General features: G+C 43.8%; 32 protein-coding genes. 19 read left to right on the forward strand and 13 right to left on the reverse strand.

The annotated features are described in order from the left end of the window. Positions 1 to 41 precede the first annotated feature (41 nt). Positions 42 to 170, forward strand: a complete 129-nt coding sequence (locus tag HMPREF0666_RS18585) for a hypothetical protein (RefSeq protein WP_369750522.1) — start codon at positions 42 to 44, stop codon at positions 168 to 170. A 7-nt stretch (positions 171 to 177) separates the two neighbouring features. Then, complete coding sequence (locus HMPREF0666_RS18590; protein ID WP_232214153.1) at positions 178 to 489, forward strand: hypothetical protein; 312 nt, start codon at positions 178 to 180, stop codon at positions 487 to 489. Positions 490 to 492: 3 nt separating this feature from the next. Here HMPREF0666_RS18590 and HMPREF0666_RS00010 read toward each other — a convergent pair whose 3' ends face one another. The 11 genes from HMPREF0666_RS00010 to HMPREF0666_RS00065 all read right to left on the reverse strand — a co-directional run bounded on the left by HMPREF0666_RS00010 (position 493) and on the right by HMPREF0666_RS00065 (position 19,332). Continuing rightward, positions 493 to 1,656 (reverse strand): erythromycin esterase family protein, encoded by a 1,164-nt coding sequence (locus HMPREF0666_RS00010; RefSeq protein WP_009010198.1) that lies wholly within the window; start codon positions 1,654 to 1,656, stop codon positions 493 to 495. 39 nt (positions 1,657 to 1,695) lie between these two features. After that, positions 1,696 to 1,839 carry a hypothetical protein gene (locus tag HMPREF0666_RS17130; protein WP_157600208.1) on the reverse strand — a complete coding sequence of 48 codons (144 nt, stop codon included), beginning with the start codon at positions 1,837 to 1,839 and terminating at the stop codon, positions 1,696 to 1,698. Between the two features lie 70 nt (positions 1,840 to 1,909). Further along, positions 1,910 to 2,662, reverse strand: a complete 753-nt coding sequence (locus HMPREF0666_RS16020; protein ID WP_157600209.1) for a hypothetical protein — start codon at positions 2,660 to 2,662, stop codon at positions 1,910 to 1,912. A gap of 58 nt (positions 2,663 to 2,720) precedes the next feature. Beyond that, a complete protein-coding gene (locus HMPREF0666_RS00020; protein WP_009010200.1) occupies positions 2,721 to 3,203 on the reverse strand; it encodes a hypothetical protein in 483 nt (160 codons plus the stop codon). A 459-nt stretch (positions 3,204 to 3,662) separates the two neighbouring features. Beyond that, on the reverse strand, positions 3,663 to 5,024 hold the full coding sequence (locus HMPREF0666_RS00030; protein WP_009010202.1) for a phosphatase PAP2 family protein: 1,362 nt from the start codon (positions 5,022 to 5,024) through the stop codon (positions 3,663 to 3,665). Between the two features lie 1,294 nt (positions 5,025 to 6,318). Further along, a complete protein-coding gene (locus tag HMPREF0666_RS00040) occupies positions 6,319 to 9,510 on the reverse strand; it encodes a M60 family metallopeptidase (protein ID WP_009010203.1) in 3,192 nt (1,063 codons plus the stop codon). Between the two features lie 214 nt (positions 9,511 to 9,724). Beyond that, on the reverse strand, positions 9,725 to 11,530 hold the full coding sequence (locus HMPREF0666_RS00045; protein WP_009010204.1) for a BACON domain-containing protein: 1,806 nt from the start codon (positions 11,528 to 11,530) through the stop codon (positions 9,725 to 9,727). 21 nt (positions 11,531 to 11,551) lie between these two features. After that, complete coding sequence (locus tag HMPREF0666_RS00050; RefSeq protein WP_009010205.1) at positions 11,552 to 12,610, reverse strand: DUF1735 domain-containing protein; 1,059 nt, start codon at positions 12,608 to 12,610, stop codon at positions 11,552 to 11,554. A gap of 23 nt (positions 12,611 to 12,633) precedes the next feature. Further along, positions 12,634 to 14,664: a RagB/SusD family nutrient uptake outer membrane protein gene (locus HMPREF0666_RS00055; RefSeq protein WP_009010206.1), complete on the reverse strand. Its 2,031-nt coding sequence runs from the start codon at positions 14,662 to 14,664 to the stop codon at positions 12,634 to 12,636. A gap of 30 nt (positions 14,665 to 14,694) precedes the next feature. Next, complete coding sequence (locus HMPREF0666_RS00060) at positions 14,695 to 17,805, reverse strand: TonB-dependent receptor (protein ID WP_009010207.1); 3,111 nt, start codon at positions 17,803 to 17,805, stop codon at positions 14,695 to 14,697. Positions 17,806 to 17,841: 36 nt separating this feature from the next. Beyond that, entirely contained in the window at positions 17,842 to 19,332 is a 1,491-nt protein-coding gene (locus HMPREF0666_RS00065; protein WP_009010208.1) for an IPT/TIG domain-containing protein, read from the reverse strand. A 653-nt stretch (positions 19,333 to 19,985) separates the two neighbouring features. Between HMPREF0666_RS00065 and HMPREF0666_RS00070 the strand changes: the two genes are divergently transcribed. The 8 genes from HMPREF0666_RS00070 (at position 19,986) to HMPREF0666_RS00105 (ending at position 28,841) form a co-directional block, all read left to right on the forward strand. Further along, complete coding sequence (locus HMPREF0666_RS00070; RefSeq protein WP_009010209.1) at positions 19,986 to 21,461, forward strand: TolC family protein; 1,476 nt, start codon at positions 19,986 to 19,988, stop codon at positions 21,459 to 21,461. 24 nt (positions 21,462 to 21,485) lie between these two features. Then, a complete protein-coding gene (locus HMPREF0666_RS00075; RefSeq protein ID WP_009010210.1) occupies positions 21,486 to 21,959 on the forward strand; it encodes a hypothetical protein in 474 nt (157 codons plus the stop codon). A gap of 62 nt (positions 21,960 to 22,021) precedes the next feature. Beyond that, positions 22,022 to 22,369, forward strand: a complete 348-nt coding sequence (locus HMPREF0666_RS00080; RefSeq protein WP_009010211.1) for a hypothetical protein — start codon at positions 22,022 to 22,024, stop codon at positions 22,367 to 22,369. Then, positions 22,366 to 22,899 (forward strand): hypothetical protein, encoded by a 534-nt coding sequence (locus HMPREF0666_RS00085; protein ID WP_009010212.1) that lies wholly within the window; start codon positions 22,366 to 22,368, stop codon positions 22,897 to 22,899. The genes HMPREF0666_RS00080 and HMPREF0666_RS00085 overlap by 4 nt, the downstream gene beginning before the upstream one ends. After that, positions 22,808 to 23,374 (forward strand): hypothetical protein, encoded by a 567-nt coding sequence (locus HMPREF0666_RS00090; RefSeq protein ID WP_083822490.1) that lies wholly within the window; start codon positions 22,808 to 22,810, stop codon positions 23,372 to 23,374. The genes HMPREF0666_RS00085 and HMPREF0666_RS00090 overlap by 92 nt, the downstream gene beginning before the upstream one ends. A gap of 191 nt (positions 23,375 to 23,565) precedes the next feature. Then, a complete protein-coding gene (locus HMPREF0666_RS00095) occupies positions 23,566 to 25,326 on the forward strand; it encodes a glycosyltransferase (protein WP_009010214.1) in 1,761 nt (586 codons plus the stop codon). A gap of 8 nt (positions 25,327 to 25,334) precedes the next feature. Beyond that, a complete protein-coding gene (locus HMPREF0666_RS00100) occupies positions 25,335 to 26,645 on the forward strand; it encodes an HlyD family secretion protein (protein WP_009010215.1) in 1,311 nt (436 codons plus the stop codon). 3 nt (positions 26,646 to 26,648) lie between these two features. Next, complete coding sequence (locus HMPREF0666_RS00105; RefSeq protein ID WP_009010216.1) at positions 26,649 to 28,841, forward strand: peptidase domain-containing ABC transporter; 2,193 nt, start codon at positions 26,649 to 26,651, stop codon at positions 28,839 to 28,841. Between the two features lie 882 nt (positions 28,842 to 29,723). Here HMPREF0666_RS00105 and HMPREF0666_RS00110 read toward each other — a convergent pair. Then, positions 29,724 to 33,518 carry a TIM-barrel domain-containing protein gene (locus tag HMPREF0666_RS00110; RefSeq protein ID WP_009010217.1) on the reverse strand — a complete coding sequence of 1,265 codons (3,795 nt, stop codon included), beginning with the start codon at positions 33,516 to 33,518 and terminating at the stop codon, positions 29,724 to 29,726. 133 nt (positions 33,519 to 33,651) lie between these two features. Further along, positions 33,652 to 33,801, reverse strand: coding sequence for a hypothetical protein (locus HMPREF0666_RS17135; protein ID WP_157600210.1), 150 nt, complete (start codon positions 33,799 to 33,801; stop codon positions 33,652 to 33,654). A gap of 1,277 nt (positions 33,802 to 35,078) precedes the next feature. Between HMPREF0666_RS17135 and HMPREF0666_RS00115 the strand changes: the two genes are divergently transcribed. The 9 genes from HMPREF0666_RS00115 (at position 35,079) to HMPREF0666_RS00165 (ending at position 50,574) form a co-directional block, all read left to right on the forward strand. Continuing rightward, positions 35,079 to 35,273: a hypothetical protein gene (locus HMPREF0666_RS00115; RefSeq protein ID WP_009010218.1), complete on the forward strand. Its 195-nt coding sequence runs from the start codon at positions 35,079 to 35,081 to the stop codon at positions 35,271 to 35,273. A gap of 60 nt (positions 35,274 to 35,333) precedes the next feature. After that, on the forward strand, positions 35,334 to 37,088 hold the full coding sequence (locus tag HMPREF0666_RS00120; RefSeq protein WP_009010219.1) for a hypothetical protein: 1,755 nt from the start codon (positions 35,334 to 35,336) through the stop codon (positions 37,086 to 37,088). A 1,997-nt stretch (positions 37,089 to 39,085) separates the two neighbouring features. After that, positions 39,086 to 40,477 (forward strand): hypothetical protein, encoded by a 1,392-nt coding sequence (locus tag HMPREF0666_RS00130; RefSeq protein WP_232214032.1) that lies wholly within the window; start codon positions 39,086 to 39,088, stop codon positions 40,475 to 40,477. A gap of 18 nt (positions 40,478 to 40,495) precedes the next feature. Continuing rightward, complete coding sequence (locus HMPREF0666_RS00140) at positions 40,496 to 42,505, forward strand: hypothetical protein (protein ID WP_009010221.1); 2,010 nt, start codon at positions 40,496 to 40,498, stop codon at positions 42,503 to 42,505. Between the two features lie 10 nt (positions 42,506 to 42,515). After that, positions 42,516 to 45,902, forward strand: coding sequence for a hypothetical protein (locus tag HMPREF0666_RS00145; protein WP_009010222.1), 3,387 nt, complete (start codon positions 42,516 to 42,518; stop codon positions 45,900 to 45,902). Positions 45,903 to 45,908: 6 nt separating this feature from the next. Further along, positions 45,909 to 48,563: a hypothetical protein gene (locus HMPREF0666_RS00150; RefSeq protein ID WP_009010223.1), complete on the forward strand. Its 2,655-nt coding sequence runs from the start codon at positions 45,909 to 45,911 to the stop codon at positions 48,561 to 48,563. Positions 48,564 to 48,600: 37 nt separating this feature from the next. Further along, positions 48,601 to 49,182 (forward strand): hypothetical protein, encoded by a 582-nt coding sequence (locus HMPREF0666_RS00155; protein ID WP_009010224.1) that lies wholly within the window; start codon positions 48,601 to 48,603, stop codon positions 49,180 to 49,182. A gap of 1 nt (position 49,183) precedes the next feature. Next, the gene (locus HMPREF0666_RS00160; protein WP_009010225.1) at positions 49,184 to 49,888 is read left to right on the forward strand and encodes a hypothetical protein; all 705 of its coding nucleotides are present in this window, start codon (positions 49,184 to 49,186) and stop codon (positions 49,886 to 49,888) included. 317 nt (positions 49,889 to 50,205) lie between these two features. Next, positions 50,206 to 50,574: a TerB family tellurite resistance protein gene (locus HMPREF0666_RS00165; protein WP_009010227.1), complete on the forward strand. Its 369-nt coding sequence runs from the start codon at positions 50,206 to 50,208 to the stop codon at positions 50,572 to 50,574. The last annotated feature ends 1,535 nt before the right edge of the window (positions 50,575 to 52,109 follow it).

Below are 52,109 nucleotides of genomic sequence, written 5' to 3' on the forward strand. Positions count from 1 at the left end.
CCGGGTTCTTCTGCGACAACTTCAAGTACTACTGGTATCGTGTGCTCCAAGACATCTATCCACATGCAACTGCCATCATGTTGCTCTGTGACGGTGGAGGTTCCAACAGCAGTTCCAGCAGGCTTTTCAAGCAAAGAGCTGATCAAACTTTCCGAAGACCTCCATATTGACATAATAGTGGCGCACTATCCCCCGTACACGTCGAAGTGGAACCCCATTGAACACAGGCTTTTCTCTCAAATCACCAGAGTATGGAGTGGTATTTCCTTCGAGAGCGTTGAGCAGGCATGCGAACTTGCCGCAGAGGCCAGAACGAAATCCGGCCTTTGTGTCTTCACCAACATCAACAGAAAGAAGTACGACACTTCTCGTTGTGTGGATAGCAATTATGATGATGTCTGTCAACGGCATATTACCTTTGATGAAGAGCTACCGAAATGGAACTACAAGGTTTCATGGAGAGACAAAAAATACCAAGTTATTTTTTAAACGTTACTTAGCTATTTCCGCACGGTGCTTATCAAGATAATTGACAGCGTCAGCCAGTTTGTCTTTCATTATCATTACAGCGAGTCTGTCAGCCTCTGGGATGTGTTGTTCCTTATTAAGTGCAGCGATGAAATCAAACAGATGGAGGGTAGACGACATACTTATCGTCTTTTGATGTGTATAGTCAATACCAAACAACCGCACCTTGTCACTATCTGCCCTACCCCGATTATAAGTCCTAAGTACGTTTAAGAGTGCACTTACTGTTGGGTGTGGTATCATGGAGGAGTCCATTGTGAAGCTGTCATCTTGTATATAACGATTAAAGAAAAGTGATTTCCCTAAGGGGAACTCCATCAAGACCAATCTACAATCATGCCGTTTGACAGACGCTTCAATCAGTCTGGTAACAAAGCTTTTAACGTCAGAGTTACCATGTAAAGACTCTCCTAAACCAATTATTCGCTTGTCTCTGAGTCCGTCTATCTGTGCCAGGTCGAAACAATGATTACTGTCCTCACGAATAAGGTTGAGACCACCCTCCACCCTCAAAGGAGCAAGTGTCCTAACGGGATAATCGTCGATAGGCTTATTATCAAGTGTCACCTTCAGTTTTGAGAAGGCGATACGCGCATCTTTCCTCTCCTCGCCTAAGACGTTGATACCTATATTCAATGAAGACGCATTAGTCAGGTTAATATGTGTCGAATATGTTTTGAGGACAGAGTCAGGCTTACAGATGAATGATCCTGTTGCCACCACCTTCTCTTCTTCATCAATCGCTTGCAGCGTTAGGACCACACGCTTTAGTCCACTCCCCTTACATTCAAGGCCTACCACACCCTCTTTAAGATTGTCGTGGGGCAAGAGGATTCTATGAGAGAACTCCGTTCTTAATCTGTCTACAATTGGAAATTCCTTCATGTACCGCCTTGCGTACAACGTTCGCATTGGTCCTTTAACACCACAAGGTATTGTGTAGAGCGCAAAGGCAGCGTTCTCTATCCAGCGATAGGGGCGCAAAGAGTCTGGTAACATCTTAAAGTCTAAGTCATACGCCCTTGTGTAGTTTTGCTTTCCCGACTGTGCTATACATGGTATTGCAGTGCTAATAAGGATTAATATCACTAAGAGCTTGTCTTTCAATGTAATATTTCTAATATTCATGTTATGCTATTTATGTATAAACGAGTAGCTTAGCAGACCTTACCCCCAGCCCCTCTCCGAATGTAGAGGAGAGTGATTACCGAGTCCTCCATGCGCTTGTCTACATCCTTCCTTGTGTATCAGTTTATTCGCCGACAGGCCTCCCTGTGCGTTCAGGTCAGCATCGTCAGCTGCAGTTATCATTCTTTTGTCCCACCAACAAGAGCACAGTGAGCGTGATTCAGCCCCATCTGTATTACCCGAGGAGCGTCCACTAATTGAACCATATCATCCCCTTCAGCTGAGCAAGATACTTGTTAAGGTCTTTTGCATTATCGTCCGTTAAGAAGAAATACATAAAGACAAATCTATAATCCTTACCTATCACAACACAACGAGCACGGGTGAACTTATCCCTACACTCCTGTTGTTTTGTGTCAATAGGATACATCAGCATATAGTCAGCATTAAAGTACTGCTTAGCAAGAGAGGCTGGATAGTCAGTGAGAAGCATCTTTATTTCGTCAACCTCACACGGTTCGACAGCTTTATACATCTTATCCATCTGCCATTTCAGGTCGGACTTAATATAGCCGTAGATGTTCATATTTATCTTTCCACCCGTAGGGAGTGGTGTGAGGTCATCCCTACTATTCCCACTCCTAATCGATGTCTTCAAATAGAGCTCACAGTCTTTATCTTGATGAACGATACTGGCATCCGATTGAGCAATAATATGTCTAAATATACACTCCTTAGTGTCACAGGGCAGTTGGCAGGGTACGTAGCCCCTACTCCTTATCAGTTTGTAAGGTTGTTTGATGTTAAGTCTGATGTTCTGCTGTTCGCACTTGCCCTCTATCGTGGGTGGAAACGTTTTGAAAAGTTCTACGGTATCAAGGTCTTCTACTGTCACCTGTGCCCAAACAGTTGGTACACAAAGGAGTTGTAAAAGGATAATACAGACAACTTTCATCCCTCTTGAGCAGAAGAATGACACAAGTCTTGTTCTGAGATCTTTCTTCATAACCATAATATATTAAGTTAATAAGGCAACTGTCTTAATTATTCTCAATTACAGAAGACTACTTTCTCAAGTCAGGCTTCTTCGTAGTAGCATCTTCGATGACGAACGAGTTGCCCTGTTCCTTCAACTTAATATATATTACCGTGCGCTTTGTTCCGACATCCTTATAAGGTGTTATCCACAGATAAGAGACGCAGAGCCAATCATTATTCAGCGGTACAACCTTCAGTGTTCGTATATTCTCTTCATCACAGGCCTGCGCATCGATAAGGACATCACCGTCCATATCAACACTCTTCTTCATGACCGATGGACTAACAAACTTCTCTGCAATGACACTACTAAGGTCGGCGAGTTGAGTATAGAGAAGGCTGTTCATATAGGTTTTGTAGAAACCATAAGCAAACAGCTGTTTCTCCTTTTGGGTCTCATTCAGCTTACATACTGCAGTCTTTGCCTTGCCCTTCTGTGCATAAAGGGGCTGGGGTGCAACAGCCAAGCATAGCGCTAAGCTTATTGCAAGATACAGTTTTCTGATCATTGTGTATAGCATTAATATTGGTAAAAATTGTCTGTATTCTTTCTCAAGTAGTATTACGACAGGCACGTAAAGGCTTAGCGACACGAATAGAACTATCCGTCTTCTATCTCACTGACCACCGTCGAAATTATTCATTAGCTTAGGTTTTTATGTTTCTGATTGTTTACTCGGGACAAAGATATAAAATTAAAATACGTAAAACAAATTTAAGGACAATTATTTTCGGGTGGGAGAGGGAATTAGAAGGGCAGGGGGAGGAGAGGAGGGAAAACTGGGAAGGAAGACAGGGCCAGCTGAGGTCGAAGCCTACGAGGCACTGCCTCGTAGAACAGGGACCGCTGGGAACGGACAGGGGACCGTTGGGGACGGAGGGAAGACAGGCTGGGAACGGAGACAGGGGCAGGTGGGAACAAGGGCAGGAACCGCTGGCGACGGCCTGCGCCCACTATCAGCTATCCCCTAAAAGCTCACGACAAACGAGGAGCCTAACTCTAAGGAATGGAAGCAAGTATGCTTTCCTAAGGCACGATAAGGCAGGAGGTTATAATCTACCAAGAAGCGAACACTGTAATGCTGGCGTGCTCTGAACATCACTGACAGACCTGTTCCGAGACCCATGCCATGGCGCGAATCGATCAACTCGTCCGTCAACTGTATATTAGGATAGAACACTGACGAGGCTAAGAGTTTACTTCCAAGGAGCCAGCGGGACGTTAGGGGGTAAGAGAAATAGGCTCCACCGCCTACTTTCCACGTGTCGAAGACATTATCCTCGGCCTTGACACCGTCGACGATAACCGATGTGCGGGTCACAGAGAACCGTCCGCCAACACCGACATAGGGGTTGAAGAAATACGCACCCTCCACTGCTGACGTACAACCACGTGACACTTTGACATGCGATCCCTTCCCGTCAGGATACTTCCCCAGCGGTTCGTTGATAAGAAAATTCAGTCCGATGAACGAGGGATGATATTTCTCTTCAAACGTCTCCTCCGTTGTTGCCTTGTTCAACCCACGTTGTTTAAAGATAAGATCAGTAAGATAATAACCCATCTCAGTGGCTACGATGCCCACGCCAGCCCCTGTCATCACATCACTCAACCAGTGTTTGTTATTCGCCATACGCATAAGACCGGTCGCAGCGGCTACGCTGTAGGCTCCAATACCTATCCATGGACTCCGATAGCCATACTCCTTATTAAGCATGGTGGCGGTCATGAAGGCGGTGGCGGTATGACCAGAGGGGAACGAACGGAGGTCGGTGCCGTCGGGTCGCTCTACCTGTGCCGAGTATTTCAAGGCGTTGACAATTCCTGCCATCAACGCTACCGACATGGCATGAGAGGCGAGCATGCGCCCCCAACTGCTCCTTCCCTTCACCCCTCCTAACTTGAGTCCTAACATGACGGCAGCTGGGAGATACTGCGTGTAATTGTCTAATCGCCTGTCGAAGTGTGGTATATAGTCGTTCCGCAGACCACGAAAACGCTTGCTCTCACTACGCATGAGAAGTCCGTTGAGGATAAGGGGTGCACAGGTGTAGACGACCCTGTCTATGCGTGTGTCATTCTTGTATCTTGCCTTCGCACACGCCTGTCTGACCGTGGTCACCGTGTCTGCCACAACAGATGTGTCTGCCGTCACACCCACGCTGTCGCCCACTGCGATGGAGGGCATGTGCCGTAGGCTATCAGCCAAGGCAACAGAAGCCTCAGCGGTATGGCTAAGACTTACGAACGAGAGGATTACAAGGGTTGTTCTCAGGACTTTTAACTTTGAGCATGGAGCACAGAACGCAAGTGACAAAACGTCGAACATGGGAGTTAGAGGTTTGAAAATTGAGGTTTTAACATTTCTATCTGTGGAGGACATGATACCCCCAGAGATACTAACGGATGGAGTAGTGGGATTATTGTGAGAGGATAGTAGGAAATGTGAAGGGGACATGGTATGTCTAAGACAGGGTAACAGAGGAACAAGTTTGATGAGTAACAGAGGGGTGGGACATGGTAGGGTATGGTTAAGACAGGGTAACAGAGGAACAAGTTCGATGAGTAACAGAGGGCAGGGACATGGTAGGGGGCGGTTGAGACAGGGTAACAGAGGAACGGAGGAAAGTAACAGAGGGCGTTCTTTCTCTCACAGAACTACACAGATGAACAGATTTTACAAAGGTGCACAGAGACATTAAGTCAACCGATAACACAGAACGTTTCAGCTCACGATGGATGTAACATTCTGTAATATATAGCAGTAAATTCTGTGATATCTGTCGCCTGCCAGCAGGCGTTTGTGGGTTCCCCCTGTTAGCAGAAAGGCCTCTGTTCATCTGTGAAAATCTGTAAGAGAGAAAATTCCCTACGAGCTTCATGCGTTCTAAACAACGTGAGAGAGAAAAGAACCAACGAGCCGCTTAGGCTTATGAAAAAACTTAACAAGAACACACACGAAAGTCACTACGCTGGGAGGAGGGCATGAAGCGAAACGGAGTTTGCAACTAACACGAAACCAAGCACATACGGAGACGGGAGAAGAAGGGCGTGTTCTTGAACGTTGAAGAGCGTGTTCTTGGAGCAAGAAGGGCGTTGTCTCAAACGTTGAGGGGCGTCTTCTCGAACGTTGAAGGGCATGTGTCGGATTTGAGAGGGGCGAAAATACCTGACAAAAGGGGAGAGAGGACAAGGAGGGAAAAGAGCTGACTACGAAGTAGTGCTTCGTAGAGCCAGACCAAAGGAAACAAGAAACGGAACAAAGGGGACAAAGGAGCAGGCCAAAGGAAACAGGAAAACAGACCGAAGGAAACGGGGAAGCGGGCCGAAGAGAACAAGAGCGGGGTACAAAAGAAAGGGAGTATCGGACCGAAAGGAAAGAAGATGCGGAACAAAGGGAACGAGGAAGCAGACCGAAGGGAACGGGAGAGAAGATTGCTGGAAACAAAAAAGCGGACCGCTGTGGATTGGGAAGCGGACCACTGAAAACGGGAGGGGGGACAGGTGAGGGGCGAGGGGCAGCTGGTGGGGGATGATGATTGTCACCAGCTGTGAGCAGGTTTTGTGGTTCTACCCAGTTCTCCTCAATGTTACTCTACCCTATTCTCCCCTCTCATCTCGGCTTATTTACCAACAACAACCTTCTTACCACCAACGATATAGATACCGTTAGGTAGGCCTTCGAGGGCTGTCTCTGGGTTCACCTTACTACGAAGGAGGGCACCGTAGATGCTATAAACATCTACTTTACCGCCATTTGATGGTGCGGTGAAAGTCTTGATACCAGTTGGTTCTTTGCCTGGGTCGACCTCAGAACCGTCTGAACCACATACCTTAACTTGGATGTTATTCCCTGCAGCCTCCATCACCTTCTTAGGAATAGTGAATGTCTTGGTATTCGCAAAGTACATGAGATTACCCTTACTATCGTAGATCTTGAAACCTACCACGTGGCTGTTCTTAGCCTCCATAGTATAGGTGCGACGACCATTAACGGTCTTCTCTTCCTTAACAACAGCCCAGCCCTGACCGAGACTATCCTTCTTAAACTGGTCCCATGAACCGAAGTCGCCCATAGAACCAATGCGTACGGCACCATTGAAGTCCTGACGCATTGTGCCAGGGGCCGCATTAGGATAGATAGCTGGGGTAGGACGGATATGATCATCAATGAAGATCATATTGTTCGCAGGCCCCTTAGGGAACTTCTGCATGAACTTCTTCGCCTCATTCCACTGTGCTCTTGTGGTGTACATGGTTGTGTTACTGTAGTCACCGATGACAGATCCGTTCACATCATAGAAATGTCCCCATGCTTCAAAGAAGCTTGAAAGGTCTTGCTTGGCTGCTACACAACACGCTTTAGCAAAGAGTAAGTAGTCGTTCTGGCCCTGACAGTTGGCTGTACCCTGTCCTTCAAGACGGTTCTTACGGAGATAATCGAGGCAATTATGCCAGAACTGATCATCAAGACCAGTCGCATGGAACATCATATAGAGCTTGTAGTACATCTGCGTTGTGCCCCATGTGCCATATTCAAACCACTTCTTCTTGTTAGCAAAGCGGTCAGCATAGGTTGAGACAGCACTCTCGCAAACCCCATCATACTTCTTACCGTCAACATCTATATAAGAACAGTTTTCAGAGCGGCTGGTTACGCGACCCGAAGTAAACATCACCATGTTAGAGTACATATTGACCGAAATCTCCGTCATACCTGCCGTGTTAAACAGCTGCTGATGGTTATGACCGAACTCGTGAGCAGGACCCCAGAGTGTACCATTGCCCCACTTCATCTTATCATAGTTGAGTACATCCCCCAAAGTGTTGTAGTTATAGTAGGTACCACCGGTCGTAGCATACATATAACCATGGTCGACAGCAGTCGCATTGAGTACGTTGTTGCACTTATCACGCTTAGCGGCACGGAAGCCCATGAGGTCGTCCTCACGCTGTACGATGCTGTTCCAGATCTCAACAAGTTCCTTCATGTGAACAGGAGTATAGCGTTTGCAATCATCACCAGGCATGTTCATAACAACCAGTTCGCCCTTCATATTGAACGCCTTAGCCCATACAAGGCCGTCAGACTGCATTGTCTGCCAGTCTTCATTGGTGTTACCCTTAGTGAGGTCGAAGTATCCATTCACCTTACCACCCTCGATATGGATGTTCATAGGCTTATAGTCTGCGAGCACCTTGCCGTTGTTGAAGGTACGACCGATATAGTTAACAAACACGTTGTTCTCGCCCTGATTGAGGATAATGTTCAATCCCTTCTTCAAGTTATAGTACTTACCAGCACTGCGTGTACCCAATGGTACGAGCTCAATCTGCACTGTTGCATTCTGTGGAATATCATCGCCAAGGAAGACAAAGAGGTCCTCGCCATCACGAGCAGTAACACCTGTTGGGTTCGTCATGCTACCATAATCGTAGCCGATACCCATTGAACGTGCCCAAGCACCATAGTTATTCTCGCTGTAAACCTTATAATCAGCGATGCGGAAGAGCTTCTCCCAGTTGCGACCACTTGGGTAAACAGTCCAGCTCTGGTTCTTTATCTTCAACACAACCTCCTGCAAACCCTGTGGCACACCCTCGGTAGTCATCTGCGCCTTCAACGCCTCATCAGTCATCGCCTTAGTAGCGACAGTAACCTCCGTAGCGGCACTGTTAGTGAAATACTTAGCCACCTTCTCAGCATAGACATCCACATTCTTAGTCAAGTCGACACGAGTCTTGTAAGCCTCCTGCTGTTCCTTGAGCTTAGCAGGGTCGAGTGTAACCTCCTTGAAGACCCACTTATTCGCCTCGTTATGCGTGTACCAGCCTACAGGATGGTATCCCTGACTCTCAGCACAATGGATACCAACATTATTGGCATCGACCATCTCGAAAGCCAACACGTATGGATCGTCCGTATTACGTTGGAGGTCAAAGCCAGTGCCCTTCCCCTCAGCTGTCGTATAAGAGCGACTTGTCTGCCCATTCTGAGGAACGATATACTTTCCTGTCACGGCATTCTGGAACACGTAGCGGCCGTTAGCCAACTTTTCTAACTTCCAATAATAAGAGTAATCACTGCTGTTAAAACCCGAGGTAGACAATTCGCCAACTATAAAGTCCTCACGCATCGCCTTGCCATAGGTGTCAGAAACAATCTGATAGTACTTTGTGAGATCCTTTGTTGGGTCTACCACCTTGGTCAGTTGAGCCAGTCTGGCAAGCACCTGCTCGTTTGTAAGCGTCGTCACAGGGTCGAAGCGGAACTCACTTGGGCCAACTGCTCTAATACCATTATCCATCAATGGTTTCCAACGAACGATATGCTTCTGAGCATCGAGGTGCCAGCACCAATCTTCAGCATTACTATTATAGATATTGAAGTAAGACTTACCTGTCCCACTTGACTCTGTCTGATACTCAATCCGGAACTTGTAAGCATCATCGGCCGTCTTATAGACCTCATTATTTTGACCCACACTCTGAACGTACTTAGCATTCTTCAGACTCTGAATGGTGTATCTGTCGCCCTTAGCATGTAGTAAGAAGAGGTCAGAGAAGTCGGTAGATGGGCTGCCATAATGCTGCCCATGTAAGGTGCCTTTATCATCGACAAAGACATGAAGATCTGTACCTTTTTGACGCTTGTCATTAACAATGTAATAAACTCCCGGCTTGAGTTTTTGATTCTCTCCAACAGCAGTTGGTGCCGCAGAGAGCATCGAAGCTTTCGCAACACTTGGCACAGCAGCGGTCAGAGCCAGTGCTGCCATGAGTGTCTTCTTGCGTAAAAATCTTTCGAATAACATAGATGTATTTAATAAGTAGTTGTTTTTTAGGTTTCTCTTCGGTAAGTATCAAGTTTGCTTTCACCCCTTTTTAGGACAGTGCGGAGGCTCCGCACCCGTGGTGTTCACGCCCCGCACCTTTCGTGCGAAGGTATAGCACATCACCTGAATAGTATATTAACGAAGACAACCCACTGGCATAGGGGGACTATGCCAGTAGGTTGGTAAATAGAGATTACAGACCTAACTGCTCCTTCTTCCAAGCCTCATCGTGATAAACATAGAGGTGGAGTTCAGCGAGATACCAGTAAGATGATCCACCACCATTATTGATATTCGAACCATTCTTACGCTGTGTAGGTTCGAAGCGGATATGGGTGATAGTAGCACCATTGGTCTTTGTGTAAGCGAGTGGTTCGCTCACAGCATTCGCAGAACGGTAGTTTGTCTGTGTTGAAACAGGCGTAGCAGCAGTGATGACATCTGATGAAGCGTAGATATTAGCACGCTTAGGGTTGCGGTCGTTACTGCTAACTTTATACTCATCGAAGCCAAGGTAGAACGTACCATTGATACCTTCGTTCAGCGTAATATCAATGTGAGGACGTGGATCGCTCGTGTTTCCGTTGCTCTTCGTCTGGAAGTAAGTAGTCTTATTACCATCGACAGCAGCGCCAATCTCGTGCCCTGGCTGCATAGAGTTAGCTGATACCATAGCCGCAGTGAGCGGTATCTCAACAGACTCAGACCACTCGTTAGCCTGAGCAGTAGCTGTTGCAGGGTCGTGGGTGTTCTTACCTCTGAGGCCCTGGGTCGTCACGGTGATGGTATAGTCGCCTGCAAAGTTGAAGACATCATTGAGAACACAAGACGTCTCGTTCGCTGCTACCTCCTTTACTGACTCTGGTACACCCGGCATATTGCTCTTTGCTCTAACGATAACCTTCTCATAGTTGACCTCGTCAGGAGCCTTCCAAGTCACTGTGAACTGGCCCTTACCAGGCGTAACGTTCACATCGTTGACACCAGTAGGTACGATGTCTTGGAATGGCTGTTGGGTCACATGGATAGTGAAAGGCTGTGCGCTGCTATTAGAAGGCTTACAAACTACATCACAAGAACGTGCGTTATCAGTAGTGTTGAGCGTTGCAGTGAAGTCAACCTCCGCACCAGAGATATATTTCTTAGGTGATGAAAGCCAGCTCTTAGCCTCCTCAGGGATGATAATCTCATAGTTACCATCAGCCGTAGAACGCTGGAATGGCACACGATAAGTACGACCGAGGTCGACCATCTCAACGGCTGCCTCCTTCGTCTCCATAGGATAGATAGGACGCACCTTATAGCCCTTAGCCGACTGCTCGATGACATACTCGATAGAAGCATCCCAGTTGTCAGAACTCTTCAGACGAACTGTACAGTAGCGAGTCTCGGCTGTTGTGTTAGCATCCATGTCGAAGTGAAGCTTCACGATACCATTCTCTTTGACGGTCTTCGTTGTGTCCAAGCGAACAAACGATACTGTGTCAGGAACAATGATATGGTCGAGATGGAGGTTGGTCTCAACTGGTACGTCGATACTTGTCACCTTACTCTCAAGGAGAGAATAGAACGTACCCTCACGATTGAAGAATGGGTTCTGCTCTGGAATACGGAGAACACTCTCGTAACCCATCTGAGACACCTTAATCTCATAGGATGCACGCTCGCCATGAGAGATAGTTACTTTCGCCTCACGAGCCTTGAAGCCATCGTAAGCCGGAGCCTTAACCGTAACGCCCTTACCGTCAGGATTCTTCGTGACAGTGAGCCACTCGGCATTACTCTCCGCCTTCCAGTCTTCCAAAGCTACGTTTGTCTCTACAACAATCTGCTGTTCACCGCCCTCTTTATTGAATGCTATCATTCGTTGGGAGGAATGAGGAACCTCAAGCTCCTTGCTTGTAAAGTCGGTGTCATAGTCAGCTGCGCAGGATGCGAGGCCTAATGTCCCCACAAACATCACTGACAGTATGAATAGGAAATTAATCTTCAGTTTCATTATTCGTCGTTATTTATACGGTTAAAGTTTGTCTGCTCTTGGGTTATACTGGTAGCGCATCTTTGCTAACACTTCCTTCCATGGGCCAACCTTCCATGTTCCATCGCTCTGCTTAGCGTTCTTCATCACGCGATAACGATAGTGGAGGCGGAACTCCTTAAAGTAGGTTGGATTGGTTGATGCACTACCACCTAACTCATTAAGCAAGAATGTGTTGTTATACTCACCAACTGGAGTAAGCATCTCTACCTCGAGTGAATCCTGCTTGAAAGGCTTCAGCGTTACGTTGTAAGCTGAAGGGTTCGTAACAGTCTTCGAACCGATAGTAGCAACGATACTCTTCACATTAATGTCATGGAGCGCCTTTTCGTAGTTATCCCACTTCTCGTCACCAGCAAGGAAACGAACAGCATTAGCCGCTACAGGGAAGGCACGGACAGTATTGGTAGGTCGAGTGGTTGACTTGGTCTCAACGTTTGTCACCTGAGAAGATACTAACTGATAGTTCCAATTCTCTGCTGTTGAACCGTAATTGTTCTTCCATAGAATCTTAACCAGTACGTGATTCAACTGAACACCTAACTTATTATTGTCGGTTGCGATTGCACTTGCATCATGGCTGACAATCTTGTAGTCGAGGAAATAGACACTGTCAGGAGACAGAGTACCAAGGTTCTTCAACTTGATATCAAAGTAGCACTTGTTTGACCCAGCTGGGATAGTACCCGACATCTGTGGGTCTTCATAGCAGTCGGCTGGGAGAAGATGCGCAAACTTAGTACTGTCGATATCGAAGTTTGACTTATTATACGCATTGAAGAGTGAGTCGTCATGAGCGATAGACACGTGATAGTCACGGTCGGCAAGCTGTGAACCACTCAAGTTAGCCACTAACTTGACAGAAGCCGTCCCCTGCTCCACAGCAGAGAGTTCTACTGTGGTGCGGTCATAGATACGGTTGGAACCTGCCATCAAGCCTACCTTGTGAGGATAGAAATTCTGCTCAAAGTCATAATTGTTACATGATGACAATGCTACAGCAGCTAAGGCACATCCTAATATATACTTGTATTTTTTCATAAATAGTTACAATATTAACGTTATTAACGATCCCAACCAGGGTTCTGATCCATCTTTGGACTCTTAACCAACTCACGATGTATGAGTGGAAGGAATACCATACGTGGGAGAGCCTTACGGTCGCGGATATTCTGTTCGTTGATAGTTACGAGGTTGAAGAACGGACCATCGTTGTTACCTTTCTTCTCGCTGTAAACATCAAGACCACGCCAATTAGAGCTGTTAGCGTCTTCTGTGAAGTAAGTACCCCAACGACGTGTGTCGAAGTAACGATGACCTTCATTGAAGAGCTCAACCTGACGTTCGTTCTTGATAACCTCATCGAAAGCATTCTCAGAGCTGAGTGTTGCAGCCTCAACGCCTGGCAAGCCCACACGATAGCGTATCATATTGAAGTAACGAGCCATAGCTGCCTCGTCACGGGTCACTGCTACGTCTACGAGACGACCGTTTGCATCCCATGTCTTCACGTTCTCTGAACCTTGAACATGGTTGTCGGCCTCACAGAAACTCAACAGTATTTCTGCATAACGGATGATTGGGAATGGCTTAGGAATAACCGAAGCACCATCCTTACCATGCCAAGAGTCATCTGGGTGGATGTACTTGAATGGTACGTAACCACTGATACAGTAGTCGTTAGGGTTGTTACCTGCTGCGTTCTTACCAGCCTTAGAATCATCAATAGAGTACCAGAAGGTCTGGTTGTTATAGCTACCATCGGTGGTAGAGTTCATCTTCCAGATACGACCAGGGAAGCCGATGCTTGCATAGAAGCGTGCTGAGCGGTTTACATAGGCTAATGGTGTACCGTTGGCCATGTCACAATCGCCGATAGACTTCTTCTGATTGATATGCTTGGTTAGGTCGGCTTCATAGAGTGGAGACTCTGCAGGCTTCTTACCATCCTTCATCAAGAAGCAATCAATCACACGCTGAGGTACTGACATACCACCCCATCCACCATAGTTAACAGGGAATGAGTGACGAGAATAGGTCATTACAGGACCAGAATACTCATCAGCCCAGATAAGCTCACGGTTTACCTTTGCTGTACCCTCGCCATTGAACATATCAGCAAAGGAATGATATGGGTCGATACCACCAGCACCATCAGGGAACTTAGCCGTTGGAACTGATGCGTCGAATGGATATGGATTATCCTTATCAGCGTCGACAGTGTAGAGCGTATAGTAGTTTAGGTCGATGACCTGCTTTGCTGCGGCTGCAGCCACAGCCCAACGCTTTGCATCGTAAGTCTGATTTACATAATACTTGCCGTCGCTCTTACGCTTCCACTCACCAAAGCAACGCTTTGCGTAAGTGCCACCATTGAAGGTCGGTGAAGCCTGCAAGAGGCGAAGACGTGCGATAAGTGCTAAGGCAGTACCCTTTGTTGGACGACCGAAGTAGGCTGTTGACTGCTCACTTGGACGCTTCAAGCCAGGGAGCGACTGTGCGAACTCATTACAGATATAGTCGATTGACTCATCCATCGTAGCACGCTCACGGTCGTAGTACTCGGCCTTCTCACTGGTTGAGATTACCTCATCATTAACAATAAGACAAGGTCCCCAGTTCTGCAACAATACGTAGTAAGCATAACCACGGATAAAGTGAACCATTGCCTTATAGTCTTCTTTATCATTGGTAGACATGTCAGCAATCTTGTCGACATTAGCCAACATACGGTTACAACGGTTGATAACCTTATACATCTGGTACCAATAACCCCAGTTAGGTACGTTCTCTGCATTGACGTTACCTACTGTGAACTTTGCTCCCCAGAACTCGTTGGTCTGCCAACGTACACAGATCTCATCAGAGGCCGTCTCACCTGGATTCCAAGAGTTACCCCAGATGTTACCAGCTGATGGGAACATCGTTGGTGTAGCAAAGAGATAACCATTTGCATTCTGGGCTGAGTGGAAGACTGAGTCTTCCTTGAAGATAGCATTAAAGTTGTCGTCTTGGTCCAAGAAATTACATGACGTGAAGGTCATTCCTGCGAACAAGGCTGCAACAGTGCCCAAAGCTAATATATGTTTTTTCATTATTACAATCTAATTAAAGAGGTGGAACCTTTAGAATCTAAAGTACATTTGCAATGAGTAGGTGGTTGGGATTGGATAAGCCGCACCATTGTACCAAGCCTGCTCTGGGTCGAAGTACTTTGCACTGTCGATAGTGAAGAGGTTGTTAATTACAAAGTCACACTCTAATGAACTAAGTCCTGCTGCGCGCAACCACTTACGATGGCGGAATATATAGCGGAAGTTCAACTCTTGGAAACGAAGGAATGAACCGTTCTTCTTCCAGAATGTGGAGAGTTGTGAGTTGTTTGTATTTGAGCCGTAAGACAGACGTGGGAACATGGCGTTAGGGTTCTCCGTTGAAGGATCGCCTGAGTACCATGCTGGTATCCAACGGTTCTTTGGATTGTTCACCATCTTCAACACATTACCCATCTCACCATTATAGAATGGTATCCAGCCTGCGTCGTAGCCCATACCTACTCGGTAGTAGTTTACACCGGTGTTACCTTTGAAGAGCATACTTACGGTAAAGTCCTTATAGTTGAACTCTCCACCAATACCGAACATGACACGAGGAACGTTATTACCGTAAGATAGTGGCACACGGTCGTCACTGTTGATGACACCATCACCATTCACGTCACGGTACTTGATATCACCAGGACGCACAACTCCGAAGGCTGCTGTCTGATCTGGGCTCTGACGAATATCGTCTTCATTCTTGAAGAGACCCTCAGAGATGTAACCACGCAATACACCGTAAGGCATACCAGTTACGCTCTGATAATCGTAAGCAAGCTTATTCTCCTCGAAGTAGTCTACAATATTCTGTGACCATGTATAGTTAGCACGAACGGTATAGTTCATGTCTTTGCTTATCTTGTGGAAATAAGAGATGTTTCCGTCTGAACCAAAAGAGTGCATACGCCCCACGTTAGACTTTGGATAGGTCACCATACCAGCATACTCTGGCAATGTAACACGGTCTTGGAAGATGTGGTCACGTGTGTCACGGAAGAAGTCAACTGTCAACTTAATAGCATCGTTGAAGAAGTTAGCATCGATACCGACGTTCAGCTTCTTAGCAACCTCCCACTTCAAGTTATCAGCACCTGTCTGCTTCTCAACAATACCTTGTCCGTTATAACCCCATGTCGTAGCTGCGTGGTTATTAATAATGGTCAGGTAAGGGAAACGAGCATTTGCGATATTATCGTTACCAGCCAAACCGTATGAACCACGAATCTTGAAGAAGTTAACGAATGGGAGGTGTTGCTGTACCCACTTATAGGATGTTGGGGCCCAACCCACAGCTATTGATGGGAAGAAACCGAAACGCTGACCCTTAGGGAAGAGGTCGGAACCGGTGTAACCGAAGTTCGCATCTACGAAGTAAGTAGAGTTATAACCCCATGACAAACGACCTGATACGTTCTGACGACGCTTAGGAATAGCTGCGATACCGAGTGCATCACCATTGCCCCACTCTGACCCCTTTGTGTCTTCCATGTAATAGAAGAGGAGCGCACCGAGGTTATGAGCACCGATACTTGTGTTATAGTCTAACTTAGCCTCCATGTAGTACTTTCTCCAAGATTCATTGTCTGAAGAGTAAAACATATCCTGCTGCTTAGAACGTAAGGTCTTGATGAGGTCACCTGTTGATGTACGACCTGTTGCGCGATAGTAGTCTGGTCTAACGAAACGACGCTCACTGAAACCTGATGTGCGGTCGTTAACAGCCTGAACAGAACCCACGAGTCCCTTGAGAATACCACCGAAGCGGTGTGTGAACTTCAAGGTAATCATGTTACGGGTATTGTCAGATGATCTGTAACCCTGATAGTTAAGGGCTGCAAATGGAGAGATAAGGTCGTTCTGACCGTATGTTGGCAATGTTCCATCGGCGTATGTGACAGGGAACATCAATGGATTCAACTGCAGTACATCTGCCCATACTTGGTTGGTTGACTTTCCTCCTGGGGTTGTATAGTTTGATATGTTACCATCAACACCAAAGTAAAGCTCTGAACGCTTGGTGAGGTTCATGTTAATATTTGCACGATAAGTCAACTGATCGTAGGACAATGGCTGATGGAATTGGTTCTCTTTCTGACGATAGGCAGCACCCTCATGGCGATAACCTACTGACACGAAGTACTGTGCAACATCTCCACCACCACGTGCACTGGCGTAGTAGTTCTCCTGTAAAGAGTTCTTCTTGATAATCTCGTCAATCCAGTTTACGTTTGGATAAAGCTCTGGATCAAGGTTGTTCTTGATGATGTCTAACTGAATTGGCGTATAGATGTCGGCCTCTCCTGACATTGCACGTGCCTCATTGGCCAACCTTGCATAGTCGTAAGACGATAGATACTCTGGTAACTTATTGATATGTGAGAGCTTAACGGTCGCACGAGCGGTTATCTGTATCTTCTCCTTTGAACCGCGCTTGGTAGTTACCAATACAACACCATTAGCACCACGCACACCATAAACGGCTGTTGCTGCAGCATCCTTCAATACTGAGATGCTCTCTACGTCGTCTACATCAATATCATTGAGGCTACCCTCGATACCATCAATGAGAACCAAGGCGCCTGCACCAGCACCAAAGGTTGACACACCACGTACCCAGAAGTTAGATAGGTTCTGACCTGGCTCTCCTGAGAGCTGCATGGTGATCACACCTGGCATACGGCCTCCAATCATGTTGACAAGGGAGGTTCCTGGCGTGCGCAACTCCTCCATATTAATAGTAGAGACAGCACCCACTACTGACACCTTCTTCTGTGACACAAGACCAGTTACGACCACTTCGTCGATAGCATTGGTCTTGGCTACCTTAAACTTCACCGATAGTGAAGGCTCGTCCTTAAGGATTGTTCGCTGCACAGTCTCCATACCTACGTACTCGAACTGAAGTGTAGCACCTGGCTTAACCTTAATAGCAAACTTACCATCCAGGTCGGTTATGGTTCCTGTTCCTGGTTCGTTCTTTACACGAACGGTAGCACCAATACATGGATCACCCGTATCATCATAGACGACACCTGCTACCGAGAACTGCTTTGCAGTAGTATTATCTTGCGAATAGGCTTGGACTCCATAGGTTAATAGAGCCAACATGAGACACAAGACATATAATGTTCTTCTCATATATATCTATGTTTGTAGTATTTATTAGGCTTTTAGCTATTTGATTGATAACTCTCGTATCACTTGGTTCTTCGAGTCGGCGACATAGACCGTACTCCCGTCGGCACTCACCGCGACACCCGTCGGCCAATTAAACTTGGCTAACTCGACACCACCATCTTGGAAGCCTGCACTCTGTGGAACACCGATTGGGGTGGTTACACGGGCGTTCTTGCCTTGCGTGGTATCAATCATACGGATACACTGGTTACCTGAGTCGGCAATATAGAGCTTGCCGTCCTTGGTGAAGGTCATCTGACGTGGGAAGCAGAACTTGGCATTCTTCAATGCTCCATCTTCCCAACCCTTACCTTCTGTGACGTTTACTGTACCGAAAGAGGCTATTCCTGCGTATGGCTCACCAGCGTAGGTCAGTGAGTCTTTGTCTGACAACTGGTCTACGTCAACATACCATATCTGATGGGCATCAGTGAAGGAGATGAACAGACGGTTAGGCTGTGTAGGGCTGAATGTACAGAAAGCATCTGAGCCACCGGCTCCCTTAGGACCATCCTTACCTACACGCTTCAACAAAAGCTCGGCTTTACGTGTCTTAGGATTAATACGGATTAACTGACCCTTAAACATCACAGAGTAAATCATCTGGTCGTTCTTATTAATCACGAAGCAGTACTTCCAGTTGCTTTGGTCAAGGTCTGAATAACCATTAGGATTGATGAACTGCTGCTTATGAACAGCATAACCCTGATCCTTCAACAAGCTATAGTAAGTACGTCCACCATCATCTGGCACATAGACACCCTCATAACCATCAAGTGTTGAGTAAGCTGGAGCATTAATTTTATATGGACTCTCCTGAAGAATAGATACTTCATCTTTCTTCAAGTCAGCCTTCAATACCATACCAGCAATGTCTTGATTCTTCTCGTTACGGCAATCAATATTACAGTTGGTACCGTAGGCAGTAAGACCATCTTGGAACTTATGCTGTACAACAAAGATATTATTATCATTATCGATACAAAGGTAAGCTGGAGCTGAAAGGTTTGTTGTCAACAGCTTGTCAGCCTTTGTAGCGTGAGCCGCATTAGTCTGTGTACCCACGATAGTCGTTACGGCAGTCTGAGTGATATACTTAAAGTTGCGCTCGCCAGTACCCTTAATCGTGTCAGTACCGTTCGCACGTGTCACTTCAAGCTTGATGTTACGCTTGTAAGTCAAGCCTGCTGGCACATAACAATAGAGCTTCTCGCCATTAGAGGATACAAGTCCACCACGGTGACGACCTCCATCTTCATCTACATACCATAGTGAAAGACCAGTGGTATCAGTACCAAAGTTCTTACCAGTGATAATCATTGGCGTAGCAATACCACCACTGTCGGGATAGAAATCACTAATGACAATTGGCTGTGAAGGGTCAAAGGAGCCTCCAACACGACCCCCTACTTCCTTATCAGAACAGGAGGCCCATGCAAGTGAACCCAATAAGACCATCCACAAATAAGATTTGAAAAGTCTCTTCATAGAAATGGTTTAGTTTAATTGATTATTGTTTTTAATTATTTCATTGCTTCTTTTTAGGTAAGTTTCTGCCTTTAAGTAAATAGTCAGTACTTTATCTTTTTGAAGGTTGACAAATTTAGAAAATAATTTTAAGATATGTATTCAGTACAACTATTAATTAACAATATTTAAGCAAAAGAGTGAGAACAGGTATTAAGAATTAGAGTATAAAAGAAAAAAAGAAGTAAAGTCTAAGGTATAAAAAAGTAAATAACTGATTATATTTTTACTATTATAACTTTGTGTTGCTACTCAACACGTCTTGTGCTATTTATCAACACCAACGGTATTAAGTACCATCATCTTTTTAAAGAATAAAGCCTTCAAGGCAAAAAGATTAATAGAAGAGAGTTTCAAGGGGTATCTGCAATAACAAAAATACATGTAAAATAAAAGGAGTTATGCGATAAAATATGCAACTCTTTAAAATAGTATTGTTGTTAGACTTTCCACATTATAAAAGGTAAATCTATAAAGTTAATAGTGACATCTGCACTTTTCAAGAAATTACACAACTCAAAAGAATATAAAACAAAAGTTAAAAACAAGTTTTTGTACTTTAGTTAAAAAAAATATCATACATTTGCACTTGAAATAACTATACCTATAAAATCGTGAAACTTAAAATCTATATTTATCTAACTTTTCATCTACTATTTTTATGTAGCAATAGAGTGTCTTCACAGACTACTATTGTGAAGGGGAGCGTGTCGTATGTTGTAGATACGCTTTCACTAACTTCAAATAATGCCCAGATAGAAAAGCTAAAGTATAAAAACGAACTGTTACGTTATGAAAACTATAAAAAGAGCTACTTACCCTCTATTAGTTTTGCGTTGTCTCCTATTGGCTTTAATCGCTCATTAAGGCTTATGCAGGATCCTACAACTGGTAGTTATACGTATGTAAAAGATTACTCTAACAGCAGCAGTGTCGGACTTACTATACATCAAAAAGTACCATTTACAGGAGGTCAACTACAAGTTGGAAGTAGTCTAAGCTATCTGAACGAATTTTCTTATCATCGTAAGAGTTACAGTACCTCACCTTATTTTATTAGTTATTCGCAAAATCTATGGGGTGGAAGAAAGCGTTATCTATTAGAAAAGAAAATAGAAGAATCGAAGAACGTGATTGCTATCAATAAGTTTTGTTCTAATATTGCGCAGATACAACAAAACATCTTAAGTCAATATATGGATGTAGTAGCAGCTAAAATGAAACTTGATCTTTCCAAGCAAACCGTTCTTAACAATGACACATTGTTAGATATTGCACGACTAAAACTGGATAATGGTCGTATTACGGAATATGATTACAAGCAAATAGAGTTACAATCTTTACGAAGCAAATTAGACTCTGAAGATGCAATTCAAAACTATCAACAACTTTACCACCGGCTATTGACAAGTATCGGTACAACACAGGAGATAGCGATAGTTTCGCCAGAATTTGACCTACCGTTATCCATTGACTCTGTAGCAATATGGTACTATGTACGTAAGAACAATTCTTTTTATCAGCAGCAGGAACTTGAGAAACTTGAAGCAGAGCAAAATCTTTTCCTTACTAAACTGGAAAATCGTTTTAATGCCAGTATTAGTCTTGGCTATGGAACTAACCAGTATGCTGAGCATTTAGTAGAAGCATACCATCATCCAAATACTCGGCAATCTATTCAGGTGGGTATTCAGATCCCTATTTTCCAATGGGGTATTAACAAGAATAAAGTCAAAATGGCGGAGAATATATTTCAGTCTAACCTCCTTGAACGTGAAACCAGACTAAGAAATTTTGAAAATCAGATTACAGAAAGAATTAATGCCTATCGGTCGGCTGTCAAACTCTGGATGACAGCTAAACGAACCTACGAACTATCGCAGGATCAATATAAACTTGCCTTGAAGAAATTTTCCTTGGGAAGAATATCAGACTACGAACTGTATACGGCCCAAAACAATCAATTTACCTCATTATCACAATATGTTTCTGCTATCAGACAAGCATATACAAACTACTATATCATAAGGGGTATGACTTTATATGACTTCAAAAAAGAAAGAGACTTAATTGAGAGTCTCGCTAAATAATTATTAACTAAAAACATTTCTATTATGAGAAAATTAACTAAAGCTAGTCTTTCAGAATTAGCAGAGTCAAAGGAAATCATTTCGTTTCTTGAACAGAAGAGTTATGTTGGTGGTGGAAGCGGAACACGGAATGACCCTTATTCCATTGAAGAATACAATTCTCTAATTGATAATAGCAACTGGAATGGTGGATGGGTGCTGAAAGATCAAGATAGTATTCCTATTTATGTAGGTGGAACTCAAGCTGACACAGAGGAATCCTATAATGGAGGAACTGATTTTTCAGGTGGTACAAAGTATAATGGTGGAACAGATGGTAATGGTGATGTAGCATACGATGGAAAAACAAGATACGATGGTGGTACAAATGGTGATGTTCCATACGATGGAAAAACAAAATATGATGGAAAAACAAAATATGATGGCGGAACAAAATACGATGGAAAACAAAATACGATGGCGGAACATTCGAAAACCGGGATAATCCTCATGGGCTAGATGAAGTAGTTGCAATAGGTCATCGTCCATCTAATCCAAATCCAGCACTTGGTTATGATAGCATGAGTATCTATTATAATTATACAGGTTCTACTCACTCTACACCATCTTATGATTCTAATAATTATGCTTCAGGAGAGACATATGTAACAAATGCTGGTGGTGGAGGAAACATTCATGGGTCTAGTGGAAATTCAGGGCAAAGCATTAAAGATAATGATGGCCCAATTCTTCCTATAGGACGACTTGAAGAAATAAAAGAATTTCTGACAAAAGAACTTTATAATTTGTTAAAGAGTTATTATGATCAAGGTATGGTGCGAGTGAATACTGATCCCCAAAATGCAAATAACTCTGGATACTATGATGGGAGCGTAAAAAAGATTTTTTTCAGGAAGGTTCTACAATGAACCCTAGTACCCATGCAGTAGCTCACGAGCTTACACATTATTTTCAAGATTTAGATGGAGTTCTTCCAATACAAAAGAATGATTATACAGGAAGCCTTAACTGTGAAATGCAGGCAGATATAATTGGTACAATATGTGCCTTTGGGTTTCAAAACAATCTTACTTCTAATCCTTGGTTATCTGAAAAAACAAAGGATATATTTAAAAAAGGGCTTATAAGAGATGAAGAAGGAAATGTTACTATAAGTAAAAAACTTTGGAATAAATTAAATGACAATAATTTTATGTTACAGCTGCAACGAGAATGGAGAGAGTATCAAGAGATACATCACCCAGACTCTGACACATATTTGAAAGGTGAGCAAATGAATTGGAACTATAATTGGGAATATTATTTCGAATCTATCAAAATCCAAGTAAAAGGACTTAAAAAGAAAAATGAAAACAATAAACTCCTATTTTTATACTTTCCTTTTAGTATTCTTGTTCTGCAATCCTATATGTGCCCAAAACGACAAGAAGATAATTAAGGTTGGAAAAATGATTCAAGAATCCTACTTCTCCTCTTGGGAACAAGACTCCTTTCTGACCTATTACATTGCTGCTGATGCGGAAAGTACAGAACGCTTTATCAAGGAAGGGAATTGGAAAGACGTCCTTGACAAAAGATATAAGCCATATAGTATGAAATCAATGTGGTTAATAAAAAAACATCTTGAGAAAGTTCTAAGTAAAGTGCTCACTAAGAAACAAAAGAAACTTTTAAACCCTATTGGTGATGAAAGTAATATCTTTTGGTCCGACTTCTATGTCTTTGTAAAAAGTAAAAAGAGATTTGTGAAGATAGGGATGATGAGTAGTACAGCAAAATACTTAACCCAAGAGCAAATCTACAAGATACTTCTCCTATACAGCAAGTGTAAATTGCCTGTACACCCTGTAGTAGGAGCGTTTAAAGAAAAAGAATACTATATTACAGGGGCACAAGTGGATAGAATAAAATAATCTCTCCATTGAAAGATGCTATTAGCCTATATCACCCAATCATTATAAATAAGATATTAAGAAGAACGGAATGAAATCTGAATGTGCTGTATAAAAGATTTGTATGAGCTATTGAAAACTATAAAAGTCTTCAATGCTCATACAAATGATATACATCTTAGAATAGCAAAAAGTCTAACAAAATATAACCTATGAAAATAGCTTTTCTTTCAAACAAGAATCCTAATGATATCTACCTATGGTCTGGTACTACACATCATCTTTACCATATTCTTTCCCAACAGCATGAAGTTGCGTGGCTTGGTCGTGACTTAACAAATGGTGGTGGTTGGCATCATCGTTTCAAAGGAAAGAATGAAAGATATTACCCAGAGAATTATACAAAGGATTTCGCAAGGATTCTTTCAGCAGAAATTAAGAATGGTCGGTTTGATGTTGTAGTAGCTTGTGACTACTATTTTGCCTCTGACCTACAAATAAATATCCCTATCGTATATATCAGTGATGCAACGTTTGATCAATTCAAAGATTATCTTAATATCAAAGAAGGCTACTATCATGGTCTTGCAGAAACAACAGAACAACGCTTGATAGACAATGTTGATGTTCTGTTATATTGTTCAGAATGGGTAAAAAACAATGCAATAGAGCATTATCATGCTGATGCACGTAAGATAAACGTCGTAGAATTCGGAGCTAACATCCCTGCACCCTTAAAGTATAAGATAGAATCACCAACAGACGTTTGCCATCTGGTATTTATTGGGAGAAATTGGGAAAAGAAAGGAGGAGACAAAGCTCTTGCGGCTTACAGACACATGAAGGAAAAAGGATTTCCTTGTACGCTGACAATTATAGGTTCTACCCCACCTACAAAAATAGAGGAGGACGAAGGGCTCACCATCATTCCTTTTTTGGACAAATCAAAGGAAGAAGATCTGAAAAGACTTGATGAAATACTCTATAATGCGCATTTTCTCATTTTGCCAACCACTTTTGATGCTTATGGAATTGTTTTCTGTGAAGCATCAGCTTATGGAGTACCAAGCATAGCTGCAAATGTGGGTGGTGTGAGTCAACCTGTGAGGGAAGGGAAGAATGGTTATTTACTTCCACCTTCTGCTTCTGGTAAGGATTATGCAGAGAAAATCATCTCGATTTTCAGTAATCAAAAACAATATACCGCACTGCGTAAATCAAGCAGAAAAGAATATGAAAAAAGACTGAATTGGGATGTATGGAAAAGAAAAGTTGATATCATCTTTAGAAAAGCTATAAAACAAAAAAAGAGAGAAATAGACTCCTCTACAGATTTTTATCTCCCTGTGTATGCCATCAATATGAAAAGTCGCCCTGACAGACGTAAGCACTTGGAGAAACAGTTCAGAGGGAAAAAAGAATTCGCTTTACATATCATTGATGCCGTTGAAGATACAAATGGAAGATTAGGACTATGGAAAAGCATGGTCAAGGCTGTAAAAACTGCTATAAGTAACGGTGATGATATTATGATTATCTGTGAGGATGACCATACTTTTACGCAGGACTATTCCAGAGATTACCTGTTCGCCAATATTATTGAAGCAGAAGAACAACACGTAGAATTATTGTCAGGAGGTATTGGAGGATTTGGACATGCCGTACCTGTATCTGCCAATAGATATTGGGTAGACTGGTTTTGGTGCACACAGTTCATCGTTATTTTCAAACCTCTGTTTAATAAAATCTTGGAGTACGATTTTCAGGATAATGACACTGCAGATGGTGTACTATCTGTCATTGCAAGAAATAAAATGACTGTTTATCCTTTTCTGTCTATACAGACTGATTTTGGCTATTCAGATGTAACAGCCAGTAATGATAGATTTAAGGGACTAATAAGTCAACATTTTAAAGAGACGGATAAAAGATTGGCAATGGTTCACAACATATCACATCATTTTAACGACTGATATACAATATGGAAAAAGAAACAGTGCAAGAGCACACTGAATTAGAACAGAGATCAGAAGAAATACAGGCTATCATCGACCGTATGCCTACTTATTGGACCAAATGGGTTGCGCTTTGTGTGAGCGTACTTATGGGTGTTGTTATTCTGTTAGGTTTTTTAATCAAATATCCAGACACAGTAGATGGAGAGATAACAGTTACAGCCTCCAATGCCCCAATACGATTAGTTTCTAAAGATAATGGTCGTATTATATTGTTACATTCCAGCCATTCGAAAGTAAAAAGAGGAGAGGTTGTCGCCTATATAGATAATGGGGCTAACTATTGGCATTTATTACGTTTGGAGAAAATCATAGATAAAATGTCTGGTACTCCATTAACCTCTGTGGTCATGCCAGATACATTAGTACTTGGCGAGTTAAGTACTGCCTATAACTCCTTAAAGCTTGCCCACTCACAGTATCAGCGATTGTTAGCATCCGACCTTTATGCAACGATGCGCCAAAGTATTCAAGAGCAAATAGCCTCTGACAAGAAAGTTATTACTAATATAGATTCGGAAATAGAAATAAAGAAAGAGGTACTTGATAACTCTAAAACACAGTTGAAGAAAGATAGTATCTTACTTGCTGCTAAAGGAATGAGCGAGATAGAGTACCAGAACCAACATACAAATCACCAAAATCTTCAAGCATCAAACATTGGACTTCAGAGTAACCGCCAGATGAAGATGTCAGAAGTGAATAGGAACCAGACCGAAGTACAACGTATAAAGTTGGAAGAAGCAGAAACAAGGGAAAAACTTTATTCTGAGTTATTAACCAAAAAGAATGAGTTGGCAAATGCTATTCTGCTTTGGAAAGAACGTTATCTTATAACTGCACCAATTGATGGAGAATTGGAATATTCTGGTTTTTGGCGTAATAATAATTTTGTGCAAGCTGGTCAAGAACTGTTCTCTGTTATTCCACATAAGAATAGCGTAATAGGAGAAGTTCAGATACCTTCCTTTGGTGCAGGAAAAGTAAAAGTAGGGCAAAACGCAAATGTAAAAATCAACAATTTCCCATACGATGAGTATGGATTGTTAAGAGGAAAGGTTACATCGGTTTCGCGGATTACAAATAAATTAAAAACGCAGAATGGTGATATAGACGCCTATTCTGTTATTATTTCTTTTCCAGAAGGATTAATAACTAACTTCGGACAGCAATTGCCATTAGATTTTGAATCGAAAGGAGTTGTGGAAATTATTACTAAGCCTAAGAGGCTTATAGAAAGATTGTTTGATAATTTATATGCAAAAGGAGAGAAATAAAATATGTTGTTAAATAGATTTCCAGTAGAATACCAAATGGATTCACAAGATTGTGGTCCTGCATGTTTAAAAATTATTGCTAAACATTTTGGAAAGTTCTACTCTTTACAGTCTCTCAGAGATAAATGCGGTATTACCAAAGAAGGCGTCTCATTGTTAGACTTAAGTACAGGTGCAGAAAGCATAGGATTACGCACATTAGCAATAAAATGTACTATTGATGATGTGGTAAATAGCGTTCCTTTCCCTGCTATTATTTTTTGGAAAGATAGCCATTTTGTAGTTGTATATCATGCTAACAAGAAATATATTTGGGTTTCTGATCCTGCAAAAGGTCGTATTAAGTATACTCATGAAGAATTTAAAAAAGGTTGGTATCAAAAAGGAGCTAAGCAAGGTGTATTGTTGGCTATAGAACCCACCGCAGAATTTAAAGACAGTAAAGCAGAAAGAGAGCAAAGAAAGAATACTTTTTCGAGTATTCTAAAATATTTTACTCCTTATCAGCGTAACTTTACACTGATTTTTGTAATCATGCTCCTTGTAACAGCTTTACAAGGAATGTTGCCATTTATTTCTAAAGCAGTTATCGATGTAGGAATAAAGACCTCTGATGTAAATTTCATCAATATGGTCTTAATTGGAAACATATCTATCCTGCTTAGTGTAATGATATTCAATGTAATACGTGACTGGATATTGATGCATATTACAGCAAGAGTCAATATTGCACTTATTTCAGATTATCTTATAAAACTGATGAAGCTTCCTGTTACTTTCTTTGAGAACAAACTCCTAGGTGACATTCTTCAAAGAGCACAGGATCATGAGCGAATACGCAGCTTTATCATGAATAATTCATTATCTTTGATATTTTCAATATTGACATTTGTTGTATTCTCTATCATCTTACTGATATACAATGCTATCATTTTCTATATCTTTATATCTGGCTCAATTTTGTATGCTGGTTGGGTATTGTTATTTCTCAATATTCGCAAAAAAATGGACTGGGAATATTTTGAGTTACTTTCTAAAAATCAGAGTTACTGGGTTGAGACGGTATCTTCCATCCAAGATATAAAAATTTATAATTATGAGAAACATAGACGTTGGAAATGGGAAGAGATACAAGCACGTTTGTATCATGTAAACAAGCGTGTGTTAGCCATTACAAATGCCCAGAATCTTGGAGCACAATTCATTGAGAGTATTAAAAATATGGGTATTGTATTCTTCTGTGCCACAGCAGTAATTAAAGGAGAGATTACGTTTGGTGTGATGATTTCGACCCAATTCATAATAGGTATGCTCAATGGCCCCTTAGTTCAGTTCATCAATTTTATTGTATCTGCACAATATGCCAAAATAAGTTTCCTCCGAATTAATGAAATCAAACAATTAGAAGATGAAGAAGAATTATTGTCAGTTGGTAGTACTACAATTCTACCAGAGAACAAATCACTTATATTAGACAATGTAAATTTCCAATATACTGCCAACTCACCATTAGTATTACATAATATTTATTTGCACATTCCAGAAAATAAGGTGACCGCTATTGTGGGAGGTAGTGGCTGCGGTAAATCAACCTTATTGAAACTCTTAGTTCGTTTATATAAACCTAGCTATGGGGATATAAAAATGGATAAAATGAATGTAAATGCTATTAATCTACGACAATGGCGTAGTATGTGTGGTGTAGTAATGCAGGATGGAAAAATTTTCAGTGATACAATATTAAACAATATTGTCTTAGATGACGAACATATTGATTATGAACAACTACGAAAAGTTTGTAGAATAGCACAAATAGAAGATGAAATAAATGCAATGCCAAAGGGGTTTGAAACCAATATCGGTGAAAATGGTCGAGGGCTAAGTGGAGGACAAAAGCAAAGACTTTTGATAGCTCGTGCTCTTTATCGTAATCCACAATACCTTTTTCTTGATGAAGCCACAAATGCATTAGATACTATCAATGAAAAGAAGATAGTTGAAGCTTTAAATAATGCATTCCTTCAGCGTACTGTTATTGTTGTTGCACATAGATTAAGCACGATTAGAAATGCTGACCAAATTGTAGTTTTAGACAAAGGATATATTGTTGAAGTTGGTAATCATGACTCATTAATGGAAAGAAAAGGTCATTATTTTCAAATGATTGCATCCCAAATGCCTTCATTGGAAACATAAACTTATTCCACACATGGGTCCCTAAGAGTTAAGTTCCTAAAGTGGACTGATAAATACTTGGACTCTGACATAAAACACATACAGCGAGTTATCAATACTCTTAAACTGTGAATAGTTTGAGAAATACATTAGTAGAGTATTTACAAAACATCAAAGCTTTTGAGCCTCATTGATGAAGTCTTTTATTTGGTAAGTTCGAATGGCCGACTTACCAAATATCTATTATACCAACTAATACAAGAGATTTCGCACCTTTATCCCAAATCAATCATTAGAGCCTAAACATATTTTGTTTTATTATCGAGCAGATTGTTTGGCTTTGCAACGCAGGCGTAGCGGGCTACGTCAAGTTATAAAGACAGACAAGATGCCGACAAGAAATAAAAGACATTAGGAAACAACACAAAAGCAAAAAGTTTTAAAACATTGTGGTCTAATGACTGATTTGATATTAATGTCACTCCTATCATTCTTTACAAATAGGTAATCGACTGTCATTATGATAGTTACAACTAAATGTTAAAATGACAGTAACTTGAAAATAAAAAATATTGTATTGATGTGTAATAAATGACCTCTATGTTTAGTAGGGTTTAGTCCATTAGTGTATGAATGTGTTTTAACATTTTCTCTTGTAATTTAGAAAATAAAAGATATTAGGAAACAACACAAAAACAAGAAGTTGTAAAATATTATGATCTAATGACCGAGATTTGGGTTTATTCCCTCTTTAGGGAGGGAGGTAAAGTCATTAATATTTATTTGTTGCAACTTACTCTTTAGTACAGACACAAAAAAGAGTATCTATACCAAAGAGTAAGTTTATAATTCAGAAATAATAGTTATAATTACTATGAAAATTTAAAAGCCAATATTTAAAACTCACAACTCCACCTGATTCAACTGCTTATCCACCAACAAGCCCTTGGCTGTTGTGTTCTTAACGGTAAATGGTTTGAGGGCCTTCATACGGATGACGAGGAGATCGGCATCGCCATTGAACGTATGGTGGTCGCCTACGTTCACAAAGGTTGGGTAGAGCACCTGCGAACCATCGCTGTGACGGCGGTCGTAGGTGAGGTTGCGCATCACCATTGATGGGTCGGTTTCTACCTTAACGAACTGCAATTCCTTCGGACTATATGGGAAGATAAGGTTGAAGGCATTGACTGACTGCAGGTCCTTACCCTTCACCTTGATGATGACATCGTCGCCTGCAGCGTATGACTTACGGTTGTATTCGTAGTAAACCTTACCACCAACAGGGGCTAAGTCATCGTCGTTCCAACCATCCTCAAGGTGCATGGCAACATTCGAAATGTCGTAGGCATCAATCAAGCCGTTGCCGTTGAGGTCGCCACCAGAGATATAACCATCAAAGTCGGCATCGCCCTTCTTAAGACCAGTATAGTTCATATAAGAGGTGAAATCGTTCTCGTCAACCTTACCATCGAGGTTGATATCGCCCGGAAGAATTGTCTTTGTACCAGGCACCTTGAAGACATAGAACTCACGACCAGAGCCGAAGTTGCCGACAGCCTCCTTCACGCTCACCTTCACATAACGTGCTACAGGATGGGTAGGGAGCGTCACCTCCTTCGTTCTACCGTCTCGTGCCCACTGCTGCGGACCGATTTCTGTCCATGTCTTACCGTCCTTGCTGACAGCAATATCACACTTGGTTATCGTACCGTTACCGCCATTTGCACGTGGAACATACTGCAGTTTGTCGAGCGTGTTAGTGCTATGTAGGTCGACAGTAAAGTCGAATGGCACCGCCTTCGTATAATAATAGGTGTGCCAGATGTCGCCTGTTGTATTGAAGTCGACCAATCGGCTGATTTCAAAACCTTCCATATCACGGGCTGTAGAGGTAGCGGTAAGACCCTTGATAGCGTACTCCAACGGGTTGACAGCCGTCTTCACGTGTAGTGGTGTCCATTCGCTCGCACCCTCACTATTGACCGCCCGCACCTTAAAGTCGTAGTCGGTAGCTGGCTGAAGGTCGTCGAAGAGAAGCGAGTTGTGGCGGATGGTGGTGTAAGTCTGGCCATTGAAGGCTATCTCATAGTAGTCGGCATTCTGCACAGGAGCCCACTTCGGTGTGACACTATACGACTGGACATCAGCTTCAAGCAGGTTGGGAGAAGTCAAGACACCCTTCTTTCGTAAGGTCTCGTTTGACTTTCTCAACTGCTCAAAGCCGTCCACACGGAGCGTCACGGCCTCCTTCGTGATGTCGCATGACGCCAAGCGCACGATGATTTGGGAATTTTTAGTTACCAGTAGGCGTTCCATCTCGCTGCCAGCCGTTGCGAAACGATTGATGTTAGAAGCCTGAACATACTGCCACGTGTTGTCGCCCTGCTCTGCCTCCGTTAGTCGAATCTTCTTTCCACCGACAATGGCAGTGACCTTCTTAGGCTTAGCGTTGGTGTTCAGATAGAAGGTTGTCGACTGATTTTTGACCATTCCATCGAATGTTCCCACAGTTTTGTCGATGCTAACCGTCAGCACCTTCTTGTCGTTAAGGTCGGAGGTAATGAGCGTGGTAGCCCCCTCTCCGTTAAGATACTTCTGTGTCGTACCGTCGTCATCATAGAGGGTAAAACTTGTCTTACCGTCTGGATAGAGTTCAAAGATGCGTCGACTCTTATCGACCTCAGAAGGGTTATTATTCGGATTGACCATCGGAATGATAGCACCCGACCTGACTAAGACAGGCAGTTTCCATATCGGTGCGAAGTAGTCGTTCAGTATGCAACCTCCTTCGTAGGTAGCTCCTGTGAAGTAGTCGTACCATGTTCCCTTCGGTAGATAGATGCCATTGCGCACGTCGTTGCCCTCCTTATCGGCCGAAGTGTTCTGATAGACGGGTGCAACAAGGAATGATGGACCGTACATATATTGGTAGCGTGTGGCACTGCCGTGGGTGTAGTCGTTGCTATCATCAAGGAACATCGCACGCATGAGGGGCTTCCCTGTCACGGCCTCATGGGCACATGAGTAGGTATAAGGGAGTAGCATCGACTTGAGTTTGAGGTAAGAACGGTTGATACTCGTCGCTGGCTCGCCCAAAGCCTGCGGATACTTAGGGTTACTACCCCACCCGTCCATATTCAACTGCATAGGTGTAAAGGTCTTCCATTGGAAGTCTCGGATGTTTACGGAGAGGTTTTTCCCACCAAAGATACCGTCCATGTCACTCGTGATATTGCCCATTCCGGAGAGGCCTGAGCCTATATAGGTTGGGATATGGAAACGAATATACTCCCACTCGCCACCGGTCTGGTCGCCCGACCATACTCCGCCATATCGCTGTGTACCGGCCCATCCGTCCAAGGTGATGATGAAGGGACGCGCATCGCTGCCGTAGTAAGGCATGATATGGGCCACATCGGCGATACCATTCAGACCAAAGGAATAGCCTGCACCAACCCATGCTACATCGGTCTTCAGCACACGCACGCCCGCATCGCGCACCTCCTTAACGATGTCACGCTGCAGGAGAGCTGAGATACTGTCCACTGGGTGGAGGTTTGACTGGGTCCATAGACCTATCTCAACACCATTCTTACGGGCATAGTCGCCTAAGCTCTTAAGATTGGCAATATTACCATCAAGGGTCGTTGTCTGCCCATAGCCTGCCCCGTAACCATCGTTAGGAAGAATCCATCCTAACGGCATGTCGTCTTTCTTATAACGGTCGATAACGGCACGAGCAGAGAACTGATAGTTCTGCTTCTCACCATTGAGGCTCTCCTTGATACCGCCATTGTCTTTCTGACTCTCTACATATCTCTTTCCGTCTTCGAAGCTTATTCCCTTGCCTTCCTCGGTGGTCTCCTTCCAATAGTCACGATTATAGGCATTGAGGTGGCCCTCATAGAAAGCAAACTTAGGCAATAAGACGGGGTTACCGGTCAGTTGATAATAATCGCGAAGCAAAGCGACTGGGGTCGTGTCGACCATCAGGAAGAGGTCGAGATAAGGCATGTCATGACTGATCGTCACCGTGTTCTTGTCCGTACTACCGAAGTCGTAAGCACCGGGAGCAAACGTGTAAGGCATGGCCGCATAGCCCCCTGTCGACCAATAGAACGGTGCTGGCGAGGCCACACCACCATCGGTCCAACTGTTGGTATTGACTATCTCGATGCGTTTACCACGATGAGAGAAGCGTCCGTTCTGTACTCCTCCACCATAGAAGAACTCTCCCACGGCATTACGAAGCGTCACCGTGGTGCGATTCTTCTGAAAGTCAACACCCTTTACCTCCTTAATAACCTCCTTACCATTGCGGAGGTCGGTGACAGTCATGAGTCCTGTGCTGCGGTCGAAACGCACACGTAGCTCGGCAGTAGACACGTCCACATCGGCATCCGACGCATTGATACTCAGCTGTCCTGCGTCCTTACGTGGGTTGTCGACGAGGATTTGCGCAGGAGGAGTGCTGGATGGGTCGCGCACAATGCCCCCCTTAGGGTCGCGGAAAAGGCGGAAGACGTTCTTACCATAGAAGTCAACCGTCATCACACCACCATCGCTGTAAGTAATCTCTACCGTTGTTGGGTTGATTTGTCGAATACCGCTTACTACCGTTCCATCAGCAAAAGCGGTCTCGCCCACTGCTAATAACAGGGCAGCAAGCAGCATCTTTGCTCTTTTCTTTTTCATCTTATAGATTTTCGTTTTCGTCCTCTAAGCTTAGGTTTAGGCCTGGTCAGCGAACTACTTCTGGTTCTTAGCTTTTGATTGTTATTGTTACGTAGTGGCAAAGGTACACCATATTTTTATAAATTACAATGTTTTAACCAATAATTTTCATACTCATCAGCTTTTTACGTCCTCCTCCCCCTGCTTCCTGCCGATTGTCTTTCCCATTCTTCCCCCGCCTTTCCTCCCGTCCCATCCACGATTTCTTACCGTCAGCGACTGTCTTTCCTACTATCTGGGCCACGCTGTCTTGCTATCTGGGCCACGCTGTCTTGCCTGCTTCATCAGTCTTTCCTGTCAGCTGCTCCGCTCTGTCCTGCTATCTTCGCCACGCTGTCTTGCCGGCTTCGTCAGTCTTTCCTGCAGCATGCGCCACACTGTCCTCGTTTCTCAATCGCCCCAAACGTGTAAACATTTTTCGCCCCCTCTCCTATCCTGCCCACGCCTTTCTACACTCAAGAACATGCCCTTCAACATTCGAGAACATGCCCTTCTTGATGCAAGAAAAGCCCCTTCTTGGTGCAAGAAAAGCCTCTCCTCGATTCGCATTCATAACCCTCTGAAAACGTGCTGGTTATATTCTACCTTCTTACCAACATTCCCATCATAAATAAAGGGCCACCTCGCCGCGTTTTGTAAATGTTTTTCATACGGATAGAGAATTACTCAAATCACCACGAGGCAGATACGCTCACCGACACATAGCGTTTCTTCTTCTCACAGAGGGCAATCCTTTCTCTCACGTTGGAAATTTTTTCCTCTCACAGAACTCACAGATCTAACAGAACCTTTTTGCGCACTGTTTCGAACTCACAGAACGCCTCCGGCATACAGATATCACAGAACGTTATAGCTAAAGGTGGCTGTAAGGTTCTGTGTTATCGGTTGACTTAATGTCTCTGTGGGCCTTTGTGAAATCTGTTCTTCTGTGGTCTTCTGTGAGAAATAGAACGCACCCTCGCTATGAGATGAGACGCATGTGACTCGCTGGGGAGATTTTTCTCTCACAGAGCCCACAGATTTAACAGAGCATTTCCACCAACGTTTCGAGCCCACAAGATAGTGGCCCCTCCCCCAACCCCTCCCCCGCAGGGAGGGGCGTAGTATGTGAGGTTACCCCTACAAGACTGCCATTAAGGGACATAACGAAGCCTACATCCTCTCCATAGGGGTATCTCGGTGATCACGCCCCTTCCCTTCGGGGGAGGGGAAGGGGGAGGATCCAGCTGGAGACGAAGGAGGGGTAACCTCGGTGATTACGCCCCTCCCTTTGGGGGAGGGGAAGGGGAGGGGCCAGCTGGGGCTGGGGGTGAGGCCTCTGTTAGGTGCTAATGATGTGTTAAACATCCTAAATTAAAATAACATTCGTAAAGGATATAAACGCAGAATGAAATGTTTTTTATATCTTTGCGGCCGAGTTTAATAAACATTATACTATTTATAAACATAAATGTTAAGTCGCTTTGTCGACCTGAGTAGCGTACTCTTTATCTAATAAGGTAACTAAAAAGAAGAATTAAGATGATAAAATTAAATGAATTAGACTTGCTGTATGCGTCAAGCACAGCAAGGAAAGACTACGTGTGTCCCGCAGCTATGCTCGTACACATAGAACCTGAGGGCTGTCTTGCAGCTGGAACTACACGCATGGGGGGCAGACATGAGAATGCCTACGACAATGATAATGAGTGGGAAGAAGAGGAGGATGATAACTAATAGTCGCTTTCATCGCTTATTAGAAAATATTAATTAACAGAGAAAAGAAAGTTTTTTACAATGAAAAATATCGTTAGTAAATTATTAGTCACAGGATTGGTGGGCGCATGCTTTGCGTCATGTTCTACCGAGTCTATCGAAGAGGTGGGCGGTAAAAAGGCGGAGGATTACAAGGGGATGACCTGCTTCTCTGACGAAGGACCAGCCACGCGCACCGCAGGAAAATATGTCGCTCAGTCCTCTACCGAGCCTGCTCACGTGGCATTCCTGTGGACACAAGGCGACAAGATATGGGTCAACACGACTGGGGGGACTACCTTTGAGAAGAATGACAAGGATGATATCAGCGAAAAAGTGGCTACGTCTAACTTCTACTTCACGAAGAACCTCACCGCAGAGAGCTATAAGGTGAGATATACGGGTACGGTCTCAGACAAAGCTGACGAGGTTGTCTTTGCTGCAAAACAGAAACAGACCGCCCCCAACGCTGCCGACCTCATCGGTCAATATGGCGACTGTGGTATCGCTACAGCGACGAAGAATGCTAATCAGCAGTATTCTTTCAATCTCGCTCACAAGGCTGGCTACCTCGTTCTGACACCCTACTCTTCGGTCCACAACTTCGCCTCCTCTGTCGGTGTTCGGGCCGTGTACGTCACTGCCAACGAGGGTCTTACCGGTACATACACGATGGCTGCAGACGGAAAGCTCACGAAGAAGACGGAAGAAGGGAAACAGATTGTGTGGTACTATCAGCAGGATGTTGCAGGACATGACAATATCGATGAAGAAGATGGCAAACCTTGCCTCCCTATCCCAGCCACTTCTGATGCGTCAAAGAATGGCATCATCATCGTTCTCCCCCCTGGTGAATACACTAACCTATCAATTGAATATCTTTTAGTCGACCCCTTGAGCGGTGGTAAAGGCTATTATAAGAAGACCTATAAAGGTACGGTAAAGGTGGAGGCAGGCAAGCCTCACTACATCGCAGAGAACATCAAGCTCTATGAATACGACAAGAACCAGTACTACACATGGGATGCTGCGACTGGCGAATACTTCTGGAAGGGGCATGAAGACCGTCAGCCTATACTCCCAAGTGACGTTGACCTGTATCGTGAAGACGGTTTCCCAGATCCTACTGGCACTACGGACGCACGAAGCTATAACCATTCACAAGGTCACACAACCACCGTTGACGGTAATAAAGCACTGAAGAGTGCTGCTGACGCAATGAATGTCAACGAGGCTCTATGGCTGGTAGAGAAAGGTTCACCGATGTGGGATAAGACGAAGCTATACGCTATCACCTACCCTGGTAATGTATGCCATCTCTTCAACACTGGTGTGTGGTTCAAGACACTGAAGAAGATTGCGGCGGACGAAGGGAAGACTTTAGAAGCCTTGAAGACGCTTGCGCCCAACGGAAAAGACTATCGTATCGATCCTGCTGCACCAGAGGTTAATGTAGAAATAGCGTCATTCGGGCGGCCAGCTAAGGCTAACACTAATGCGGACTACATGTTCTTACCTTGCACAGGGTTCTATGGTTTCGAACATACGCAAGGAGCTTCAACCCAATTAGAAACACCCTACAAAATTGCAGCCCCACTCATAGGAGCCACTGCAATGTATTGGACTTCATCAGCTGCAGCACGTTCCTCTGAGGGTGCATACGCTCTTAGCATCTTCTCTTCAGCTGTGATCGACGAGTACACCGTCTCTGTAATAAACACAACCAAGTATAGTGGTCACCCTATCCTCTTCGATAACATGGGTGTAAACGGCCCTGGTAAATTCCGTATAAAATAAGAGTTCATACACTAAACCTCCCTCGCCTTGCCGCATCTAAACTATAAAGAGGCATACCAAAAGAGATGACCCGCCTACGCTGTGGGCGCATCATAGGAGCATCTAAGATGTGGCGAGGCAAGCGAAAAGCGAGGCTCTATCTACCTTTTGGACACGTTATTGGATGGACTAAGGCGTGGCAAGGCAAACGAAAAGCGAGGCTCTGTCTACGCTGTGGCCTCATAATAGGCTCGTCTAAGGGGTGGCAAGGCAAACGAAAAGCAAGGCTCTGTCTACCTTTTGGACACGTTATTGGATGGACTAAGGCGTGGCGAGGCAAGCGAAAAGCGAGGCTCTGTCTACGCTGTGGCCTCATAATAGGCTCGTCTAAGGCGTGGCAAGGCGAGCGAAAAGCGAAGTACAACAATTTTCATGATTTCATAATAGAATAATATCAAACCTTAGTACGTACCTGGAACACTGAGTTTTTAGTTAGGCATCACCTGCAATACAGGTGGTGCCTACCCTTTCTTCCTCCCCCTCCGAGCACGAATAAGAAACTCCCCTATCCTCTTAACATCAATCCATCACACCAAATCTGTAAACTATTTTCGCCCCTCTCCTATCCTGTCCACACCCTCCTACACTCAAGAACATGCCCCTCAACATCCGAGAACATGCCCTTCTTGATGCAAGAAAAGCTTCTTCTTGATGCAAGAAAAGCATCTCCTCGTTTCGTGTTCATAAACCTCTGAAAACGTGCTGGTTACATTCTACCTTCTTACCAACATTCCCATCGTAAATAAAGAGCCACCTCGCCGCGTTTTGTAAATGTTTTTCATACGGATAGAGAATTACTCAAATCACCACGAGGCAGATATGCTCACCGACACATAGCGTTTCTTCTTCTCACAGAGGTCAATCCTTTCTCTCACGTTGGAAATTTTTTCCTCTCACAGAACTCACAGATCTAACAGAACCTTTTTGCGCACCGTTTCGAACCCACAGAACGCCTCCGGCATACAGATATCACAGAACGTTATAGCTAAAGGTGGCTGTAAGGTTCTGTGTTATCGGTTGACTTAATGTCTCTGTGGAATGCTGTGAGTTCTGTTATTCTGTGTTCTTCTGTGAGAAATAGAACGCACCCACTGTAAGAGAAAGGACGCTTGAGAATCGCTGGGGAGGTTTTTCTCTCACAGAGCGCACAGAGTTCACAGAGGTTTTTGGCGCACTGTTTCGAGCCCACAAGATAGTGGCCCCTCCCCCATCCCCTCCCCCGCAGGGAGGGGCGTAGTATGTGAGGTTACCCCTACAAGACTAACATTAAGGGACATAATGAAGCCTACATCCTTCTTATAGGGGTATCTCGGTAATCACTCCCCTTCCCTTCGGGGGAGGGGTCGGGGGAGGGGCTAACTGGTAGTTAGTATGTGAGGTTACCCCTACAATACTAACATTAAGGGACATAACGAAGCCTACATCCTTCTTATAGGGGTATCTCGGTGATTACGCCCCTCCCTTTTGGGGAGGGGAAGGGGAGGGGCCAGTCTGTGTGGTGGTTGTTGGCCAGTCTGTTGTTGGGGGTGGTCAGCTGGGGAGAGAGCATAAGCCAGCATTACAGTTAGACACAAACAGTAAGGGAATTAAGGCTGAAAACAACAATTAAATATTTTTTTGTATTGTTATTAGTCGTTATTATAAAACTTTTTACTTACCTTTGCTGCGTGTAAATGCTGGGAGAATTAAACTTTACATCAGCATCGAAGGAATAATCCTAAATCCTAACCAGTGAAAATGAATAACTCTAAATACATTACACATTAATATAATATAGGTAGCACAACAGTAACAATCGTTGCGTTTGTGATGCCATGGCATACCACTATGTAAGGCATTACAATGCAGGTTCCCACCTTTGTTTCGTTGTGTTAAGACAATCGTATCATTTACTGACAACTTGGGAACAGTAGGTTAAATATCACATAAAAGCGATGATTAACAGTTGTAAGAAACAATTGATCAATAAAGATCAGCTTAAAAGTAAGCTACTAAAGACGACGCAAGCACTTACATGGACGGCCTTAACCATCTTTGGCTTTATAGGTCTAAGCGCATGTAGCTCTAAGATAGCGACCGTATCAGACACGAAGTATATACCCGAATTTCAACAAACATATTTCAGTAAGGGCGTCGACGAGATATCACCTGACAAGCTATCGTTATATGTAGACTATTCAAAATGTATCTCATTAGGGCAGAACTCTCCCTTCTTTCAGGCATTAGTTCCATCATGGACCGATGCTACAAGGAAGTATTACTCTATCAAAGGAAATCGTATTGAGCAACATCAACCAGACTCAACCTTCGTGCTCCTACGTAACATCGAGGAGACAAATTATGCCGACCTCAAGACGGCAGCAGAGCGTATGGCCAATGAGAACAACGAGTCAGTGCTCCTTACCGATGGTGAATATTTCCAACCATCCATTGCTAAAGGGAATATCAACAACCCTTATATGGCTGGTGCCTTAAAGTCATGGCTGAAGAAGGGACATGACATCTATATCCTTTCAGAGCCTTACACAGAGCCATATAATGGTCAGACTTTCAACAAGAAACGTTTCTACATCCTCTTCACAGACTGTAGGCTGAAAGGGAATATCTATGAGCGTATCATGCAGACTATCAACCTCAAGCAGTTCCCACAGGTTGAGTTGTTCCACCTCTCGGCCGACCATCCACAGTTGCTATCGAAGAATGCGCAGACAACCGAGCCTAATCAGCAACTGAATGCCAAGGTATCATCGAATGAAAATGGCTATGAGGTGCAAGACTGGGAGATTGATTGGGAAAACGGCATAGAGCCTTTGATTGTTAATGCAGTCAATCCTAATACAGGTCAGCCACTCCCTGATGGAGAGGCTTTCATCTCTGGTTGGAAATTAGACAGAGAGAGTTTCGGTGGTTATCGCATAACAGGAGTATCGGCTAAGGTGTATAATATCAATCAGGAGTACTCTGATTTCTACTATGCCAAGGATGCTAAGCAGAAGCCAGAAGCCAAGATTGACCCCGTCGAGTGCGAGTATTTCGTAAAAGTAGACCCCAAAGAGTTCAACGAACATGGTAAGATTGATTTACATTTCGATACACAGAACTACAATCCAGACCCAGTGCTGAATGGCTCACCATTCAACTATTTCAAGATAGACATCTGTGTATCAAAGGTAGAACCATTGTTTGAAAAGTACAAACATATCTTCACCTTTGACAGTATAGACATTCCTGGCAATAAGAATGTGTCCGTAGCAGCGAGCGTGGAACAATGCCTTACCGACCCAGACATTAAAGCAATGATTAGCAGCTGTCCTATCTATACCATCTATGTAAAGACTAATGAGCGTTAAACCTAAAATTATTTTAATATGACACCTATAACTAACATCTCACAACTTAACCAGTTGATGAACAGCACAATGGTCTATGCTGTTGTCGTTGGCTTCGTAGCCCTCCTTTTAGCCCTGCTCCTTTCAAACATGTTCCCATGGGAAGGTGGCAACGACCGTTCGTATATCAAACGACGTATTGCATTCATTGTAATAGCAATCATAGCCGTTTTGGGCTTTTGGCTATACAATGATTTAGTAGTGATGACACATATCCATAACATGGGATTTCAGAATATGTTCAAGGCATGTAACCTTAAATGTATGGGCATCAACCTTGGTGTCTACCTCGTTGCAGGTGTTGCACTAATGTTCACCTTCCGCCATTCTAAGTTTGGATCTATACTCGGTAAAGAAAAAAATAATATCATCATGGCAAGACAATTCTTCGTACTTGGTATCGGTGGAACAGGTATGCGCTGCATAGAGTCGCTTATCCACCTGTGTGCCATGGGTATGTTTGATGATACAGACATTCACCTACTGGCACTTGACACAGACAAAAACAACGGTAACTTCTCACGCTTAAAGGAAGTAAAGGATGCCTATTGCAACACTAAGGGGCAAGACAGGGCAAACAGAGTAGCGCTGAAGAACTCGTTCTTCTCTGCTAATATAAACTATTACGAGTTTAGCCCTAACTACGAACAGAAGAGTACTTTTAAGGCTGTCTTTAACTATGGTGACACACAGTATAACCATAGAGAGGAGACAGACTTAGCCGACCTCGTGTTATCAGAGAATGTGGAAGACTTCAACCTCCGCCATGGCTATCGTGCACAAACCCATTTAGGATCAATGATGATGTATCATTCTATCCTCGAAGCGGCTAAGTCACCAGCAAATAATGAGTTGAAACTATTCCTTAGCGAACTCATCAGAGCCTCTCAGAACGGCCAACCAAGAGTGTTCATCCTCGGTTCGGTATTCGGCGGGACAGGTGCTTCGTCTATCCCTATCATCCCACAAGCAATCTCTAAAGCTGCTGAGATAATGAGCAATGGAGCTGCCAACGTACTCAGAAGTGCCTACTTTGGCTCTACTCTTCTTACTGCCTATTTCAGCTTTAGAGCGCCAAGTGGTGGCGAGCTAAACAATCAGAAGATTATTGCAACAAGTGATAAGTTTGCGCTTAACTCACAAGTAGCAATGATGTTCTATGATGATGACGCTACGGTAAAAAGCACTTATCAGAAATTCTATATGCTTGGAACGGACAATCTTAGCTGGAACCCAATGCAAAGAAAGGAAGACACAATAACGCAAACAATTACAGGTGGCGAGCAACAAAAGAATGACTCCCACTATATAGAACTGCTTGCTGCCTGTGCTGCGCTCGACTTCTATAACACGGATGAAAGCCAACTTCAAGAAAATAAGAACCTCCATAAGACTGATTATCAGTATCGTGCTGTTTCTGAAAGTGGTAAACTTGACTTTGAAGACTTTGTCGGTAAAGATAGAGCCAAGGAGTTTGCACAGAAGTTTGGAATGTTGATAGCCTTCTCTCTCTTTAGTAATGGCAAGGATGACTTTGTCGAGAGTGTAAGGTCTGGAGGCCAGAAAGAAATCCAAGAGTTCGTCGAAATGGACATCACACAGGCAAAGAGTTTGAGAGAATACTTCAACCTCTTCTTCGTGAAACAAGTGGGAGACAATCTTCAAGAGGGTTGGCTCCGACAGATCCATCGCTCTGCTGGTGGACAGGATACCTTCTTATTCAATGCCAACCTATTCTCTCCTATGACGTTCAAAGAGCTGATGAAGATGGATTGGAATAAATGTATCTATAGAAACGAAGGCATTGGTAAAGACAATACTTATAGTAAGAGTGGAGTGTTGGGATTTGGTTCTTTATTCGACCCATTCAAGAAACAGTTCATACAAATGCGTGACACTACAAAGGAGTGGCAGAACCTTACCAACAAAGGAGAGCAGCTGTATAAGTTAATATTCGACACATTAGCAAAGTTGTATAAGTTTAATTAATAGGGAAGTTATGTCAAAAGCATTATTGATAAAGAGTTATACCAACCTGACAACAGGAACTCAAGGTCAGTGGAACGAGCTTAACATGGCTTCGTCCTACATCCAAGGTATTGAAACAGGAAAGATATTAGAAGGGTTGACAGCGGAGAAACTTGCTGCACTCATCTCTGGTGTTCCTACACCATGGGCACGTGCAAAACTCTTCAAGTTTGCCTTGCAGACAATTGCAAGCCCCGACCCAAATATTAAAGCGTCTGGTTTACAGCAGTTCTATGACATGCTCTATGGTGAATGGAAGGGTCTGTTAGCAACCATCGCACTGTTCCCTGATCGTATTCGGTTCTCTAATCCTATCAAGATGGACGTTAAGGGAGATGAATATGATATCGCTGCCGCATTCGGTCGTATGCTTTTTGAAGATAAGGACGTGTGGGGCAATCAAGATAAACTTGCTAAGAACCCTGACGAACAACCGTTTATTCACCTCATCTACTACCGTGACCACTTGGTCGGTGGCACCTCCCCAATGACAGGTGTCTTCACTGGTGTCAACTATGCCAACCTCGGTGATGATGCCAGTGACATAGAGTGGTATCGTGATGGAAAGTTTGAAGACCCAACGAGATACCTCTCCCCAGACCAGTTACAAAAGGTCTACTTGTTCATAAAGAATATGAATAGCAACCTTGAGGAGTTCGAGAAGAAGATTAATTCTCAAAGAGGTGGTAAACAACCTATATCCATCGACGGCTTTAAACAGATGAGTCGTAAATGGGAACAGGAGTTGTTATATTGTGGTGGAGGTAACCTTCGCGATAAAGGACCTATCGCTAAGTATGGCAATCTGGAGTGTCCTTTCTCACTTCTCCTTAAGAGTGATGTGCCAGTCTACCTTAAACCAGACTACACCTTCACCTATACTAATAATGGAGACTACAAGCTCATTGGCGATATTCAGGACCTTCTTAGCGATGACAAGTTCGTCATTGGCTGGGCTGAGGATGCTGACACACGTCCGAAACTGTCTGATGCTCCGGTGTTCTACCTAAGGGTCAAGGAACTAAAAGACGGCAGTATGAGCTATTTCACACTCCCTCTTTCAGAAAGAGGTATAGATATCTTCAAGAATAATCTACGTGGTCTGTTAGGGTACAACGAGAGCGGTAACACCTCACTTACAGGTGTTATCACAGACGCAGGACAGTTAGCAGTAACGCTGATTGTAGAGATTGACGGTCAGAAAGTGACGTTGAATACCCGTGAGTATGAGATTGATTGGATTACAGATCTGGGTAAGGTGATTATGTGGCCAGACTTTGTTTCAGAGAGATGGGACAAGTATTACCTCTATTCAGAGTTTACCGCCGATGCTCAAGAGCAGTTCCAGCCTATCTTCAAGTGGCAGGGTGAGTTTGTAAGGACCATTGACAAAAAGTTTTGGACAGCCGATTACGAACCTTCAGCAGATGAAGATATACAGATAAAGGTCAAGAAGCTGATTACTTATCCAGCCGGACAAGGTGAAGAACTACCTAAGTATAACATCATCTGTGCTGACAAACCTTTAGCCGGACTATCTGCTTTTGTCAAAGACACAGGCCGTGATGTTCACGCAGGTTACCTCATCTTCCGTCAAGACGTGATAGTCGACAAGAGTACAATAGACCTAAACGGTACTGCCGTGGTAGGTATTGACTTTGGAAGTAACAACACCTGTGTATATTATAATGCAGGCGACAGAGGGGCTAACCCTGTTGAGTTTAAGAATTATAGAACAGTGCTTGTAGGCAAAGAGAACAGCGATACCCGCTCTATTGCAGAGAATAATGAGCTACTGTTTTTTACCAACTATGTATCCGAGAACGGACAGGTTAAGTCTTGGCTCCACGAACATGACACAAGGTATAACTGCTATAATGAATCAGAGGAAATCGCTGGTGGTGTCCCTGTAAACAGACCGAATATCTTTGTGAAGGAGATGAACCAGTATGAAATCAAGACTCAAGCTGGTACGTTACACTATAATATGAAGTGGCTGGACAATGACAAGGGCTTACAAAAGAAGCGTGCTTTCCTGAAGTCTATATGGCTGCAAACCTGCGCATACCTTTATAAAGAGGAGCGAATACGGCCAGAAGAGCTGCGATGGAGTTACCCTGGTTCGATGATGGAGGCCGACAGTGCCGAGCTTGAGAAAATCTTTGAAGAGCTATGCCGAATGACCCCTATTACAGGAGGACGTCAACCACAATTAGGTAGAGAACTAACTACTGAGGCCGAGGCTGTCTGTAGCTTTGCCCTTTCACGTGACTTCGGACTGAACAAGGACAACATGTTCCTCGGTATTGATGTCGGTGGAAGTACGAGTGATATCCTACTCCTTGCCAAAGACCAGAATAATGGCAACAAGTCGTCACTCTATCGGGAGAGTTCTGTCCGCATAGCTGCTGGAGTCTTCTTCAATGCAGTCATCAAGTCAGAGTCATTCCGTCAGGCGTTAGTTAGTTTCCATGAAGGAAGGAAGACAAAGGTCTTTGTTGCTAACATCAAGGAAGTTCTGACACAGCCATCAAAGGCACCTTACTATCTGAACAGTATCTTCGACCAATTAAAGAGCGAAAGCGACTACGAGGAGTTCTACTCTTCTATCAACAATAATGCGAGGTTTGTATTCACAATCCCAGCCTACGTGACTGGTCTGCTGCTCTTCTATTCTGGCATGCTGATAGGTAAGACTATCAAAACAGAGAAGATGGACCATATCAGAAGGGTTGATGTTCTCTCCTTTGGTAAGGGTGGTAGACTCTTCCATTGGCTCAGAAGTTCGGCAACACAAAGGGTGACAAACGAGTATTATGAGAACTGTCTCAATGCTGGTGTAAACCTTGTTACAGAAAAGAACTTGGAGGTGAAATACCGAGATGAGATTGAGATAAACAACAAGGCCGAGGTGGCAATGGGACTTGTTGACGCTAAGGAGCTCATAAAGAAGCAACAAGAGGTTGATTCAGACATCTGTGGTGAGACTGGCGTCAAGTACATCATGGATGATGGTACGCCTAAAGAGCTCCAGACAGAAGATGAGCTTACGGGTGAGTACTTTGCAAATGAGATGAATAAATTCGACTTCTCAGGAGTAACAAACTTTGAGAAATTTATGGAGATATTCATCGACTTTGTCAGTCAAAAGACTCGTCTCTATCCACAAGCAGACAATTTGCGAGAGGAACTCGCAGACCTCCCGAACAGAATCACAAGCTATATCTGCAATAATGATGATGAGTACCGCAAGGCACGTAGGACTCAAGGCGACGATTTCACCTATCATCAGCCAATCATCATAGCAGAAGGTGCTTGCTTCTTAGACACATTAATAAAGAAAGCATTCAATCAATAAACATTAATGAAGGTTCTTACTTTATACATAGATAAATGGTACATCATCGGTGCAGTTTGCATCGATGGTGTGCCACGTCCCATAACTCCTCCTAACGGGGAGGACCGTTTCTGGCTTTACTTCTATGAAGATAGAGTCAACGACACTATTGTCTATGGTAAAGATAATAAGCAACATTACCATAATAATGAACTTCAATATTATGGTAATGTCTTTGATCTAATTCCTGATACGACCGCCTCGTTCATACGATACAGTCGAAAGCAGGAGATGTACAAGATATTTAAGGCCTCAGGTATTCTTGACGAGTTAAGAGACGCTGTCGATGACAATGGAGGAGAGGTAGAGACTTATATCTCTTTCTCTAAGGACATCTCTGATGCTGCCCGTCTTGTCTTCCTAAAAGACGTACTGGAAGGAAACATGTTCACCGTAAAAGAGTCGGTTGCCCGTATCGGACAACTTGCCTTAGAACTTGCTTTCAAGAAGGGACAATATGCGGAAGATGGGTTCTATGTACTGCTCAATGCCTGCAACGAAAATCTCACCTATTCTGTGTATGAGCGCACAGAAGGAATCCTGTTAAGGAAGGCTGAGGATAGTCTTATTGGTATGGGAACCGACCTCAGAGGCAGGGCTTTGTTGGAGAGTGTTATCAAGAGTATCAATCAACGCCAACATTTCCTCGACACAGAAGAAGACCTTGAACGTGAATATCTCTGTCTCAATCAGTATGTCGACCAGTGGATAGACAAGTTAGAGAATGCAGGTCCATACCGTCCTGTCCACATTAACAACATTAAATTCTCTCAACTCCCTAACACATACGACGCTGTTGTCTTAAAAGATGATATCGACAAGCATACACGTAGCATTGTCGATGATATCATCAGAGAGATAACTAATTTCATCAACAAAATCAACATACCTGCAGGAAAGCTCAAAGGAGTTGTTTTCTTAGGAAACACTTTTACAAACGAACAGTTTATCAGAGCTATCAAAGAGCGTTACGCCCTACCTGACAAGAACTATATTTTCTTTAAGGACTCCGAACTCCCACATATTGTTGCAGTCTATTCTGCAATAGATTGCGACCAGTTTTCAGAGGCAACTCGTGTAGCCATCGCCAATGGTGAGACTGAATTAGAACGCCGAAGACTTGCACAAGAGGAAGAGGCAAGAAGAGTTGAGGCCGAACGACAGAGGGCTGAACAGGAAGAAAAGGATAGAGCTGCGCACGAGTCAGAGAATAAGTATAAAGAGGCGATGGCCAATATCTATGATTATGAGAAGAAGCAAGACTATGCCCAGATGTTAGATTGGGCCGACATCGCACTTCAACATAATCCTGACGACCAAGAGGCAAAGCAGAAGAAGGCTGAGGCTACACGACTCATGTCGGAGAAGAAGGTGAAAGAGGAGCAATATAAAAGTATCATTCAGCGAGCACAAAAGAGCTTTGAGGCTATGCAATGGCAAGAAGCACTATCGCAAAGTGATGCCGCACTGAACCTGATGCCGAACTCTAAAGAGGCTGAACGTATCCACCAAGCAGCAAGAGAAAAGATTGACTCGCTAACCTTGATTGATAAATATCTTACTCGTGCTGATATGTTCCTGGCGCAACAATACTACAAAGAGGCACTCGATGAACTCAAGAAGGTACAGGCTATTGACAACGAGAACAAGGACGCACAGGAGCGAATACAGAAGATAGAACAAGAGCAGGAGGCGCATGAGCAACGTGTTACAGACCTCATTAAGCAATACCAGATGGCTGAGGAGGCCAAGGACTTCGACACTGCTATATCCTTGTGTAACGAGCTGATTGACACAGACACCGTCTACCAACGTAAGTGGACAGAAAGGGTTGAACGACTGAAAGCGGCAAAGCTCGACTTTGATAAAGAGGAGGAGAGATGGCAAAAGCTTAAACGTCAGATTGACTCGGCCCTCTTCGACGAGGATTGGGATAAAGTAGTTACCTATGGTCATGAGGCACTCAGGATGCGTGAGGACGAGAACCTCCGTAAGAATGTTGCCCGTGCTGAAGAGAAACTCGCTACCTTACAGGCTGAGAAACGATACAAAGATGCTGTCCATGAGGTCAAGGATTTCATCGTTGACAAGAATTGGGACGAGGCAAAAGACCTATTGACAGAATTGCAAAGGGAATATCCTGAGCATCGTAACGACCTGAAACTGCTATTCAAACAGATATTCGATGCCGAGACTGCCTTTCAGAGTCAAACCTTAAGCGAAAGCAGGACACAGCCTGTTCGGACTGTTAGCAACCGCAATTCTCAGCATCAAGAAGATGATTTCTTTGGGACAAGCGGTAAGACAACGACCACATCAAGTGGCTATTCTAACACCGTCTCCAATGCTGAACAGGCGTATGCTGAATTCTCCTCTACGGTAACAAAGGAGGAAACACAGGGTGATGACTTCTTTGAAACAGGTGGTAAGGCATCGACGACAACAAGCGGCAGCACCCACTTCACCGCCATTCCCGACCCTCAGCGTACGACAGCTACTGGTTCATCAACAAAGAAATCGACCGATGAGGATGATTTCTTTGACATGAAAAAACCTCCTGTCAAGGGCAAGACAAACAGAGGGAAGACAGCAAGAGACACCGACAAAGATTTTGATTTTTAGCATTCACATACAATAAACATTTAATCAATTAGTAATTATGGCAGAAGTAACATTAAAGAAAAAGATTACTCTTCGCAAAAAGCAGGAGGAGTGCGCATTCACATTCTCAGGTAAGCTTAAAGTTAAGTTGTTATGGAACTCACCAACAGACTTAGACCTTTGCATCTTCTTTAAGAAGAAGGATGGCGAAGTAGGTGGCGTCTTCTCTAATGAGTATCGTGGTAGAAAGAGCGACCTCGGCGCATTGGATAAGTTCCCATTCATGCTTCACTTAGGCGATAACAAGGAACCTTCAGAGGGCGGTGAGGAGACTGAACAGATCAACGTTGCCAATCTTGACGAAATCGATACCGCTTACGTTTGCATCATCAACTACAATGCAGCAATCGAGCAGCTCGATATTACTTACGCTGACGAGGGCGGTCGTGTTGAACTTCAGAGCGACTCTGGTGATTACCTCGAGGTATTGGCCGACGCAAAGGAGACTGGTCACGTTTATTGCGTATGCTCTATCAAAAACAACGGTGGCAGCTATGCGCTCAAGAATGAGAGCCGCGTAATGGATCTTGGTACTGCTTTCGATGAGATACCAGGCTTCGCAATTATATGCAACGAATAATATGGTTGAAATTAAAAGGAAGGTTACACTGAGGACAAAGACGTCTCAACCAGAGGAGAAACCCGCAACAGAGGTGACGCCTGAGGTGCAGTTGTCTGCGTCCCAACAGGAACCAACACCTACCCCACCTCCTCCTACAGAGCCTACAACCAATGCTAAGGGCAGTAAGGGGGGTGGAAAATGGAAGGAATGGTTGGCTGCATTTGTTCTTGCATCACTTCTTCTTGGTGGCTATCACCTGTACAACAACAGTCAAGGGAATGACGCTCAGCACACTACTACTGTGGCTAAGACCGACAGTACGGATACCCAGAAAGACTCTACACAGACTGCCCAAGCTGACTCTACAACTAAGGTGAAGCCTGAAGCTGACGGCAACAACGTTGCCACAGAGACTGCTAACGAAACGGCAGCCGAAGGCAGCTCGGTTAGCAAAACCACTATTCCTTCAAGCAATACCTCAGCTAATAACACTACTGCTAACACAACGACAGACCAGCAGACAGCGTCTACGGATAATCTCGGGACGTCAAGTACTACCGAGCCAACGGCAGCTGAACCGGCTAACTCTGTCCAAGAAACAGCAAAGGATGTTATCAGAGGAACATACGGTAATGGTGTGACGCGTAGGCATAAACTGGGTTCTCGCTATGAGGAAGTCCAGAAGCGTGTCAATGAAATGTACCGACAGGGACTAATTCGCTAATACCTTCACTCACTTTATACATGAGGGTGTACTCAAATCAATAGATGAGTACACCTTCATACAAAACGAATTATCATGCTGATATACATAATTCTCGCAGTCATTTTATGGCTTGTACTCCCCATTTTCATCAATGGACGTATCAAAAAGAAACATGACCGAAAGGCATTAATCATGCTGTGTCGTATCTTGGCCATCGCGTTTATTGCCCTTGGCATTTATAGAGAATTATTTATCTAAACGCATCTTGCGTTGGTGATCATATCACCTTAGCTTACAGAGATAAGTAGAATTAATTATAATAACATTTCAGATTTATGGAAAAATTAGATGAATTAAAGAAGAGTCTACTTGCTGATGGCAAAATAGACAAGGAGGAAGTAGAGCAACTACGCAAAGTGCTTTATGCTGACGGAGTAATTGATGCAGAAGAGGTTGCCTTCCTCTTCGAGCTCAACGACGCTGTTTCTGGTGAGAACAATGCTCCTGAATGGAAGGAGTTCTTTGTTGAAGCAATATCTGACAATATCCTTGCAGATGGTGAAATCGACGAGGAAGAAGTGAAGATACTGTCTGAAAAGATCGGTGCTGACGGTCAGGTAGATGAAACAGAGAAAGCTCTGTTGCTGAACTTGAAGGCTAAAGCAAAGAATTTCCCAGCTGCCCTCGATTCTCTTTTGAAATAAACAATAATGTAAATAATATCTTTTTGGATAATTACAATTCGGTAGGAGGTAAGCACTCATCACATGTGCTTACCTCCTGCTGCGTATTACCTCGTATGGCTTTATCTTTGGACTCGAGTGAAGATGGTCATGTGCTCCCCTCTTATTGCGCATTATTTGGTTTGATATTTCCGTTGGTTCCGAGTGAAGATGGTCATGTGCTCCCCTCTTATTGCGCATTATTTCGTATGATATTTCCGTTATTTCCGAGTGAAGATGGTCGTGTGATTGTCTCCTACTGCGGATTATTTGGTTTGATATTTCCGTTGTTTCCGAGTGAGGATAGTCGTTTGAAAGGCTCCCACTGCAGATTATTTCGTTTGATATTTCCGTTGTTTCCGAGTGAGGATGGTTGTGTGATTGTCTCCTACTGCGGTTTACTTAATACGCTACTTTATGCTGTCAGAACAAGCGTTCGGCATCGGCTTAAACCATGCTTATAACCTTCAAGAAATCAGGATGTTATAAACATCCTCCAAGAACATGCCTTTCTTAGTCCAAGAAGAGCATGTTCTGCGTGCAAGAAAGGCATGTTCTGAAATGTTGTTAAGGCCCTTCTGCAATCGAGAAGGATGTGGGGAGAAATCGTGGAGAGATTTTTCTCTGACAAAGCACACAGCGACCTCACCCCCAAACCCTTCTCCGAATGGAGAGGGGAGTAGTATGTAAGGTTACCCCTATTGGCCTGCTTGCACATTTCGTAGAGTATTTTTTCTCACAGAACTCACAGACTTAACAGAGCTTTTCTACCAACGTTTCGATCCCACAGAACGCCTCCGGCATACAGATATCACAGAGGCCTTCCAACTAAGATTAGCTGTAACGTTCTGTGATATCGGTTGACTTAATGTCTCTGTGAAAGTTTGTGCGTTCTGTTCTTCTGTGTTCTTCTGTGAGAAAAAAGAAAACACTTGAGAGTCGTGGGGAAATTTTTCTCTCACAGAGCGCACAGAGTTCACTGAGCCTTTTGGCGCACATTTCGAGCTCACAGAAGGCCTTCGGCATACAGAGTTCACAGAGCGTTACTGCTAAAGAAGGGTGTTCGGTGATGAGTGTTAGGTGTTGATGATTAGCCTTGTTGGTTGTTAGGTGTTGAACGTTGGGTGTTAAAGAATACCTATAGAGGGGACAAGCCAATGGCACATCCCCATCACGACGCAAGCAGCGTAGTAGGGGTAGCCTCGGTGATCACTCCCCTCTCCATTCGGAGAGGGGCTGGGGGTGAGGCTCCAGAACGCCTCCGGCATACAGAGGTCACAGAGCGTTACTGCTAATGTTGGCACGAATAAGGGACAACAAGTAGCCTACATCCTTCTTATAGGGGTATCTCGGTGATAACGCCCCTTCCCTTCGGGGGAGGGGAAGGGGGAGGGGCCATCATCTTTCTGAAACCCTGTGTGTTCTGTTCTTCTGTGTCTTTCTGTGAGAAATAGAACGCACCCACTCTATGAGATAACACACAAACAACTCGCTGGGGAGGTTTTTCTCTCACAGAG

Origin of the sequence: Prevotella sp. C561, assembly GCF_000224595.1 — a bacterium.
Lineage (GTDB): Bacteria > Bacteroidota > Bacteroidia > Bacteroidales > Bacteroidaceae > Prevotella > Prevotella jejuni.

Excerpts from the sequence above, each read along its gene's own strand:
- HMPREF0666_RS00090 (WP_083822490.1), top strand. The coding sequence starts at position 22,808 with ATGAAAACAATAAACTCCTATTTTTATACTTTCCTTTTAGTATTCTTG.
- HMPREF0666_RS00010 (WP_009010198.1), bottom strand. The coding sequence starts at position 1,656 with ATGAATATTAGAAATATTACATTGAAAGACAAGCTCTTAGTGATATTA.
- HMPREF0666_RS00055 (WP_009010206.1), bottom strand. The coding sequence starts at position 14,664 with ATGAAAAAACATATATTAGCTTTGGGCACTGTTGCAGCCTTGTTCGCA.
- HMPREF0666_RS00165 (WP_009010227.1), top strand. The coding sequence starts at position 50,206 with ATGGAAAAATTAGATGAATTAAAGAAGAGTCTACTTGCTGATGGCAAA.
- HMPREF0666_RS00105 (WP_009010216.1), top strand. The coding sequence starts at position 26,649 with ATGTTGTTAAATAGATTTCCAGTAGAATACCAAATGGATTCACAAGAT.
- HMPREF0666_RS00095 (WP_009010214.1), top strand. The coding sequence starts at position 23,566 with ATGAAAATAGCTTTTCTTTCAAACAAGAATCCTAATGATATCTACCTA.
- HMPREF0666_RS00075 (WP_009010210.1), top strand. The coding sequence starts at position 21,486 with ATGAGAAAATTAACTAAAGCTAGTCTTTCAGAATTAGCAGAGTCAAAG.
- HMPREF0666_RS00140 (WP_009010221.1), top strand. The coding sequence starts at position 40,496 with ATGACACCTATAACTAACATCTCACAACTTAACCAGTTGATGAACAGC.
- HMPREF0666_RS00150 (WP_009010223.1), top strand. The coding sequence starts at position 45,909 with ATGAAGGTTCTTACTTTATACATAGATAAATGGTACATCATCGGTGCA.
- HMPREF0666_RS00160 (WP_009010225.1), top strand. The coding sequence starts at position 49,184 with ATGGTTGAAATTAAAAGGAAGGTTACACTGAGGACAAAGACGTCTCAA.
- HMPREF0666_RS00145 (WP_009010222.1), top strand. The coding sequence starts at position 42,516 with ATGTCAAAAGCATTATTGATAAAGAGTTATACCAACCTGACAACAGGA.
- HMPREF0666_RS00080 (WP_009010211.1), top strand. The coding sequence starts at position 22,022 with ATGAGTATCTATTATAATTATACAGGTTCTACTCACTCTACACCATCT.
- HMPREF0666_RS00085 (WP_009010212.1), top strand. The coding sequence starts at position 22,366 with ATGAACCCTAGTACCCATGCAGTAGCTCACGAGCTTACACATTATTTT.
- HMPREF0666_RS00155 (WP_009010224.1), top strand. The coding sequence starts at position 48,601 with ATGGCAGAAGTAACATTAAAGAAAAAGATTACTCTTCGCAAAAAGCAG.
- HMPREF0666_RS00030 (WP_009010202.1), bottom strand. The coding sequence starts at position 5,024 with ATGTTCGACGTTTTGTCACTTGCGTTCTGTGCTCCATGCTCAAAGTTA.
- HMPREF0666_RS17130 (WP_157600208.1), bottom strand. The coding sequence starts at position 1,839 with ATGATAACTGCAGCTGACGATGCTGACCTGAACGCACAGGGAGGCCTG.
- HMPREF0666_RS00065 (WP_009010208.1), bottom strand. The coding sequence starts at position 19,332 with ATGAAGAGACTTTTCAAATCTTATTTGTGGATGGTCTTATTGGGTTCA.
- HMPREF0666_RS00100 (WP_009010215.1), top strand. The coding sequence starts at position 25,335 with ATGGAAAAAGAAACAGTGCAAGAGCACACTGAATTAGAACAGAGATCA.
- HMPREF0666_RS00060 (WP_009010207.1), bottom strand. The coding sequence starts at position 17,805 with ATGAGAAGAACATTATATGTCTTGTGTCTCATGTTGGCTCTATTAACC.
- HMPREF0666_RS00120 (WP_009010219.1), top strand. The coding sequence starts at position 35,334 with ATGAAAAATATCGTTAGTAAATTATTAGTCACAGGATTGGTGGGCGCA.
- HMPREF0666_RS00045 (WP_009010204.1), bottom strand. The coding sequence starts at position 11,530 with ATGAAACTGAAGATTAATTTCCTATTCATACTGTCAGTGATGTTTGTG.
- HMPREF0666_RS16020 (WP_157600209.1), bottom strand. The coding sequence starts at position 2,662 with ATGAAGAAAGATCTCAGAACAAGACTTGTGTCATTCTTCTGCTCAAGA.
- HMPREF0666_RS00020 (WP_009010200.1), bottom strand. The coding sequence starts at position 3,203 with ATGATCAGAAAACTGTATCTTGCAATAAGCTTAGCGCTATGCTTGGCT.
- HMPREF0666_RS00110 (WP_009010217.1), bottom strand. The coding sequence starts at position 33,518 with ATGAAAAAGAAAAGAGCAAAGATGCTGCTTGCTGCCCTGTTATTAGCA.
- HMPREF0666_RS00050 (WP_009010205.1), bottom strand. The coding sequence starts at position 12,610 with ATGAAAAAATACAAGTATATATTAGGATGTGCCTTAGCTGCTGTAGCA.
- HMPREF0666_RS00115 (WP_009010218.1), top strand. The coding sequence starts at position 35,079 with ATGATAAAATTAAATGAATTAGACTTGCTGTATGCGTCAAGCACAGCA.
- HMPREF0666_RS00040 (WP_009010203.1), bottom strand. The coding sequence starts at position 9,510 with ATGTTATTCGAAAGATTTTTACGCAAGAAGACACTCATGGCAGCACTG.